At 70.9% G+C, this 57,671-nt stretch carries 44 protein-coding genes; 21 read left to right on the top strand and 23 right to left on the bottom strand.

The window, feature by feature from the left end; translation table 11 throughout:
• Positions 1-670 precede the first annotated feature (670 nt).
• Together ACFYY6_RS10800 and ACFYY6_RS10805 are read left to right on the top strand one after the other, a co-directional pair.
• Entirely contained in the window at positions 671-1,021 is a 351-nt protein-coding gene (locus tag ACFYY6_RS10800; protein ID WP_389192704.1) for a trypco2 family protein, read from the top strand.
• Positions 1,018-4,188, top strand: coding sequence for a trypsin-like peptidase domain-containing protein (locus ACFYY6_RS10805; protein WP_389192707.1), 3,171 nt, complete (start codon positions 1,018-1,020; stop codon positions 4,186-4,188). Before ACFYY6_RS10800 ends, ACFYY6_RS10805 begins: the two co-directional genes overlap by 4 nt.
• Positions 4,189-4,604: 416 nt before the next feature.
• Here ACFYY6_RS10805 and ACFYY6_RS10810 read toward each other — a convergent pair whose 3' ends face one another.
• From ACFYY6_RS10810 to ACFYY6_RS10830, 5 genes are all read right to left on the bottom strand, one after another.
• Positions 4,605-6,134 carry a helix-turn-helix domain-containing protein gene (locus ACFYY6_RS10810; protein ID WP_384411309.1) on the bottom strand — a complete coding sequence of 510 codons (1,530 nt, stop codon included), beginning with the start codon at positions 6,132-6,134 and terminating at the stop codon, positions 4,605-4,607.
• A gap of 248 nt (positions 6,135-6,382) precedes the next feature.
• Positions 6,383-7,006: an RraA family protein gene (locus tag ACFYY6_RS10815; protein WP_384411311.1), complete on the bottom strand. Its 624-nt coding sequence runs from the start codon at positions 7,004-7,006 to the stop codon at positions 6,383-6,385.
• A gap of 61 nt (positions 7,007-7,067) precedes the next feature.
• Positions 7,068-7,349, bottom strand: a complete 282-nt coding sequence (locus ACFYY6_RS10820; RefSeq protein WP_384411313.1) for a hypothetical protein — start codon at positions 7,347-7,349, stop codon at positions 7,068-7,070.
• A 65-nt stretch (positions 7,350-7,414) separates the two neighbouring features.
• Entirely contained in the window at positions 7,415-8,038 is a 624-nt protein-coding gene (locus tag ACFYY6_RS10825) for a histidine phosphatase family protein (protein WP_384411315.1), read from the bottom strand.
• A gap of 149 nt (positions 8,039-8,187) precedes the next feature.
• Positions 8,188-9,093 (bottom strand): LysR family transcriptional regulator ArgP, encoded by a 906-nt coding sequence (locus ACFYY6_RS10830; protein WP_351517343.1) that lies wholly within the window; start codon positions 9,091-9,093, stop codon positions 8,188-8,190.
• A gap of 70 nt (positions 9,094-9,163) precedes the next feature.
• On the opposite strand from ACFYY6_RS10830, the gene ACFYY6_RS10835 reads away from it, so the two are divergent.
• The 13 genes from ACFYY6_RS10835 to ACFYY6_RS10895 all read left to right on the top strand — a co-directional run bounded on the left by ACFYY6_RS10835 (position 9,164) and on the right by ACFYY6_RS10895 (position 27,453).
• The gene (locus ACFYY6_RS10835; RefSeq protein ID WP_389192712.1) at positions 9,164-9,790 is read left to right on the top strand and encodes a LysE/ArgO family amino acid transporter; all 627 of its coding nucleotides are present in this window, start codon (positions 9,164-9,166) and stop codon (positions 9,788-9,790) included.
• A 272-nt stretch (positions 9,791-10,062) separates the two neighbouring features.
• Entirely contained in the window at positions 10,063-12,777 is a 2,715-nt protein-coding gene (gene acnA / locus ACFYY6_RS10840) for an aconitate hydratase AcnA (protein WP_389192715.1), read from the top strand.
• A gap of 220 nt (positions 12,778-12,997) precedes the next feature.
• On the top strand, positions 12,998-13,636 hold the full coding sequence (locus tag ACFYY6_RS10845; protein ID WP_351517339.1) for a histidine phosphatase family protein: 639 nt from the start codon (positions 12,998-13,000) through the stop codon (positions 13,634-13,636).
• A gap of 445 nt (positions 13,637-14,081) precedes the next feature.
• Positions 14,082-14,408 (top strand): hypothetical protein, encoded by a 327-nt coding sequence (locus ACFYY6_RS10850; RefSeq protein WP_386608257.1) that lies wholly within the window; start codon positions 14,082-14,084, stop codon positions 14,406-14,408.
• A 428-nt stretch (positions 14,409-14,836) separates the two neighbouring features.
• Positions 14,837-16,282: an N-acetylglucosamine/diacetylchitobiose ABC transporter substrate-binding protein gene (gene ngcE / locus ACFYY6_RS10855; RefSeq protein ID WP_351517338.1), complete on the top strand. Its 1,446-nt coding sequence runs from the start codon at positions 14,837-14,839 to the stop codon at positions 16,280-16,282.
• A 53-nt stretch (positions 16,283-16,335) separates the two neighbouring features.
• On the top strand, positions 16,336-17,259 hold the full coding sequence (locus tag ACFYY6_RS10860; protein ID WP_351517337.1) for a sugar ABC transporter permease: 924 nt from the start codon (positions 16,336-16,338) through the stop codon (positions 17,257-17,259).
• A gap of 79 nt (positions 17,260-17,338) precedes the next feature.
• Positions 17,339-18,256 (top strand): carbohydrate ABC transporter permease, encoded by a 918-nt coding sequence (locus ACFYY6_RS10865; RefSeq protein WP_351517336.1) that lies wholly within the window; start codon positions 17,339-17,341, stop codon positions 18,254-18,256.
• 257 nt (positions 18,257-18,513) lie between these two features.
• Positions 18,514-19,713 carry an ROK family transcriptional regulator gene (locus ACFYY6_RS10870; protein WP_351517335.1) on the top strand — a complete coding sequence of 400 codons (1,200 nt, stop codon included), beginning with the start codon at positions 18,514-18,516 and terminating at the stop codon, positions 19,711-19,713.
• Between the two features lie 121 nt (positions 19,714-19,834).
• Positions 19,835-20,932 (top strand): substrate-binding domain-containing protein, encoded by a 1,098-nt coding sequence (locus ACFYY6_RS10875; protein WP_389192718.1) that lies wholly within the window; start codon positions 19,835-19,837, stop codon positions 20,930-20,932.
• A gap of 333 nt (positions 20,933-21,265) precedes the next feature.
• Entirely contained in the window at positions 21,266-22,060 is a 795-nt protein-coding gene (locus tag ACFYY6_RS10880; protein ID WP_389192721.1) for an ATP-binding cassette domain-containing protein, read from the top strand.
• A gap of 134 nt (positions 22,061-22,194) precedes the next feature.
• Positions 22,195-23,436, top strand: coding sequence for a sugar ABC transporter permease (locus ACFYY6_RS10885; protein ID WP_389192879.1), 1,242 nt, complete (start codon positions 22,195-22,197; stop codon positions 23,434-23,436).
• 316 nt (positions 23,437-23,752) lie between these two features.
• Positions 23,753-25,690: a 1-deoxy-D-xylulose-5-phosphate synthase gene (gene dxs / locus ACFYY6_RS10890; protein ID WP_351517402.1), complete on the top strand. Its 1,938-nt coding sequence runs from the start codon at positions 23,753-23,755 to the stop codon at positions 25,688-25,690.
• Between the two features lie 251 nt (positions 25,691-25,941).
• The gene (locus ACFYY6_RS10895; RefSeq protein ID WP_351517331.1) at positions 25,942-27,453 is read left to right on the top strand and encodes an amino acid permease; all 1,512 of its coding nucleotides are present in this window, start codon (positions 25,942-25,944) and stop codon (positions 27,451-27,453) included.
• A 19-nt stretch (positions 27,454-27,472) separates the two neighbouring features.
• Here the strand turns inward: ACFYY6_RS10895 and ACFYY6_RS10900 are convergent, their stop codons facing one another.
• Complete coding sequence (locus ACFYY6_RS10900; RefSeq protein WP_389192724.1) at positions 27,473-27,862, bottom strand: NTP pyrophosphohydrolase; 390 nt, start codon at positions 27,860-27,862, stop codon at positions 27,473-27,475.
• A gap of 86 nt (positions 27,863-27,948) precedes the next feature.
• On the bottom strand, positions 27,949-29,037 hold the full coding sequence (locus tag ACFYY6_RS10905) for an LCP family protein (RefSeq protein ID WP_351517328.1): 1,089 nt from the start codon (positions 29,035-29,037) through the stop codon (positions 27,949-27,951).
• Between the two features lie 380 nt (positions 29,038-29,417).
• Here ACFYY6_RS10905 and ACFYY6_RS10910 point away from each other — a divergent pair, with 380 nt between their 5' ends.
• Positions 29,418-30,509: a hypothetical protein gene (locus ACFYY6_RS10910; protein ID WP_389192727.1), complete on the top strand. Its 1,092-nt coding sequence runs from the start codon at positions 29,418-29,420 to the stop codon at positions 30,507-30,509.
• Positions 30,510-30,752: 243 nt separating this feature from the next.
• On the opposite strand, the gene ACFYY6_RS10915 is transcribed toward ACFYY6_RS10910, so the two are convergent.
• From ACFYY6_RS10915 to ACFYY6_RS10965, 11 genes are all read right to left on the bottom strand, one after another.
• Positions 30,753-32,735, bottom strand: a complete 1,983-nt coding sequence (locus ACFYY6_RS10915; RefSeq protein WP_351517326.1) for a glycosyltransferase — start codon at positions 32,733-32,735, stop codon at positions 30,753-30,755.
• Complete coding sequence (locus tag ACFYY6_RS10920) at positions 32,732-34,369, bottom strand: stealth family protein (protein WP_351623712.1); 1,638 nt, start codon at positions 34,367-34,369, stop codon at positions 32,732-32,734. The genes ACFYY6_RS10915 and ACFYY6_RS10920 overlap by 4 nt, the downstream gene beginning before the upstream one ends.
• Positions 34,370-34,485: 116 nt before the next feature.
• Positions 34,486-34,803 carry a hypothetical protein gene (locus tag ACFYY6_RS10925; protein WP_389192730.1) on the bottom strand — a complete coding sequence of 106 codons (318 nt, stop codon included), beginning with the start codon at positions 34,801-34,803 and terminating at the stop codon, positions 34,486-34,488.
• Entirely contained in the window at positions 34,800-35,657 is an 858-nt protein-coding gene (locus tag ACFYY6_RS10930; RefSeq protein ID WP_389192733.1) for a Gfo/Idh/MocA family oxidoreductase, read from the bottom strand. The genes ACFYY6_RS10925 and ACFYY6_RS10930 overlap by 4 nt, the downstream gene beginning before the upstream one ends.
• Positions 35,654-36,781: a DegT/DnrJ/EryC1/StrS family aminotransferase gene (locus ACFYY6_RS10935; protein WP_351517323.1), complete on the bottom strand. Its 1,128-nt coding sequence runs from the start codon at positions 36,779-36,781 to the stop codon at positions 35,654-35,656. Before ACFYY6_RS10935 ends, ACFYY6_RS10930 begins: the two co-directional genes overlap by 4 nt.
• Positions 36,778-38,601 carry a stealth family protein gene (locus ACFYY6_RS10940; RefSeq protein ID WP_389192736.1) on the bottom strand — a complete coding sequence of 608 codons (1,824 nt, stop codon included), beginning with the start codon at positions 38,599-38,601 and terminating at the stop codon, positions 36,778-36,780. Before ACFYY6_RS10940 ends, ACFYY6_RS10935 begins: the two co-directional genes overlap by 4 nt.
• 315 nt (positions 38,602-38,916) lie before the next feature.
• The gene (locus tag ACFYY6_RS10945; RefSeq protein WP_389192739.1) at positions 38,917-41,046 is read right to left on the bottom strand and encodes a 3-hydroxyacyl-CoA dehydrogenase NAD-binding domain-containing protein; all 2,130 of its coding nucleotides are present in this window, start codon (positions 41,044-41,046) and stop codon (positions 38,917-38,919) included.
• Positions 41,043-42,269 carry an acetyl-CoA C-acyltransferase gene (locus tag ACFYY6_RS10950; protein WP_351517319.1) on the bottom strand — a complete coding sequence of 409 codons (1,227 nt, stop codon included), beginning with the start codon at positions 42,267-42,269 and terminating at the stop codon, positions 41,043-41,045. Before ACFYY6_RS10950 ends, ACFYY6_RS10945 begins: the two co-directional genes overlap by 4 nt.
• Positions 42,270-42,581: 312 nt before the next feature.
• Positions 42,582-43,856 carry a ribonuclease D gene (locus ACFYY6_RS10955; protein ID WP_351517318.1) on the bottom strand — a complete coding sequence of 425 codons (1,275 nt, stop codon included), beginning with the start codon at positions 43,854-43,856 and terminating at the stop codon, positions 42,582-42,584.
• A 117-nt stretch (positions 43,857-43,973) separates the two neighbouring features.
• Entirely contained in the window at positions 43,974-44,636 is a 663-nt protein-coding gene (locus tag ACFYY6_RS10960; RefSeq protein ID WP_073785139.1) for a response regulator transcription factor, read from the bottom strand.
• Between the two features lie 267 nt (positions 44,637-44,903).
• On the bottom strand, positions 44,904-45,563 hold the full coding sequence (locus tag ACFYY6_RS10965) for a DUF3000 domain-containing protein (protein ID WP_351519227.1): 660 nt from the start codon (positions 45,561-45,563) through the stop codon (positions 44,904-44,906).
• A gap of 90 nt (positions 45,564-45,653) precedes the next feature.
• Here ACFYY6_RS10965 and hemE point away from each other — a divergent pair, with 90 nt between their 5' ends.
• Positions 45,654-46,727 carry a uroporphyrinogen decarboxylase gene (gene hemE, locus ACFYY6_RS10970; RefSeq protein ID WP_388651027.1) on the top strand — a complete coding sequence of 358 codons (1,074 nt, stop codon included), beginning with the start codon at positions 45,654-45,656 and terminating at the stop codon, positions 46,725-46,727.
• Between the two features lie 64 nt (positions 46,728-46,791).
• Here hemE and ACFYY6_RS10975 read toward each other — a convergent pair whose 3' ends face one another.
• Together ACFYY6_RS10975 and ACFYY6_RS10980 are read right to left on the bottom strand one after the other, a co-directional pair.
• Positions 46,792-48,180, bottom strand: a complete 1,389-nt coding sequence (locus ACFYY6_RS10975; RefSeq protein ID WP_351519225.1) for an FAD-dependent oxidoreductase — start codon at positions 48,178-48,180, stop codon at positions 46,792-46,794.
• Between the two features lie 37 nt (positions 48,181-48,217).
• Complete coding sequence (locus tag ACFYY6_RS10980; protein ID WP_351519224.1) at positions 48,218-49,186, bottom strand: DUF4349 domain-containing protein; 969 nt, start codon at positions 49,184-49,186, stop codon at positions 48,218-48,220.
• A 193-nt stretch (positions 49,187-49,379) separates the two neighbouring features.
• Here ACFYY6_RS10980 and hemG point away from each other — a divergent pair, with 193 nt between their 5' ends.
• Positions 49,380-50,867 (top strand): protoporphyrinogen oxidase, encoded by a 1,488-nt coding sequence (gene hemG, locus ACFYY6_RS10985; protein WP_351519222.1) that lies wholly within the window; start codon positions 49,380-49,382, stop codon positions 50,865-50,867.
• Between the two features lie 4 nt (positions 50,868-50,871).
• On the top strand, positions 50,872-51,585 hold the full coding sequence (gene hemQ, locus ACFYY6_RS10990) for a hydrogen peroxide-dependent heme synthase (RefSeq protein ID WP_351519221.1): 714 nt from the start codon (positions 50,872-50,874) through the stop codon (positions 51,583-51,585).
• Between the two features lie 482 nt (positions 51,586-52,067).
• Here the strand turns inward: hemQ and ACFYY6_RS10995 are convergent, their stop codons facing one another.
• Entirely contained in the window at positions 52,068-53,504 is a 1,437-nt protein-coding gene (locus tag ACFYY6_RS10995; protein ID WP_351632987.1) for a DUF692 domain-containing protein, read from the bottom strand.
• 496 nt (positions 53,505-54,000) lie between these two features.
• Positions 54,001-54,798, bottom strand: a complete 798-nt coding sequence (locus ACFYY6_RS11000; RefSeq protein ID WP_351632984.1) for a peptidyl-tRNA hydrolase — start codon at positions 54,796-54,798, stop codon at positions 54,001-54,003.
• 73 nt (positions 54,799-54,871) lie between these two features.
• On the opposite strand from ACFYY6_RS11000, the gene ACFYY6_RS11005 reads away from it, so the two are divergent.
• Positions 54,872-55,549, top strand: a complete 678-nt coding sequence (locus ACFYY6_RS11005; protein ID WP_351519217.1) for an AIM24 family protein — start codon at positions 54,872-54,874, stop codon at positions 55,547-55,549.
• Positions 55,550-55,856: 307 nt separating this feature from the next.
• Positions 55,857-55,985, top strand: coding sequence for a hypothetical protein (locus tag ACFYY6_RS11010; RefSeq protein WP_351519232.1), 129 nt, complete (start codon positions 55,857-55,859; stop codon positions 55,983-55,985).
• Positions 55,986-56,231: 246 nt separating this feature from the next.
• On the opposite strand, the gene ACFYY6_RS11015 is transcribed toward ACFYY6_RS11010, so the two are convergent.
• Positions 56,232-57,647 carry an alkaline phosphatase PhoX gene (locus ACFYY6_RS11015; RefSeq protein WP_386608245.1) on the bottom strand — a complete coding sequence of 472 codons (1,416 nt, stop codon included), beginning with the start codon at positions 57,645-57,647 and terminating at the stop codon, positions 56,232-56,234.
• Positions 57,648-57,671 lie beyond the last annotated feature (24 nt).

The following is a 57,671-nucleotide window of genomic DNA, read 5'->3' on the forward strand; positions in this document are numbered from 1 at the left end:
CCCTTCACGCGGGCGGGCGTACCGCCGCCGAGCCGGGCGGCCATCGCGTAGAGCTGGACGCGAGAGCGGTGCAGCGGCAGGCTGTTCAGATGTCCCTGAAATGTGCTGCATGTTCTCTGAGCTGGGGAAATGAGTCTCCCCCAAGATCATCTTGCACGTTCGCTGCACGAGCGGTCCGTCTGCACATCAGGTGGCCTTCTCGTACATGCTGCACACCGCCCGGCGGACCTTGGCGCCAGCGCCTGAGAGCCTGTGGACGTAAGTACGTAGAGTAATCGCCGAATCGGCGTGACCGAGGCGGTCTGTGAGGGTGTAAATGTTCACGCCTTTCGGCAGGGTCATCTTGGCGTCAGTCTCTCTACTGAACAGATCCGTCTGTGGACGCCGTCAGGGTCGCTCCAGTGGGTCCGCCATCGCTTGCCCTGGCCGTGCGCCTTGGACTGCGACATTCCCCTTGTGATGGCGGCACATGGGGGCCTGAGGGTGCGGCTCCTGGCGCTCTTCTGGTGTGTAGGAGGGCAGTCGAGGGCGGGTGGGCGTCGGCTGGGGTGCTGCGTGGCCACGCAGCGTCCCGCCGTGTCTGGAGGCACTGTCCGGATCGCCGTTTCGTGCCAGGGACAATGTGATAGTGGTAGCGGTTGACGGTGGACCGAACGGGGGAGTCGGAGACGTGCGCGATCCGTTGGAGAACGTGGAACTCATTGAGGCCGTACAGGGCTTGCGGGATCAGCTGATGGCCTCTGTGCACGCCGCGGACGGCCAGCGCATCAGGTTCGAGGTCGACGAGATCACTCTGGACTTCTCGGTCGAGCTGCGGCGCGACGCGACGGCCAAGGCGGGGTTCAAGGCATGGGTGGTCTCCGGCGACGCCCAGGTGGGGATGGCGCAGAACGCCGTCCACAAGGTGTCCGTGAAGCTGAAGCCGAAGGACTCGGCCAACGGCGGGCCGATCGAGATCGGAAATCAGGCCGAGGTCGACATGGGTGACTTCGAGCATCCGTCCGGACTGCGCGCCGGATGAACGCCCGGTCCGTCGAGCGTATCGCCATCGTCCAGGGATCGCGGCAGGGCAGCGGCTTCCTACTGGACTCCCGCCTGGTGCTCACTTCGGCGCACTTGTTCGAAGGGGAGGGTGGGGCTGCTCGCGTCGCCGTCCCCGGAGGGACGGGGACGCGCAGCTGCCGCCTCGTGTGGCGCCGCTACGACGAGTCGTGCGACGCGGCCCTGCTCGAAGCGGATGAAGGCCTGGCCAGGGAGGCCACGACGTGCCGGATGTCCGATGTTCGGTGGGGTCGGATTTCCGGCCTGGCCGCCTGGGAGAACTGCGAAGCGGTGGGCTACCCGCGGATCTCGCTCCGGGACGGGATGCGGCCGGACACCGAGCAGATCGTGGGCACGCTGAAGCCGGGATCATCCGTCCTGCGCGGCCGCTATGTCCTGGACAGTTCCCACGCCCCGCCGCCCGCGGCCGGCACCTCCGGCGCATCGCCGTGGCAGGGGATGTCGGGCGCCGCGCTCTTCGTCGGCGAATACCTGATCGGCGTGGTCTCCGGGGATCCCGCGCAGTGGGGTCACGCGCGGGTGGAAGCCGTTCCCATCTCCGTCGTGGTGGCCGATGCCGGCTTCCGGCGGGCGGTGGAGGCAGCTGCAGGGCTCTGTCCCGAGGTGGTGGAGATCGGCAGGTCGGCGCCGCAGGTGGTGCACGAGGCCTCCGCCTCCTGCGAGGGCGACTGGCTCCCTGTCGCCGACGCTGACCCGGTCTCCTTCGGTGTTCATCGCGCGCCGGATGCCTCCGGCCATCCGGACGTCGTGCAATACGTGCCACGCTGCGTCGATGCGCAAGTGGACGCCCGGCTCGAAGCGCTGGCGGAAACGGGCGGCATGCTGCTGCTGACAGGGGATTCGGCCGCGGGCAAGTCGAGGGTCCTGTTCGAAAGTATGATCCGCAATCTCGGGGACCGGTCGGTCTGCAAGCCGGACCCCGACGCCGACCTGTCCTCCCTGTATTCCTCCTCTGGAAGTGATCACGAGAAGGTCGTATGGCTCGACGACCTGCACAACTACCTGCGGTCCGACGGGCTGACGCCGTCCCTGCTCGACCGGCTCGTCCGCCGCGGCACGGTCGTGCTTGCCACGCTGCGCACCGAGTTCCACGAGCATTACACGGACGAGGAGGACGGCCCGTCGCTCTCGCGGAGCACCGGGCCGCGCCTGCCGTCCTCGCCGGGCAGAGTGATCCGCGCAGCGCATCACATCATCCTGGACCGGATCTGGACCGACGACGAGCGGTGGGCTGCGTCGTTGAGCGAGGATCCGCGCGTCGTTGCGGCACTGAACGCCGACAGGGCGCACGGGGTGGCGGAGTACCTTGCGGCGGGACCGCAGGTCCTCAAGCGGTGGAAGGCCGCTTCCCGGGTGAAGGGCAACCCCCGGGGTGCCGCGCTCGTCGCGGCCGCCGTCGCCCTCGCCCGCACAGGTGTGGACACTGCGCTGGCGCCGGAGTCCCTGGAACGCCTCCACGCGTACTTCCTCGACCGGGAGGGCGGCCCGGCGCTGCGGCCGGAAGGCATGGAGGAAGCCTGGGACTGGGCGTCCAGGATCGTGCTGGGCGTGACCAGCCCCCTGGTACCGGGCCGGGGAGGAACGTGGAAGCCGTTCGACTACCTCGTGTCCGACGCCGCGCGCCGGTCCCGACCGAGTGAGCTCCCGGGACAGGTGTGGGACGAGGCCCTGCGCATCGTGGATGACTCGCGCCGTGTGCTGGTGTCGACCGTCGCCAAGGTGGCGGGCCGGCCGGACGTGGCCAAGGAGGTGCTCCGCCCCCTGGCGGAGGCGGACGATCCCGACGGCCTGATCAACCTGGGGGCGCTGCTGGCCGCGGAGAAGGACTATGACGGTGCTGGCCGCTGCTTCGAGCGCGCTTCCTGCCTGGGCGACTCCAGCGGGGCTCACAACATGGGTGCCCTGTCCTTCGCGAGGGGGGATCTGGAAGCGGCACGGGAGTGGTACGAGCGTGCGATCGCGGGCGGGGAACGGGAGTCGATCGGCGCCCTCGGTCTGGTCCACGAAAAGCTGGGGAACCAGGACGAGGCGATAGCGCTCTGGAAGCGCGGTACCGAGGCTGGCGATCCCGGGAGTGCACTGCACTACTCGGACTGGCTGAGGTCGGAGTGGCAGTCGGATGAAGCCGTCGAGGCCCTGAGAGTTGCCGCGGACGGTGAGATCCCGTTCGCCGCGCTCTCGTACGCCGGCGTCCTCCTGCGCAGGGAAGACCACGAAACGGCGAACGCCTATGTCGCGCGTGCCTACGATGCGGCGGTCAAGCAGGGGAATCTGGGCGACCCGATCGGCTGCCTGATGGCCGGCGTGACCGCGTACTCCTTCGGCAACGTCCGGCTGGGGGAGGAGTGGTGGAGCCGGGCACGGGAGCACGGCCACCCATCGGACTGGGTGGTCCTGGAAGCCGCGGACGGCTCGGCCGGACTCCCGCACCTGGCCTTCAGCCAGGATTGCCTGAACAGACTCGGGCACGAGGAAGCCCGTTCCCTCATGCAGTTGCTCTGGGCCGGCGACTGCCAGGACTGCGGATACCCGCTGGGCGACGGCGTTCCGGCACTCCATGTGGACGACCAGTACAGCTGGGCCGACGCACGGCTCTTCCACTTCGGACTGTGCCGGTATCCGCACTGGAACGATTCGGCCCTGATCAATGTGGCCAAAGAGGCGGGTATCAGCTGGACGGCCTTCACCGCCGGAGTGCCTGTGGGGGAGCGGAACGACCTGCTCGTTCCCGCTCTCGTGGTCAACCCCTTTCTCGAGGTGGCGCAGTTGGTCCAGAGCGGGGACCGCTGGACGGCCACGTCTGCTTTCGGGCCCCGGTCGGCCCACGCTGAAGCGCTCGACCTCCAACCGCTGTGGTCCGGATTGCCGCCCAGGTCGTCCGACGGGCGTGCTCGGGCATTCACCGGTCCTGGTGAGGTCGCGGTGGCAACGTTCGGCCAGCTCTGGACCGCTCCTGGAACCGAGGAGTTCATCGCACTGGTGCAGCAGTACGGAGGAATGCTGCTCATCGTGGCGAGCACCGTCGGACCTAATTCCCCAGCCACCGTGGAAGTCCTGACCGACGCTCTGGAGGCCTGGGACTCGATGACGAGGTGGGTCCCTCTGAAATCCGATGCCTCGGGTTAGGAGTGCCGAACCACCCTACGACGCTAGGTGGTTCGGGAGGCAGCGAAGGGTGGAGAGCTCTGCGTCCAGGCCCAGGACGGCCATGGTCGTTGCGTCTGCCTATTCCAGGATGCCCTACGGGGCGCCGGGCCGTCTCCTGTCGGGCCACGCAGACCACGCCCGAGTCGGGGCGGCGGAAGTACACGCGGATGCCCCGCGTCCTCCGGAACCGAGGATGAAAGCGCTGGAAAACCACTGAGACCCCATGCCCCTCCGTGAAGAGTGGCGGGGCTCAGTTGTGTGATCGCATCTGTCGAACCGTCAGCCGGACGCCAGCGCCTTGCACCGTACTTGTGTACCGCCTTCCACCGTACTTGTATAAGGCGATGGGAGCGATGAAAGACGCCGGTAGGGGCGGTGCCCGATTATCCGAATCCCTAGATGTCCCTGAAGATCTCGATCTGTGCCCCCACGGAGTTCAGGCGCTCCGCCAGCTCCTCGTAACCGCGGTTGATGACGTACACGTTGCGCAGCACGGACGTGCCCTCGGCCGCCATCATGGCGAGCAGCACGACCACGGCGGGGCGCAGCGCGGGCGGGCACATCATCTCGGCGGCGCGCCACCGGGTCGGGCCCTCGACCAAGACCCGGTGGGGGTCGAGGAGTTGGAGCCTGCCGCCGAGGCGGTTGAGGTCGGTGAGGTAGATGGCGCGGTTGTCGTAGACCCAGTCGTGGATGAGGGTCTGACCGTGTGCCGAGGCGGCGATCGCCGCGAAGAAGGGCACGTTGTCGATGTTGAGCCCGGGGAACGGCATGGGGTGGATCTTGTCGATCGGCGCCTCCAGCTTGGAGGGGCGGACCGTGAGATCGACCAGTCTGGTACGGCCGTTGTCGGCGACGTACTCCGTTGTACGGTCGCAGTCGACGCCCATCTCCTCCAGCACCGCGAGCTCGATCTCCAGGAACTCGATCGGTACCCGGCGGATCGTCAGCTCGGACTCCGTCACCACGGCGGCGGCCAGCAGGCTCATCGCCTCGACCGGGTCCTCGGAGGGGGAGTAGTCGACGTCCACGTCTATGTGCGGGACGCCGTGCACGGTCAGGGTCGTCGTGCCGATGCCGTCGACGCGTATGCCCAGCGCCTCCAGGAAGAAGCAGAGGTCCTGGACCATGTAGTTGGAGGAGGCGTTGCGTATGACGGTCGTGCCGTTGTGCCGGGCGGCGGCCAGCAGTGCGTTCTCGGTCACGGTGTCGCCGCGCTCGGTCAGCACGATGGGGCGCCCGGGGGTGACCGCGTGGTCGACCTGTGCGTGGTACAGGCCCTCCGTCGCGGCGATCTCCAGTCCGAACCGGCGCAGCGCGATCATGTGCGGCTCGATGGTCCGCGTACCGAGGTCGCAACCGCCCGCGTACGGGAGCTTGAACGAGTCCATGCGGTGCAGCAATGGGCCGAGGAACATGATGATGGACCTGGTCCGGCGGGCGGCGTCGGCATCGATGGCGTCCATGTCGAGCCGGGCGGGCGGGACGATCTCCAGGTCGGTCCCGTCGTTGATCCAGCGGGTCCGTACGCCGATGGAGTTCAGGACCTCCAGGAGGCGGTAGACCTCCTCGATGCGGGCGACGCCGCGCAGCACCGTACGGCCCTTGTTGAGGAGTGAGGCGCAGAGCAGTGCCACGCACGCGTTCTTGCTCGTCCTGACATCGATGGAGCCCGAGAGCCGACGTCCTCCGACCACGCGCAGATGCATGGGTCCGGCGTAGCCGAGCGACACGATCTCGCTGTCGAGCGCTTCACCAATGCGCGCGATCATCTCAAGGCTGATGTTCTGGTTGCCGCGCTCGATGCGATTGACGGCGCTCTGGCTGGTGGCGAGCGCCTCGGCGAGCTGACTCTGCGTCCAGCCCCGGTGCTGACGGGCGTCACGTATGAGCTTGCCGATGCGTACGAGGTAATCGTCTGACATGACGAAAGGTTATCTCAGATATGAGATGCGCCTTCCGGTGGGGTGCGCCGTTCGGGTGACGACGGTGCGCAGGCGCGACCATTGGCCGCTCACGTGCACGTCAGAGGCGCGGCACGGCACGGGTGGCACGTGCGTTCCATGGTCCTCCCGGTCCGCCGCCCCGGCGCGCGGAGTACGCCCGTTCGGGGACGGGGACGGGGACGGGGACGGGGACGGGGACGGGGACGGGGAGGAGGGGGCGGGCGGGATCAGTCCGTGAAGCCGCCCTCGGCCAGGATGCCGTCGACCCGGGCGCGGTGCGCCTCCTGCCAGGTGTCGAGGGTCTCCCGGGCCTCCTCGGCGAGCTTCTCGCGGGCTTCGAGGAGCACCTGTTCGCGGCGGGCGCCCGGGGTGACCACGACGCCCTCTTCGTCGGCCACCACGATGTCGCCGGGGTGGACCTCCACCCCGCCGCACCGCACCGGGACGTTGAGCGGTCCGACGGCCTTCTTCACCCCCGGGACGGGCATGACGCCCCTGGCGAAGACGGGAAAGCCCATCTCGCGCACCTCGGCCAGATCGCGGATCACCCCGTCGGTCACGAATGCCGCGACCCCGCGACGCCGGGCGATGGCGCAGACGTTTCCTCCCGCGAGTGCGTAGTCCACGTCCCCCGCCTCGACGACGATGACCGAACCGGGTTCCGCGCGGTAGATGGCCGCGTGCAGCATCAGGTTGTCGCCCGGAGGGCACCGTACGGTGAACGCCGGTCCGGCCACGCGCGGGGGCGACGGCCACAGCGGGCGGATGCCGATGTCCATGACGTGTTCGCGGCCCAGGAGTTCGGCGAGGATGGTCGGGGATATGCCGTCGAACGCGGCGATGTCGTTCACGCTTCTCCTTCGCTCGGGTGCTCGCGCCACCGGGCGGCGGCGCGGCCCGTGTCGCAGTGGGTCAGGTGTCGTACAGGCCGTCCCACGGGCCGCCGAACCCGAGTCCGTCGGGGAGGAGTTCGGCCCGGTCGTCCTCGTCGTCGCCGGCCTCGTGGTGTTCCGCGACGAGGCCGAAGAGCACACCGTCGATCGTCAGCCGGAAGGGGCGGGCCGCGATCTCCCCGCGCGCGTCCGGGAGGGCATGGGTGGTCGTGGCCAGGAACTGTCCGTCCGCGTAGTGACCGATGGTGTCGGTCCGGTGGTCCGGTTCGTGGGCGATGGGGACGACCGCGGGAACAGCCATGCCGGGATCATAGTCACGGCCTCGGACGGCCCGGAAGACGGGCCCGGAGGGCCGTGGGCGTGGGCTCAGACGTGGAGTTCGGGCGGCAGACCCGTCCAGCGCAGGTCGGCGGGGAGGTGTCCCGTGTCGTTGTAGAGCAGTACGGAGGCGGGGCGGCCGGGGGCGTAGCGGATGACCGTCAGCGCGGCGTTGGCGTGGTTCAGTCCGATCCAGCGCCACTTCGGGGCGTCGAGGGCCTCCCGGACCAGCCAGGCGATGAGGAAGTTGTGGGTGACGACCAGTTCGTGGCGGGGCTCGTCGCCGTCGACCGGGCCGGTGAACCGCGCGAGCGCCGCACGGGCGAGCCCGGGGCCGGCCTCACGCTGTTCGCGCGGGAATCGGGCCAGCCGTTCCAGCGTGGCGTCGGCGATGTCCGGCGGCAGCTCGTGCCGGTGGGGAAGGTGGGGCAGGTAGTCCCCGGCGAGTTCGGACGGCCGCAGCGCAGCGCCGTCGAGCCGGTCGCCGATCAGCTCGGCGGTCCGTGCGGCCCGGGGGAGCGGGCTGTGGTGGATCACCGAGAGGGGAACGTGACGCAGCCGCTCGCCGAGCGACTCGGCTTGCCGACGGCCGTTCGCGGAGAGCTCGCTCTCGTCGTCCGTGGCCTCCCCGTGCCGGGCGAGGTAGAGGTGGCGTGCGGCTGTTGCGGCCATGGCGTGCGGCGCCCTTCGACGAGTCCTGGTCCCTGTGTGTCCCGAACCCGTGGACGTCCTTCCGGGGGACGGGGTTCCCGCAGCCGTCGCCCCGCCCCGCCCTGCCGGGTCCGGTGCCGGCCGGTGGGCGGCGGAACGCGGGGACGCCGTCAGTCCTGGGGGTGCAGGGACTCGGCCGCCACGGCGGAGACCGTCCGTGCCACGAGGGCGAGCGCGGGCACGTCCAGCTTCCACTGCTGCCAGTACAGCGGTACGTCCACACGCCGCCCCGGTGCCAGTTCGACGAGGGCGCCCGACCGCAGCAGGGGTTCCGCCTGCGGCTCCGGGACCAGCCCCCAGCCCAGACCGGTGGCCACCGCGTCGCAGAAGCCCTCCGACGTGGGGACGTGGTGGCGCAGGCGACCGGCGCCCGAACCGTCGGGCGTGAGGGACCGGACGAACCGGTCCTGGAGGTCGTCACGCCGGTCGAAGACGATCACCGGCGCGTCGGGCAGGCGGCGCTCCAGCGGTCCCGACGACAGATGGCGCGCCACGAACCCCGCACTCGCCACCGGCAGATAGCGCGCGAGGCCCAGCGGGCGCACCGTGCAGCCCGCCACCGGCTGCGCCGCCGACGTCACCGCCGCCATCACCTGGCCCTCGCGCAGCAGCGCCGCGGTGTGCGCCTCGTCCTCGCGATGCAGGTCGAAGCAGATGGGCGGGTCCTGCGGCACCCGGGTCAGGACGGGCAGGAACCAGGTGGCCAGGGAGTCCGCGTTCACCGCGATGGGCACCCGGGCCGGACCCGCCCCGGTCGCGATCCCCAGCTCCGTGCGCGCATCCCGTTCCAGAGCGGCCAACTGGCGCGCGAACCGCACCACCACCTGCCCGGACTCCGTCGGCCGCACCGGCTTCGTACGCATCAGCAGCACCCGCCCGGTGCGCTGCTCCAGCGCCTTGACCCGCTGGCTGACCGCCGAGGGCGTCACGTGCAGGGCCGCCGCGGCGGCGTCGAAGGTGCCCTCGTCGACGACGGCGAGCAGCGTGCGCACCTGGTCGAAGGGGAGATCGTTCATCACAGAAGCTAATGCTACGTAAGAAACTTTAGCTGTACTGATGCCGCGGCGGGTCATAGCGTCGGACGACATGAACAGCGGTGTCCTCTCGGCGGCCCTCGCCGGATTCGGTACAGGCATGTCCCTCATCGTCGCCATCGGTGCCCAGAACGCGTTCGTTCTGCGCCAGGGCGCGCGCGGGCAGGCCGTGCTCGCGGTGGTCGGCATCTGTGCCGCGTCCGACGCGGTCCTCATCGCCCTCGGCGTGGCCGGGCTCGGTGCCGTCGTCACCGCGTGGCCCGCCGCCCTGGCCGCGGTCGGCCTGGCCGGTGGCGCCTTCCTGATCTGCTACGGCGTGCTGGCCGCCCGCCGGGCGCTGCGACCCGCCGCCGGACAGTCGCTGACGGCGGGGGGCGCCGCCGCGGGCTCCGTCCGTGCCACGGTGCTCACCTGCCTGGCCCTGACCTGGCTCAACCCGCACGTCTACCTGGACACCGTGCTGCTGCTCGGCTCGGTCGCCGCCGACCGCGGCCCGCTGCGCTGGGTCTTCGGCCTCGGCGCGATGCTGGCGAGCCTGGCGTGGTTCGCGGGTCTCGGCTACGGCGCCCGGCTCCTCGGCGGCGTCCTGGCCCGCCCCGGCGCCTGGCGGGTGCTGGACGCCCTGGTCGCGGCCACCATGCTCGCGATGGGCGTCCTGCTGCTGGCTCGTACCTTCTGACCCCGCCCCTGTCGAAGGCCCGGACTCCGCGGCGGTCTCCCTCGGCCGCGGCGGACACGGGTGCCCGCACATGACCGTGCAGCGGTGATGTACTAGAGTTATCTCGACATCGAGATATTTGCCGAAGGCGCACCGCAGTCCGCCATCGGGTAAGGGTTACCTAACTAAGTCTTACCTTAACGGATGGGCGAGGGGCCGCAGGCGGCACCACGCGGCGCCCGCCGTAATGAGGCGCGGCGCGGAGTACGCGCACATTGATGAAGGAGACTGTCGTGTCGGCGAACAGCTTCGACGCCCGCAGCACGCTGCGCGTGGGCGACGAGTCGTACGAGATCTTCAGGCTGGACAAGGTCGAGGGCTCCGCGCGCCTCCCGTACAGCCTGAAGGTGCTCCTGGAGAACCTGCTCCGCACCGAGGACGGCGCGAACATCACCGCCGACCACATCCGGGCGCTCGGTGGCTGGGACTCCCAGGCGCAGCCCAGCCAGGAGATCCAGTTCACCCCGGCCCGCGTGATCATGCAGGACTTCACCGGCGTGCCGTGTGTCGTGGACCTCGCCACCATGCGTGAGGCCGTGAAGGAGCTGGGCGGCGACCCGGCCAAGATCAACCCCCTCGCCCCGGCCGAGCTGGTCATCGACCACTCCGTCATCGCCGACAAGTTCGGCACGAAGGACGCCTTCGGCCAGAACGTCGAGCTGGAGTACGGCCGCAACAAGGAGCGTTATCAGTTCCTGCGCTGGGGCCAGACCGCCTTCGACGAGTTCAAGGTCGTCCCGCCGGGCACCGGCATCGTCCACCAGGTCAACATCGAGCACCTGGCCCGCACGGTCATGGTCCGGGGTGGCCAGGCGTACCCCGACACCCTCGTCGGCACCGACTCGCACACCACGATGGTCAACGGCCTGGGCGTGCTGGGCTGGGGCGTCGGCGGCATCGAGGCCGAGGCCGCGATGCTCGGCCAGCCGGTCTCCATGCTCATCCCGCGCGTCGTCGGCTTCAAGCTGACCGGCGAGCTGAAGCCGGGCACCACCGCCACCGACCTCGTGCTGACCATCACCGAGATGCTCCGCAAGCACGGCGTCGTCGGCAAGTTCGTCGAGTTCTACGGTGAGGGCGTCGCCGCCACCTCCCTGGCGAACCGCGCCACCATCGGCAACATGTCGCCCGAGTTCGGCTCCACCGCCGCGATCTTCCCGATCGACGGCGAGACCCTGAACTACCTGCGCCTGACCGGCCGCAGCGAGCAGCAGGTCGCGCTCGTCGAGGCGTACGCCAAGGAGCAGGGCCTCTGGCTGGACCCGGCCGCCGAGCCGGACTTCTCCGAGAAGCTGGAGCTGGACCTCTCCACGGTCGTCCCGTCGATCGCCGGCCCGAAGCGCCCGCAGGACCGCATCGTCCTCGCCAACGCCGCCGCGCAGTTCGCCCAGGACGTCCGCAACTACGTCACCACCGCCGACGAGGCGGGCCAGGAGTCCTTCCCGGCCTCCGACGCCCCGGCCGTCAGCAACGGCATCCCGTCGAACCCGGTCCAGGTGACCGCCCCCGACGGCACCACCTACACGATCGACCACGGCGCCGTCACCGTCGCCGCGATCACCTCCTGCACCAACACCTCGAACCCGTACGTCATGGTCGCCGCGGCGCTCGTGGCGAAGAAGGCGGTCGAGAAGGGGCTGACCCGCAAGCCCTGGGTCAAGACGACCCTCGCCCCGGGCTCGAAGGTCGTCACCGACTACTTCGACAAGGCGGGCCTGACCCCGTACCTCGACAAGGTCGGCTTCAACCTCGTCGGCTACGGCTGCACCACCTGCATCGGCAACTCCGGCCCGCTGCCGGAGGAGGTCTCCAAGGCGGTCAACGAGCACGACCTGGCCGTGACCTCGGTGCTTTCCGGCAACCGCAACTTCGAGGGCCGGATCAACCCCGACGTCAAGATGAACTATCTGGCCTCCCCGCCGCTGGTCGTCGCGTACGCCCTCGCCGGTTCGATGAAGGTGGACATCACCAAGGACGCCCTCGGCATCGACCAGGACGGCAAGCCGGTCCACCTCGCGGACATCTGGCCGACCGAGGCCGAGGTGAACGATGTCGTCGCCAACGCCATCGGCGAGGACATGTTCAACAAGTCCTACCAGGACGTCTTCGCGGGCGACGCCCAGTGGCAGGCCCTGCCGATCCCGACCGGCAACACCTTCGAGTGGGACGCCGAGTCGACCTACGTCCGCAAGCCCCCGTACTTCGAGGGCATGACGATGGACCCGGCCCCGGTCGAGGACATCGCCGGTGCCCGGGTGCTCGCCAAGCTCGGCGACTCGGTCACCACCGACCACATCTCCCCGGCCGGTGCCATCAAGGCCGACACCCCGGCCGGCAAGTACCTCACCGAGCACGGTGTGGAGCGTCGTGACTTCAACTCCTACGGCTCGCGCCGGGGCAACCACGAGGTCATGATCCGCGGCACGTTCGCCAACATCCGCCTGCGCAACCAGATCGCGCCGGGCACGGAGGGCGGCTACACCCGCGACTTCACGCAGGACGACGCGCCGGTCTCCTTCATCTACGACGCCTCGCAGAACTACCAGGCCGCCGGCATCCCGCTGGTCGTCCTGGCCGGCAAGGAGTACGGCTCCGGCTCGTCGCGCGACTGGGCCGCCAAGGGCACCGCGCTCCTCGGCGTCAAGGCCGTCATCGCCGAGTCGTACGAGCGCATCCACCGCTCGAACCTCATCGGCATGGGCGTTCTCCCGCTCCAGTTCCCGGAGGGCACGAACGCCGGGTCCCTCGGCCTGACCGGCCAGGAGACCTTCTCCTTCACCGGCGTGACCGAGCTGAACGACGGCACCACGCCGCGCACGGTCAAGGTCACCACCGACACCGGTGTGGAGTTCGACGCGGTCGTCCGCATCGACACCCCCGGTGAGGCGGACTACTACCGCAACGGCGGCATCATGCAGTACGTGCTGCGCAGCCTGATCCGCAAGTAGGCGACGCCGGACGGCCGGTCGGCCGCCCGAACGGCAAGGGGCCGCATCCCGGAGCACCGGGGTGCGGCCCCGCGCGCTTTCGTGCGACACCCTGGGACGGGCACACCGCCCACCGGCCGGGGGAATGCGATCGTGGGCCCGCGGGTTCCCTGCACAGCGCCACTGGCACGGGGAAGGCACGGCCACTGGCACGGAGACGGCACAGGAGGCGGAACGCACCATGGGCGAGTTGATCCTGATCCGGCACGGCGAGACCGAGTGGTCGCGGTCCGGTCAGCACACCAGCTACACCGATCTGCCTCTCACGTCCTTTGGCGAGCGCCAGGCCCTCGCGCTGACGCCCCTGCTCGCCGAGCGGCGGATCGCGCTCACACTGGTCAGCCCCTCGGCGCGCGCCCGGCGCACCGCCGAACTCGCCGGGCTCGCCGCTCCGCGCATCACGTCCGATCTGCACGAATGGGACTACGGAGGCTACGAGGGCGTCACCACCGACGAGATCCACCGCACCCGTCCCGACTGGAACCTGTGGACCGACGGCGTCGCCCCCGGCCCCGACACGCACCCCGGGGAGACTCCCGCCGAGGTCGGCGCCCGGGCCGACCGGGTGCTGGCCGAGGTGGCGCGCGAGGCGGGCCGGGACGGGGACATCGCCCTTGTCGCCCACTCCCACTTCCTGCGGGTGCTCACCGCCCGCTATCTCGGGTTGACCCCCGCCGAGGGCACGCTGTTCCAGCTCGCCACGGGGGCCGTGTCCCGGCTCGGCACGGAGCACGGCAATCCGGTGATCACGGCGTGGAACGTGTGCCTGCCGGAGAGCCTCTTCCCGCCGAGGGCGCCGGAAGGGACGGAACGCTTCTGAGCGATGGGTGGGGAGCCGCTCCCGCCCGTACGGCCGTGGCGGCACGGCCCGCGGGCCCGCCGACGCTCCGAGGAGTGGCGCCGCCCGTGCGCGCCGGGCGAGGGGGGCGGACCTCCGGTGAGCGGGCACCGTCCTCCCGGAGCCCTGCCAGGGGAGGAGCAGGGAGCGCGCGAGCGAGGTGGCGCCTCGCCTGCTGGACGCCGGCCGGCGAGGTCGTAACCGCCGCCGCACACGTGGGAGAAGGCGGTGAGGAGCGGGGGAGGGACCGAGGGGGACGGCCTCGACCGGTTCCGGGAGGTCGAACTCCGGCCGGGCGTTGGGCCCGAACGCCGGCCGCCCGCTGCCGGGCTCCCCGTCGACCAGACGCTTCTTCATCTCGTCGCCGGTGTGCTCCGCACCGGCCCGGACGTCTGTCACCTTGTCGGTGACCTTGCCCGGAATTCCAGTGGAGAATCCGCCGTCGACACCCGATGACCGCTTCTTTCCGTCGGGACCCTCTTCGACGGTGTTGCGCCGGTCCGGTCGTCCTTCATTCGATTCGAAAGACGAACAGAATGTCCGTGCCGCGGATGGCCTTTGGTCCCGCTCTCCGCTTTCGGGCGACCGCCCCGCGGCGGGGACGATCATGATCAATTCCGGTGAAGCCGCGATCGACGCGGTTGCCACGGCTGTGTCACCCATGAGATCGATGTCGGGGCCGCATGCCGAGCGGTACTTCCCGCAGGCGCATCCGGGCAACGTTGTCACGTCGATGCGCATGGTGCGGGAGTGAGTCAAGTTGCGGATGTGTCAAGGGCGTTGGCGGCGCGTCGTCGAAGGAATCGGCCTTCGTGCGGAATCGCTCGTGCCGGGGCCGGAACGTGCGAGGGGCACGTATCCGCGAGGTCTCAACTCGGGAAAGACTGCTGCTCAACCTTGCATTCGATCTTGCTCAGTTGGGCGCGAGTGGACTATACCTGTCGGCGTCCGCGCAGCCGTTTCACGGCGACGCGGACAAGGGGGCGATGGGGTGGGTCCGCGGGGCACGACGGTGTCCGCGTCGGCCGTTCTTTCCCGAACTCCCATTGCACGTGGCTAGCCTGAAACATCAGCACTACCCAAGCGCAACTGACCGCGGTGGCGGGGCCCTTCGCCTGAGGCGAATATCGACGGGCGACCGGTACACACCGCCTGAGTCCTGGAGAAGGCGAGGACTTGAGCATGGGATCCACCTCCGCCCACAAGAATGAGGGCCTCGGCCGTCGCGATGTGATCAAGCGATCCGCCGCACTCGGTCTGCTCACCGTGCCGACGATGAGCTTCCTGGCGTCGTGCGCGAGCGGCGGCGACGGCGGCGACGAGAAGGTCGAGAAGGGCAAGGTCACCAAGGAGAACCCGCTCGGCGTCAACGAGACGGCCCCGCTCGAAGTCGTCATCTTCAACGGCGGATTCGGTGAGCAGTACGCCATCGACGCGGAGAAGAGGTACAACCAGGCCTTCCCGAAGGCCCCGAAGGTCAAGCACGTCGCGACGCAGAAGATCCAGTCGCAGCTGCAGCCCCGGTTCAACGGCGGCACCCCGCCGGACCTGATCGACAACTCGGGTGCCGAGCAGATGGACATGGGCATCCTGGCCGGCAAGAAGCAGCTCACGGACCTGACGACGCTCATGGACGCCCCGTCCTACGACGACCCGAACAAGAAGGTGCGCGACACCCTGCGCCCGGGCGTCCTGGAGATGGGCCAGCTGGAGGGCGACCCGGTCTGGATCATGTACTACGCGTACACCGTGTACGGCGTCTGGTACTCGCAGACCGCGCTCGACAAGCTCGACGCGAAGTACCCGCAGACCTGGGACGAGATGCTCGCCCTGTGCGCGAAGGCGAAGAAGCAGGACATCGCCGGCTGGACGTACCCGGGCAAGTACCCCTACTACCTGGCGTACTCGCTCTACCCGTTCATCGCCAAGATCGGCGGCCGCGAGGTCCTCGACCGGATGGACAACCTGGAGCCGAACGCCTGGAAGGACCCCGCGGTCAAGGCGGCGTTCGAGGCGTACTACGAGCTGTACCGGAAGGGGTACATCCTCCAGGGCACCCCCGGGCTGACCCACATCCAGTCGCAGACCGAATGGACCAAGGGCAAGGCCCTGTTCATCCCGAACGGCTCGTGGGTGGAGAACGAGGCGGCGCCGACGACGCCCGCCGACTTCAAGATGATGGTGTCGGCACCGTCCGGCCTGGACGCCTCCGACAAGATGCCGTTCGGCACCATCTGGGCCTCCGGCGGCGAGCCCTTCATCGTCCCGGCCAAGGGGAAGAACCCCGAGGGCGCCATGGAGCAGCTGCGCATCATGCTCTCCGAGGAGTCCTCGAAGAACTTCACCAAGCAGGTCAAGTCGCTCACGTCCTTCAACGGCGGCACCGACGGCCTGAGCCTGTCGACCGCCCTGCAGTCGGGTGTCGACGCGCTCAAGCTGGCCGGCGACAACGTGCTGAACCCGCGTCTCGAGGGCTGGTACTCGAAGTTCCAGAAGGAACAGGTCGGCATCGCCGGTCTCGGCGAGATGCTGGCGGGCCGCGCGACCCCGGCCGAGACCATCAAGAAGATCCAGGCCTTCGCCGACGCGACGGCCAAGGACCAGTCCATCAAGCACTACAAGCACTAGTGAGCAACCGTCACCAGCGGCGGCACCCGCGGAAAGATCGGGGTCGGTAAACGATGCAGCATGGCAAGTACCGTTTCATCGTGGGATTCCTGCTGGTCCCACTGGCGCTCTACGCGGTCTTCGTGATCTGGCCGTTCGTCCAGTCCATCTACTACTCGTTCACGGACTGGACCGGCCTGAGCCCCGACTTCAAGATGGTCGGGTTCGCCAACTACACGAAGATGCTCAAGGACGACATCTTCTGGAAGTCCTTGCAGCACAGCGTGCTGCTCGTGCTCCTGCTGCCGCTGGTGACGCTGGGCCTGGCGCTGTTCTTCGCCTTCATGCTCAACGTGGGGGGCCGACGGCGCAAGAACGCCACGATCTCCGGCGTGCGCGGATCGGGCTTCTACAAGATCGCCTACTTCTTCCCGCAGGTGCTCTCGGTCGTCATCGTCGCCCTGCTGTTCCAGTTCGCGTTCAACCCCCGCAGCGGCATGATCAACGGGACGCTGAAGACGCTCGGCCTGGACTCGGTCCAGCCGGAGTGGCTCGGCGACCCGAATCTGGCGCTCATCTGCGTCATGACGGTCCTGATCTGGTCGACGGTCGGGTTCTTCGTCGTCCTCTTCTCCGCAGGCATGGCGTCCATCCCCAAGGACTTCTACGAGGCGGCGCTCCTCGACGGGGCCGGCCGCATCACCACGTTCTTCCGGATCACGCTCCCGCTGCTCTGGGACACGGTGCAGTCGGGCTGGGTGTACATGGGGATCCTGGCCCTCGGCGTGGAGGCGTTCACCGTCGTGCAGGTCATGACCGTGGGCCCCGGCGGCCCCGACTACTCGACCACGGTCCTGCCGCTGTACGTGTACCAGACGGCCTTCCGCGACGGGCAGGCCGGATACGCGACGACGATCGGTGTCGGGCTGCTCGTCGTCACCATGGCCTTCGCCGCCATCGTGATGCGTCTGGGCCGGCGCGAGCGGCTGGAGTTCTGATGCGGCGATCGACGGGAATCCCCGGCAGGCACCACAGGTCGGCCTCCGTGTCCGGCTCGACAGTACGAGGTGAGTACGCGTGAAGACCACTGACACCCCGCCCGCGGCCCCGGCGCGGCGACCGGCCCCCGTGACCCGGGCGACGGCGCCCGCGGCCAAGGAGAAGAGCAGCGAGGGCCAGGTCCTCAACGTCTTCTCGCACGGCGTGCTGATCATCTGGGCGATCCTGGTCGTCATGCCGCTGCTCTGGGCGGTGATGGCGTCCTTCAAGACGGACGACTCGATCCTGTCGACCCCGTGGGAACTGCCCGACAAGCTCCACTTCGAGAACTGGTCGCGCGCCTGGAGCCAGGCGCACATGAGCGACTACTTCCTCAACACCATCGTGGTGGTGGGCTGTTCGCTCGTCGGGACCCTGCTCCTCGGCTCCATGGCGGCCTACGTCCTGGCCCGGTTCGACTTCCCCGGCAACCGCTTCGTCTACTTCCTGTTCATCGGCGGCATGAGCTTCCCGATCATCCTGGCGCTGGTGCCGTTGTTCTTCGTCATGAACAACATGGCCCTGCTGGACACGCGGCACGGACTGATCCTGGTCTACATCGCGTACTCGCTGCCGTTCACGGTCTTCTTCCTCACCTCGTTCTTCCGGACGCTGCCGACCTCGGTGGCGGAGGCGGCGATGCTCGACGGAGCCTCGCACACCCGGACCTTCTTCCAGGTGATGCTGCCGATGGCGAAGCCCGGCCTGATCAGCGTCGGGATCTTCAACTTCCTCGGACAGTGGAACCAGTACATGCTGCCCACGGTGCTGAACACCGACCCGAACCAGCGGGTGCTCTCCCAGGGGCTGGTCGAACTGGCCAACAGTCAGGGGTACAAGGGCGACTGGTCCGGTCTGTTCGCCGGTCTGGTGATGGCGATGCTGCCCGTCCTCGGGGCGTACATCGTCTTCCAGCGCCAGGTCGTGGCGGGGCTCACGGCAGGGGCGGTGAAGTAGCGCCGCGCCCCACCCCGCCGTCCCTCTCCAAAACCGCCCGTCGGCCCCGTGCCGACGGGCGGTTCCGCGTGCGGAGCCCCCTTCTCCGGGGCCGGACAGGGGCTCGGTGGCACATGCCCGCACGGGTCCCGGGCGGGCACGCCGCTCGGGCGGCGGGTGCTTTCGGGTGGGCTCGGAGGCTCAAGGTCTTGACGGGGAGTGCCGCAAAACGCTCAGCTTGGGGTTCACATCTTGGAGAGAACACTAGGAGTGAGTCGATGGAGACTCCGGGGTCGCAGACATCCCTGCATCGCGCCAACCTGGAGCGGGTCGTGCGTGCGGTACGCATGGCCGGCTCGCTCACCCAGGCGGAGATCGCACGGAGCACCGGCCTTTCGGCGGCCACCGTCTCCAACATCGTTCGTGAACTGAAGGAAGGCGGCACGGTCGAGGTGACCCCCACCTCGGCGGGCGGCCGCCGGGCCCGCAGCGTCTCGCTCAGCGGCGACGCGGGCATCGTGGTGGGTGTCGACTTCGGCCATACGCATCTGCGGGTGGCGGTCGGCAACCTCGCCCATCAGGTGATCGCGGAGGAGGCCGAGCCGCTGGACGTCGACGCCTCGTCCGAGGAGGGGTTCGGACGTGCCCAGCGGCTGGTCGAGCGGCTGATCGGGGCGACCGGGATCGGCCAGGACAAGGTGATCGGGGTGGGGCTCGGCGTGCCCGGCCCGATCGACGTCGAGTCCGGAACGCTCGGCTCCACGTCGATCCTGCCGGGCTGGAAGGGCATCAATCCCCGTGAGGAACTGGCGGGGCGCCTCGGCGTGCCGGTGCACGTCGACAACGACGCCAACCTCGGGGCGCTCGGAGAGCTGGTCTGGGGGAGCGGCCGGGGGGTGAAGGACCTCGCATACATCAAGGTCGCCGACGGCGTCGGGGCGGGCCTGGTGATCGACGGCCGCATCTACCGCGGGCCGGGCGGCACGGCCGGCGAGATCGGGCACATCACGCTCGACGAGTCGGGGCCGGTGTGCCGCTGCGGCAACCGGGGCTGTCTGGAGACGTTCACGGCGGCGCGCTACGTCCTGCCGCTGCTCCGGCCCGGCCACGGCCCCGACCTCACCATGGAGGGGATGGTCGGGCTGGCCCAGGAGGGGGACCCGGGCTGCCGCCGGGTGGTCGCCGACGTCGGACGCCACATCGGCAGCGGGGTGGCCAACCTCTGCAACCTGCTCAACCCCAGCCGGGTCGTGCTCGGCGGGCCCCTCGCCGAGGCGGGCGAACTGGTGCTCGCACCGATCCGCGACTCGGTCTCCCGTTACGCCATCCCCAGCGCCGCCAGACAGCTCTCGGTGCTGCCCGGGGCGCTCGGGGGACGGGCCGAGGTGCTGGGCGCGCTCGCCCTGGTGCTCAGCGAGATGGGGGATTCCACCCTTTTGGAAAGCGCCTTGCCGACCAAGGGCCCTGCCTTCACTTAGAGAATGAATGGCACCGTTGTCATCTTGTTAATGATTTACTCCTTGACGCTGACTGCAAGGCCGAGTTGACTGCCTGCCACCTCGGCCGCGGTGCCGCGGCCTCGTCAGGGAGGCAATCCGTATGAACGCAACGACACGTCGCATCGTCATAGGAACGGCCGCACTCTCCATGGCCGTCTCCCTCGCCGCCTGCGGCAAGGCCGGCGGTGACGACACGGCCGACGGCGGAGGTGACGGCAGGACCATCGGCCTGCTGCTGCCGGAGAACAAGACCACCCGGTACGAGACCTTCGACCGCCCTCTCATCGAGGCGAAGGTCAGGCAGTTGTGCGGCGACTGCAAGGTCAAGTACAGCAACGCGGCGCAGCAGAGCGACACCCAGAAGAAGCAGTTCGACGCCCTCGTCACACAGGGGGTGAAGGTCATCATCCTGGACTCCGTCGACTACAAGGCCACCAAGTCCTGGGTGCAGCAGGCGGAGAAGAAGGGCGTAGAGGTCGTCGCGTACGACCGCCTCGCCGAGGGGCCGATCTCCGCGTACGTGTCGTACGACAACGAGAAGATCGGCCGCCTCCAGGGCGAGGCGCTGGTCAAGGCGCTCGGTGCCAAGGCCGCGGAGAGCGATGTCGTCATGATCAACGGCTCGCCGACCGACCCGAACGCCCCGTTCTTCAAGAAGGGCGCGCACAGCGTCCTGGACACCCGGGTCAAGAAGATCGTCTACGAGCAGGACATCCCGGACTGGTCCCCGGACGAGGCCAACAAGAAGATGGGCGCGGCCATCGACTCCCTGGGCAGGAGCGGTTTCCAGGGCGTCTACTCCGCCAACGACGGCATGGCCGGCGGCATCATCACAGCGCTGAACAAGCGCGGCATCAAGGTTCCGGTCGGCGGCCAGGACTCCGAACTCGCCGGTCTCCAGCGCATCCTCAAGGGCGACCAGGCATTCACGATCTACAAGCAGATCAAGCCGGAGGCGGAGACCACCGCCGAGATCGCCGTGAGGCTCCTCAAGGGCAAGAAGTTCGACGAGCTGACCCCCACTCAGGTCGACAGTCTTTCCGGGGAGTTCAAGGGCATCCCGGCCCGGTTGTACGACGCGCAGGTCGTGACCGAGGAGAACGTCGCAAGCACGATCATCGCCGACCAGGTGTACAAGGCGGCGGAGATCTGCACGCCCGAGTACAAGGCGGCCTGCGAGGCGGCGGGGATCAAGTAGGGCGACGCGCTCCTGTCGGCCCGTGCCATGAGCCGGCTCGGCATCCGTGCCGGTCCGTACCCCCGCACCCGTCCGTCCCCGCACTCGTCCGTCCCCGGTCCCGTCCTCATCGGTTCCGGCCCGCCCGTGGTGACGCTTCCGTACCCGGCCCGTGTCGCGTCCCGAGTCGGTCCGGCGGTCCGGGCGGTTCCCCGGCCCGGGGCACCGCCACGGGCCTCCCAGCCGTCCGGCGCCCGCCCCGTCAACGCCCCGCAAGCAGGGGCGGGCGCCGGACCTCCCCCCACGCACACCCGTGCTCGGCACACCATTCCCGCCGGTCAGGCGGTGAAGGAGATGATTCACGTGTCCGCTCCGCCCGTGCTGGAGTTGCGCGGAATCTCCAAGCGGTTCGGCGCCGTCCAGGCGCTCACCGACGTGGACCTGGAGATCCGCTCCGGCGAGGTCGTCGCCCTGGTCGGCGACAACGGCGCCGGCAAGTCGACCCTCGTCAAGACCGTCTCGGGCGTCCACCCGATCGACGAAGGCGTCATCGAATGGGAGGGCGCACCGGTCCGCGTGAACCGGCCGAACGACGCCCAGGCCCTCGGAGTCGCCACCGTCTACCAGGACCTGGCGCTCTGCGACAACCTCGATGTCGTCGCCAACCTCTTCCTCGGCAGGGAACTGCGCAAGGCGTCCGTCCTCGACGAGATCGCGATGGAGAAGCGCGCCCGGGAACTGCTGGACACCCTCTCCATCCGCATCCCGAGCGTCCGGACGCCCGTCGCCGCGCTCTCCGGCGGTCAGCGCCAAGTCGTCGCCATCGCACGCGCGTTGATCGGCGACCCCAAGATCGTCATTCTGGACGAGCCGACCGCGGCCCTCGGCGTCGAGCAGACCGCCCAGGTGCTCGACCTGGTCGAGCGGCTGCGCGAGCGCGGCCACGGTGTCCTCCTCATCAGCCACAACATGGCCGACGTACGGGCCGTGGCGGATCGGGTCGCGGTGCTACGGCTCGGCCGCAACAACGGCTTCTTCGACGTGGCGGACACCACCCACGAAGAGATCATCGCCGCCATCACCGGCGCCACCGACAACGCCGTCACACGCCGCCGGGCCCGCAGGGCCACGAATGAGGAGGCGAAGTGAGCGACCTCGCCAAGTCCCCCGATCTCCCCGACGGTTCCGGGAACCCCGAGAACTCGCGGTCCCCGGAGGCCGCGGAGCATCCCCGGAACTCCGGGAATCCCGCGACCCCGGCGCGGACCGCGTCCGAGCGGCCGGTGGAAGCGTCCGTTCCCGCAGTCGACCCCCGGCTGCTCGTCCGCGAGGCCGGTTTCAAGGGCTACTGGGCCGAATTCGGCCGCAAGGTGCGCGGAGGTGATCTCGGCTCGCTGCCGGTCCTCGTCGGCCTGGTCGTCATCGCGATCGTCTTCCAGCTCCGGAACGACAACTTCCTCTCCGCCGGTTCCGTCGCCAACATCGCCGTCTACAGCTCCGGCCTCGGCATCATGGCGGTCGGCATCGTGTTCGTCCTGCTGCTCGGCGAGATCGACCTCTCGGTCGGTTCCGTCGCCGGGGTCGGCGCGGCCGTGTGGGCCGTGCTCGACGTCAACCGCGGCTGGAACGAGTGGCTCGCGATCGTCGCCGCCCTGCTCTCCGGGGCGGCCCTCGGCGCACTGCACGGCTTCTTCTTCGCCCGGATCGGCGTACCGGCCTTCGTGGTCACCCTGGCCGGATTCCTCGGCTGGAGCGGGCTCCAGGACTGGATGATGGGCGGCGAGGGGTCGATCAACACGCCGTCCGGCAGCGTCGTCGAGGACCTGACCAACTACTTCTTCGAGGACAAGGCCGCCGGCTACGGGCTCGCCCTGGTCGCCGTCCTCGCGTACGCCGCCTCGCTCCTGGTGGACGGCCGGCGCCGCCGGACCGCGGGCCTGCCCGCCCGTACCGACGGCGAGGTCGTGCTGCGCACCGCGGCCGTCGCGGTGCTGTGCTTCGCCGTCGCGTACGTACTGAACGAGCCCCCGGGGGCCCGGGGGCTGCCGCTGGCCCTGGTGCTGTTCCTCGCCGTCCTGGTCGTCGCGGACCTCGTCGCCCGGCGCACCGGCTTCGGCCGCCGGGTCTTCGCGGTCGGCGGCAGCCCGGAGGCCGCGCGCCGGGCCGGTATCGACGTCGCCCGGGTCCGGATCGCCGTCTTCGCGCTGTCCGGCACGCTCGGAGCGTTCGGCGGCCTGTTCATCGCCAGCCTGTCCGGAGGCGCCACCAAGAGCGTCGGCGGCGGCAACACGCTCATGCTGGTCATCGCGGCGGCCGTCATCGGCGGCACCAGTCTCTTCGGGGGCCGCGGCAAGGTCTGGTCGGCGCTGCTCGGCATGATCGTGATCCAGTCGATCCAGCAGGGGCTGAACATGATCGGGATGGCCAACGCCATCCAGTACATGATCACCGGCGCGGTGCTGCTGGCCGCCGTGGTCATCGACTCGGTCTCCCGGCGCACCCAGAAGACCGCCGGACGCGCGTGAGCCCGTACCGCCCGGCCTCGGGGTCCGGTGCCCGTCCTGGCGCCGGGCCCCGTCGCGGGCCGGGCGCGCGGTCCCGGACCCGTCACGACCGTGCGTGCGCGGGCCCGGCGCACGCCCTCGCGTACCGGGTGCGCACGCGGGCGTGTCCCGGTCGTGTACCGAGTCCGTCCCGAACGCCCCGCCCGATGACCTCCCGCACGGACGGAACACTAGACTCATCGGATCGGCATGCTCGACCCAGCTCAACACGCAAGGAGGCACGGTGACACAGCCGCGCGAAGCGCGACGTGCAAGGGCGGCGGCGGGCGGGTGGGATCTGCTGACCCGCATCGCTGGACCGCGTGACCTGGACCGGCTCACTCCCGAGCAGCTGGACCAGCTCGCCGAAGAGATCCGGACCTTCCTCGTCGACGCGGTCTCGAAGACCGGTGGCCACCTCGGCCCCAACCTGGGTGTGGTGGAGCTCACCATCGCCCTGCACCGGGTCTTCGACTCGCCGAAGGACAAGGTGCTGTTCGACACCGGTCACCAGAGCTATGTGCACAAGCTCCTCACCGGCCGCCAGGACTTCTCGAAGCTCAAGAGCAAGGGCGGCCTCTCCGGCTACCCCTCCCGCGCGGAGTCCGAGCACGACGTCATCGAGAACTCGCACGCCTCCACCGTGCTCGGCTGGGCCGACGGCTTGGCCAAGGCCAACGAACTGCTCGGCAAGGACGACCACGTCGTCGCGGTCATCGGTGACGGCGCGCTCACCGGCGGCATGGCCTGGGAGGCGCTGAACAACATCGCCGCCGCCAAGGACCGCCCGCTCGTCATCGTCGTCAACGACAACGAGCGCTCCTACGCGCCGACCATCGGCGGCCTCGCCAACCACCTCGCGACGCTGCGCACCACCGACGGCTACGAGCGTTTCCTGGCCCGGGGCAAGGACATCCTGGAGCGCACCCCCGTCGTCGGGAGGCCGCTCTACGAGACGCTGCACGGCGCGAAGAAGGGGCTGAAGGACTTCATCGCCCCGCAGGGCATGTTCGAGGACCTCGGCCTGAAGTACGTGGGCCCGATCGACGGCCACGACATCGAGGCCCTGGAGTCCGCCCTCCAGCGCGCCAAGCGCTTCGGCGGACCGGTCATCGTGCACTGCCTCACCGAGAAGGGCCGCGGCTACACCCCCGCCCTCGAGGACGAGGCCGACCGCTTCCACGCCGTCGGCAAGATCCACCCCGACACCGGTCTCCCGGTCGCCACTGCGGGCCTCGACTGGACCTCCGTCTTCGGCGAGGAGATGGTCAAGCTCGGCAAGGAGCGCAAGGACATCGTCGCGATCACCGCGGCCATGCTCCAGCCGGTCGGCCTCACCGGGTTCGAGAAGGAATTCCCGGACCGGATCTACGACGTCGGCATCGCCGAGCAGCACGGCGCGGTCTCCGCGGCCGGTCTCGCGACCGGCGGGCTGCACCCGGTCTTCGCGGTGTACGCCACCTTCCTCAACCGCGCCTTCGACCAGGTCCTGATGGACGTCGCGCTGCACAACTGCGGAGTGACCTTCGTCCTCGACCGGGCCGGGGTCACCGGCACCGACGGCGCCTCGCACAACGGCATGTGGGACATGTCGATCCTCCAGTGCGTGCCCGGACTCCGGATCGCCGCCCCGCGCGACGCCGACCAGGTGCGCGCCCAGCTCCGCGAGGCCGTCGACGTCGACGACGCTCCGACCGTGGTCCGCTTCTCCAAGGGCGCGGTCGGACCGGCGGTCAAGGCCGTGCGCCGGGTCGGCGGCATGGACGTCCTGCGCGAGCCCGGCACCCACCGGCCGGACGTCCTGCTGGTCTCCGTCGGCGCGCTCGCTCCCATGTGCCTGGAGATCGCCGACCTGCTCGACGCCCAGGGCATCTCGACGACCGTGGTCGACCCGCGCTGGGTCAAGCCGGTCGACGACGCCATGGCCCCGCTCGCCGAGCGGCACCGGGTCGTCGTCACCGTCGAGGACAACAGCCGGGCCGGGGGTGTCGGCTCCGCCGTCTCCCAGGCGCTGCGGGACGCCGGGGTGGACGTACCGCTGCGCGACTTCGGCATCCCGCCGCGCTTCCTGGACCATGCCTCCCGCAAGGAGGTCATGGCCGAGATCGGGCTGACCGCGCCGGACATCGCCCGACAGGTCACCGGTCTGGTCGCCAGGCTCGACGGACGTTTCGGGACGGGCGCGGACGACGACTCCGTGGACGGCGGCTCCATGATCGAACCGGTCCGCGACTGACGTCCTCGCCCGGGCGGTCCCCGGCGGGCCACCTCTCCCGCGTGCGGCACGGTCCGCTACGCGCGACGCGGTCCGTGAACCGGGCGGACCCGGTCCGTACGAGCGACCTCGGCACGGCCGAACGGGCCGGTCGAACCACCCTGTACGAGTGGTTCGACCGGCCCCTTCGCGTGAAATCCTCCGATGCGCGGTCCTTCGCCGCCGAAGCTCCCAAATCATGGCGTACACGACGAGCGCGTGGAGGTACGCCGGTGACCGCCCAGCAGGACACACCACCCAGCAGTGACGGACTGTTCCGGACCAAGACGGTCGAGCAGTCCATCCGCGACACCGAGGAACCGGAGCACGCGCTCAGGAAGTCCCTCTCCGCGCTGGACCTCACCGTCTTCGGAGTGGGCGTCATCATCGGCACCGGCATCTTCGTGCTCACCGGCAAGGTGGCCAAGGAGACCGCGGGTCCGGCCACCGCCCTCGCGTTCGTGGTCGCCGGAGTCGTCTGCGCCCTGGCCGCGCTCTGCTACGCCGAGTTCGCCTCCACGGTCCCGGTCGCCGGTTCCGCGTACACCTTCGCCTACGCCTCGCTCGGCGAACTCGTCGCCTGGATCATCGGCTGGGACCTGGTGCTGGAGTTCGCGCTGGGCACGGCGGTGGTGGCGGTCGGCTGGTCCGGCTACGTCCGTTCGCTGCTGGACAACTTCGGGTGGACCTTGCCGGACGTGCTCTCGGGAACGGATGTGGCGAAAGGATTCGGCTTCGACATCCTGGCCTTCGCCCTGATCCTCGTCCTGACCGTGGTGCTGGTGCTGGGCATGAAGCTCTCGGCCCGGGTCACCTCCGTCGTGGTCGCCATCAAGGTCGCCGTGGTGCTCGTCGTGATCATCGCGGGACTGTTCTTCGTCAGGGCCGACAACTACCGGCCGTTCATCCCCGAGGCGCAGCCGCAGCCCCCCGGTTCCGGGCTGACCGCGCCGCTGTTCCAGCTGATGTCCGGGTACGCGCCCACGAACTTCGGCGTCATGGGCATCTTCACCGCCGCCTCCATCGTCTTCTTCGCCTTCATCGGCTTCGACGTGGTGGCGACGGCGGCCGAGGAGACGAAACTCCCGCAGCGCGACATGCCACGCGGCATCCTCGCCTCGCTGTTCATCTGTACCGCGCTCTACGTGGCCGTGTCCCTGGTGGTCACGGGCATGGAGCACTACACCCGGCTGTCCGTCGAGGCCCCGCTGGCCGACGCGTTCAAGGCCGTCGGCCATCCCGTCTACGCCGGGCTCATCAGCTTCGGCGCCGCGATCGGCCTCACCACGGTCTGTCTCATCCTGCTGCTCGGCCAGACCCGGGTGTTCTTCGCGATGAGCCGGGACGGGCTGCTCCCGCGGTTCTTCTCCAGGACGCACCCGCGTTTTCGCACCCCGTACCGCCCGACCGTCCTGCTGGGCGTGGTCATCGCGGTCGTCGCCGGATTCACCAGCCTTCACGAACTCGCGACGCTGGTGAACATCGGCACGCTCTTCGCGTTCGTCGTCGTCGCCCTGGGGGTGCTGGTGCTGCGCCGCACCCGCCCCGAGCTGCACCGGACCTTCCGCACCCCGTGGGTCCCGCTCGTCCCCGCCCTGTCGGTGATCGCCTCGGTCTGGCTGATGCTCAATCTGCCGGCGGAGACCTGGCTGCGGTTCGCCGTCTGGATGATCCTCGGAGCGATCATCTACTTCGTGTACGGGCGCGGGCACAGTCGGCTCAACAAGCCCGTCGGCCGACCGTAGGGCCGGGCGGGGAGCGCCCTCAAGGACGCGAGGGCCGCACCGCGCGCGGACCCACGCACCGCGCGCCGTACGCCTCGACGCGGCGCCGCAGTTCCCGGTCCGCGGTGACGACGACGCAGGCGCGGTCGCCCGCCGCCGCGGCCAGTTCCACGATCCGGTCGTCCCCGCTCCCGGGGGCCGGATCCACCCCCACCCCGGGGGCCGGGTCGACACCCCGGGCCGCGCCCTCGACGACCAGCACCAGATCGACGGGGCCGGGGACGTCCGGCAGCCCGTGCCCGGCCAGCGGGACCAGCGCGTCGCGCAGCCGAACGGCCGCGCCGTGCCGGTCCCGCCACCAGCCGTCGGGCACCGACCCGACCACGTTGGCCGCGTCGACGATCACCAGGGTGGTCCGTTCGTTCACCATGCCGGAAGCGTGCCACGCGCCGACGGCCCCGCGCGGCGGCGACCGCACGCGCGGGGCGTCTCGCGCGTGCGGTCGCCGCAGGTCCGTCAGCCGCCGGTGGCGGGGGACTTCTTCGCCGACTCCGGGATCGGGGCGTCCTCGCGGATCGCCTTCCACAACGTCTTGGCCTGCGGCTGCGCCGCCACCACCCGGTTCGGGTCGGCCGTGTCGTACGCCACCGGGAGCATGATCGTCTCCATGGAGCCCGGGTCGACCCCCTGCATGGAGCGGGCGAACTCCGAGAGCGAGGTCAGCGAGGCGAGGCCCTCGTCGGTCGTCAGCGACTTGGTCGCCGAGTCGGCGATCCGGTACATGTTCGCCGGGCTGCTCAGCAGGTTCTGCGACTTGACCTCGCTCAGCAGCGCGAGCAGGAACTGCTGCTGGAGCCCGATCCGGCCGAGGTCGCTGCCGTCCCCGATGCCGTGCCGGGTGCGGACGTAGGCGAGCGACTGGGTGCCGTCGAGCCGGTGCTGTCCCTTGGTGAGGTCGAGGCCGGACGACTTGTCGTGGATGTCCTGCGGAACGTCGACGGTGACGCCGCCGATCGCGTCGACCAGGTCCTTGAACCCGGCGAAGTTGATCTCCAGGTAGTGGTCGATCCGGACCCCGGACATCTTCTCGACCGTCTTGACCACACAGGCCGGACCGACCTGGGAATAGACGGAGTTGAACATCACCCGGTCCGCGGAACGCACGGCGGATCCGTCGGACCCGGTGCACTGCGGCCGGGTCACCAGGGTGTCGCGGGGTATGGACACGGCGACGGCCCTGGTACGGCCCTCCGGTATGTGCACCACCATCGCGGTGTCCGAGCGGGCACCGGCCACGTCGCCCCCGCCGCCCAGCTTCTTGTTCTCGGCCCCGGACCGCGAGTCGGAGCCGAGCACCAGCAGGTTCTGCCCGCTGGTCGGCAGCTTCTCGGGACGGTCGTCGCCGAGCGCCTTGTCGATGTCGACGGCCGTGATGTTCCCGTCGAGCCTGCTGTACAGCCAGTAGAAGGTGCCGCCCGCGGCGAGCAGCAGCACGAGCAGCACGGCCAGGGTGATCTTGAGGCCGCGCCGCCGTTTGCGGGGCGCTCGCCCCGACCGTGTGCCGTGGGACGTGCGCGATCCGCTGCCGGAGTTGTGATCTGTCATGGGCTCGTCTGGTTCTTCCGTCGGGACACGCGTGAAAGCGTGCGAGAGGAGAGGAATGAGTGGCGGGCGGGCCATGCGTGCCGAAGTCGCTCCGTGGGGTACCGCGCTTCTGCCCAGGGCATGATTCTTGCCTCAAAGCCACATGGTGCGACAGGAATCGGCCTGAAATCGACCCTGTCGAGTATTATTCTGACATCAGTTGTTGCTGTTGTGTTCAAACTGGTCACTCAACAGAGACACATGGGGCTCCGCCCAACGCCGTTCGGCACCGGAAAGAGCATTCAGTGAAGAACGGTCGGGAATCGATGGGTTTGCGTACTGGGCGTAGGCGTGCCGCGGCTTCCTCCCGGAGGACCCCTGCCGGACCGGCCCAGGAGGCGGTGACCGTCCCCGAGTTCCTGGCGGCGGCCCCGCCGAGGGCGGACTGGCTGACCGTCGCGCCCGACGGCCGCCTCACCGCGTACGCCCCGGCCAGAACCGGTGGCATCGTCCGCTGGACCGAATCGCCGGCCGTACGCGACGGCTGGACCGCGCCCGAACTCCTGCTCCCCGACGCCCGGATGCTGCCGTACCTGAGCGTGGCGCAGGGCGCGACGGGCTTCGCCGACGTGTTCGGCCTGCGGCGCACGACGAACGATCCGCACGCGCCCGCCGACATCGTCTACGCCTCCCAGTACCAGGTCGGCCGGCCCATGACCGGCTGGCACTCGATCGGCAACCCGCACGGCAAGGACGCCGAGAAGGCGTCGGCCGTCGGCGCCCCGGTCGCCGTCGTCGACGGCGGCGACGCGCTCCACGTGTTCGTCCGCAACGCCGTGGGGGGAGTGTCCACCCGCAGGCGCGACCCGCGCGGCGTCTGGGGCAAGTGGACGTCCCTGCCGTGCAAGCGGGTCCGCGAGGGCCTGTCCGCCGTCGTCACCCGGTCCGGTCGCATCGAGCTGTTCATGCCCGCCGACAAGGGCGTGTACGTCTGGCGGCAGGACACCCCGGGGGGCACGCTGGACCGGGCCCCCAACCTCGTCTTCATCGCCCGGGCGCGGACGGCTTCCGGCACCGAGACCCACGAGGGCCGGATCACCCACTACTGGCGCGACGAGCAGTCCGGCGAGGTCCTCGCCCACCGCCTGCCGGTGGTGGGCGCCCCGGACGTCGCGCCCGCCCCGCTGGGCGGCCACTCGGGCAGCGGCCCCCTCGCTCTCGGCCGTTGCCTCGTCGACGGCTACGACTGCACCGTGCTGGCCCAGCGGGAACGGACGGGGACCCTCGCACTGACCGCCTACCCGACCGAGCTGGAGTCCGCCGGGGCCTGGTGGGCGGACACCCTCCAGTCCTGCGAGGGCACACCGGCACTCGCCCTGGACCGCGACGGCCGGTTGGTCGTCGCGGCCGTCGACCGGGACGGGCGGATGAACGTCACCCGGCAGCGCACCGACCAGCAGGGCATGGTGCTGGAGCACTGGGTCCGGCTGTGAGCCGCCACCGGCGGTCCGCGCCCAGGGCCTCCGCGCGCCCGGAGCCCCGGGCGGTGTCGTCGAGATGCCGCCTGCCGTGCGACGCCCGGCGCACACGCTCGCGGCGTTGTCGGACCCGTCCGCGTACGCCCGGTACGAGGACGATCCTCCGCCCCGTTCCCGCATGCACCGGGCGCCGCACGGCCCGGTCTCCGGCCGAACGGCGGCACTTCGACGACACGGCCCGGTCGTGACCACGCGCGCTCACTCCGCCCTCTCGGAGACCCGGACCGACAGTTCGGTACCGGCCGTGAAGTACGGCTTCACCATGACCGGCTGCCCGTCGTCGGTGGGCACCACCGCCGTGGGATAGCCGAACACCGCCTTCACGTCCACCACGTCCGTCAGGAAGCGGCCCAGCCGCGCCACGACCGGGTCATGACGCCGGCCCACCCACAGGTCCCACAGTTCGTGCCGGGACACCAGATGGTCGGCCAGGTCGGAGGCGGGCAGCGAGAAGGAGAAGTCGGCCCCGCCCGAGGAGGCGCCGGGCAGCCAGAATCCCGCCTCCCCGACACCCCGTCTGCGCATCAGCAGCAGCGGCTCCGCACTGCCGAAGTCGCAGCCGTAGAGCAGCCCCCGCACATGCAGGACCCCCTCGTGGACCCAGACCTCGGTCGCCTCCGCATGACGCTCACGGGTCCAGGTGCGCAGCACGAGATGACCGCTCTCGGACGCGTAGGGAAGATGCACGACGGTGTACGCGGGACCGGTGGCGACCGGTCCGAGACCGCGCAGGTCCAGGGAGCCCGGCCGGACCTTCGCCGGCCTGCCCTCACCGGTGTCCAGATGGACGTCCCAGCGTCCCTCGTGGAGGATTCCGGGGTCCGGCGGGACCAGCGCCTCGTACCGATGGGGGTAGGGACCCCCGGCCGGCCGCAGCGGCAGCCTGACGGGCTGTTCGCCGCGCGCCGCCTTCCGCTTGCGCAGCACCAGTTCGAGGTCGTCCCGGCCGCCCCGGACGCCTTCCAGACGCAGACCGACCAGGCCGTTCCCCGTCACCTCGCAGGAGACGGCGACCTCGGCCGCGGGGCGGCTCTCCCGGCGCACCCGGCGGGCCGATCCGACGACCCTCTCGAACCGCTGCGCCGAGTCCTCGGGGCCGTAGGCACGCGCGTCCTCCAGGGCCCGGCGGCCCAGTGCCAGGCGTTCGGGCTCGTCGTCGATGAGACGCAGCAGCGCGGCGGCGAACGCGTCGGCGTCGTCCGTCGGCACGAGCAGGCCGTTCTCCTCGTGACGGACGATCTCCCGCGGCCCGCCCGGGCAGGCGGTGGCGACGACGGGCAGCCCGCAGCGCATCGCCTCGGCCAGGGCCAGGCCGAAGGACTCCCGGTCCGAGGTCCCGGCCGCGATGGCCGCCCCGGCCCACCGGGCCTCCAGCCGCGGCTCCTCCATCATCAGGAACACATGGTTGTACAGCTCCAGTTCGGCGACGAGGGCACGCAGCCGGCCGTACTCCGGACCGGTCCCGTAGATCCGCAGCTGCCAGTCCGGACGCACCGCCACCACCTGGGCGAATGCCTGGACGAGCAGATCGAACCGCTTCTCCGGGACCAGCCGCCCGGCCGCCATCACGATCCGGGACCGCCCGTCGGCGGGACGCACCCGGGGATCGGGCACGCAGTCGGGATGGGCGTGGATCGCGATGCCGCCCGGCAGCCCCGCCCGGGTGATCGCCTCGGCCTCCTCGGCGCTCGGCACCACGACCGCGTCGAGCCGCCCGATCCCCGCCCAGGCGCGGCTCTGCTCCGGCGCCGGGAGCACCGTGCTCAGCTGGTGCAACTGCCCCAGCCGCAGCGCCCGCGGTCTGCCCCAGCGCGAGACGTAGGCGGCCAGTTCGAGACTGGTGGCGACCACCACCTGCGCCTGGCTCGCCCGCAGGTACTCCTCGACCTTGTCGTCCGTCAGCAGGCTGTAGCGCCAGGACATCTCCTGGGTACGCGGAACGACCCGGGACGGGGTGAGCCTGCGCTCGTCCTGCTTGTCCGGGCGGCGGCCCTCGCGCAGATCGAGCAGCGGCACCACCCGTACCCCGCGGGCGGGCGCGATGGCGGGCCGGTCGAGCCAGCGGAACACCGAGACGATCCGGACATCGTGCGTGTCGGCGAGGGCATCGGCGAGGTTGATCACCGCGCGGGTGGTGCCGTCCGCGGCATAGGCGTTCTGGACCAGGAATTCGATCTTCATCGTGTCGCCGCGGACTTCTCGTACGGACTGGGAAGCGGGAAGTACGCCTCGAAGAACGGGTGGATCAGCGCCTCCTGGTCGGCCACGTCGTCCTCGGTGGTGAAGGAGTCGTTCACGCAGAAGACGGCCGTGTCACGCCGTTTGAGCAGCCGGTCCAGTTTCCTGGAGAGCTGGACCATGGAGAGGTGGAGATAGGCGTACGGAATGGAGTCCGGCACACCGCGACCGGTGAAGTAGGAGTAGTACGGGTACATGCAGGTGCCGACGTCGATGTCGGTACGGCTGCGGAAGCGCGCGGCCGCGGTCGCCCGGAACACGTCCGCGAACTCCCGTTCCATCTCCTCCAGCACGCTGCGCCGCAGCGGCACGGGGGTGTGCTTCATCGCGTCGATGATGGTGCGGCCGAACCGGTCCTCCAGCAGGGCGCGGACGTTCTTGCGGGCCACCTCGTGCGGCAGGTCGTCCGGTTGGACGGGGCCCATCGGGATGCGGACGTTGTCCGGGTAGTACTTGGACGCCCCGTTGGGCAGGAAGAACTCGTGAGGGGTGATCGGCCGCCCGACGAACACGTCGTCGTTGAAGTGGATGAAGTGCTCCGAGAGCCCCGGAACACGGTGCAACTGGGCGCTGATGGCATGGGAGTTGAAGACCGGAAGCTTGCTGGTGTCGCGGAAGATCTCCCGGTGGGAGACCACGGTGATCCCCTCGGCGGACTCGTCGAGCCAGTGCGGGACCTGGTCGTCGGTGACGAGGAAGACGTGCCGCACCCAGGGGGCGTACATGTGCAGCGAGCGCATCGAGTAGAGCAGCTCGTCGCGGTTGATGTAGCGTCCGGCGCTCGCCGACTCCTCGTGGAAGACGTCGCCGGACGCCTCGGCCCGGCGGCGCTGCCAGGCCGGGTCGTCGCTGTCCACCCAGGTGTAGACGACGTCGATGGGGAAGGTGATCTCGTCGGGACCGGTGCAGACGAACTCCTGCCGGGTCGGCAGCCCGGTCCGCTTCGGCTTGCGTCCCCAGCGGCGCTGCCGGGGCGCGGTGTCCGTCTCCGGCGGTGCGAGGCGGGAGAAGCGGTGCGCCGGGACGAACGTCGTCTCGCCCTGCGCGGGCAGGAAGCTCGCGCCCCGGTTGATCCGCGGCGGCAGCAGCCGCCCCTCCTCCTCCCGCCAGAACTCGATGTCGCAGCCGTACTCGGTGCCGTAGACCAGGTCGCCCGACGGGTCGGCCTGGAACCAGACGACGCGCAGCACGTCGACGGCCTCCAGATGCTGCCAGGACGCCTCGCGGGAGCCGAGGTGCAGCAGCTCGCCGGTGCGCTGGACGGGGACCTTGCGCTGGACGTACCCGGGGCTCCGGTCGAACAGCCCCCGCAGTGCCTGCGCGACCCGGGCCCGCTCGGTGTCCCGGACGCCGACCGCGGACGAGGTGTCCTCGGTCCCGGGGACGACGAAGTGCTCGACGCCGGCCCGGGTGAGCGCCGTGGAGACCAGCTCCAGGTGCTGGGCGCGGACCTCGAGCGGTGTGAGGCCGGGCTGTACGTGCGCCAGGCGGCGGTGCATGCCCACGGGGACCTCGTGCAGTCCCGGGGGCAACGGGCGCTGCGGTCGGTCCACCTCGGCAGGGATCGGGTGGATCAACGAATACTCCAGTACGTAGGTGCGTCCTCGGGACGCAGGAACGACTCCGTCGGGTGTGCGGACCCGGTGGGCAGGACCCGGTGGGCAGGACCCGCACCCGACGGGTCAGACGGGGGTCAGTGGCCGACGGGGGTCCAGACCGACCGAGGTCCCGTCCGCGGCCGCCGCGAGCACGCCTCGGCCACCGCGACGGTGTCGGTCGCCTGCTTCAGGGTCACGATGTCGGCCTCCTCGCCGAGCACCGCGTCACGGAAGGTTTCGTGCTCGACCAGCAGGGGTTCCCGCTTCACGACCGCGTAGCGCGTCACGTCGCCCTCGGAGACGCCACGGAACTGCCGCAGCCCCTCCCACTCGGTGGGCTGCGAGCCGTTCGCGTGGAACCACAGGTCGGCGGTGAGGGTGTCGGCCACGAAACAGCCGTGCTCGCCCGTCACGATGGTGACCCGCTCCTTGAGCGGGGACAGCCAGTTGACCAGGTGACTGGTGATGGCCCCGGACGACAGACGCCTTGAAACCCACCATGTCCTCGTGGGGACGGCCGCTGCGCGCGACGGTCTGCGAACTTACGACCTCGTCCACGATTGTCAGCGGCATCGCGGTGTCCGGGACCTCCGCCTCCGGCGTTGTCGTCAGTCCCCGACGCTCCGCGTCGACTCCCTCCTCCGCCTCGGATTCGAAGGCCCCAGACGCCGCTCCTTCCTCCACTGCCAATCGTGGCCGAGGTCGTTACCGACTCGTAACGGCTGTTGGTGAGCCAGGCCGTCAGATCGATGTCGTGGGTGGCCAGGTCGTACACCACGCCCACATCCGCGATCCGGGCCGGGAAGGGGCCCTGACGGCGCGTCACCACCTGGAGGAACTCGCCGAGTTCGCCGAGCTCCAGGCGGGCGCGCAGCTCGCGGAGGGCGGGGTTGAAGCGTTCGATGTGGCCGACGGCGGCCACCAGACCATGCTTCTCGAACGCCCGGCCGATCGTCTCGGCCGACCGCACCGAGGGGGCGAGCGGCTTCTCGATGAGCGCGTGGATCCCGCGCTCGGCCAGGTCGAGGGCGACCTCTTCGTGCAGGGCCGTGGGGCAGGCGACGACGGCGTAGTCGATGCCCGCGGCCGCGAGCTCGGCCACCGAGCGCACCAGGGGCACGCCCGCGGGGGCGCTGCCCGGGGCGGCCACCGGGTCCGCGCCGGCGACGAGCTCGACGCCCTCCAGGCCGTGCAGCACCCGGGCGTGGTTGCGGCCCATCGAGCCGAGGCCGATCAGCCCGGCCCTGAGCGGCTTGTGCGTGCTCATGCCCGGTCTCCCACGACCTCGTTGACGGTGGCCGTCAGACGGTCGAGCTCCTGCGGGGTGAGCATCGGGTGGACGGGGATGGAGAGCGCCTCCGCCGCGGCCCGCTCGGTCTCGCGCAGCTCGCCCGCGGTGTGGCCGAGCACCTTCTCGCCGGTCCGGAACGCGGCCAGGCGGTGCACCGGCGTGGGGTAGTAGACCGCGTTGCCGATGCCGCGCTCCAGCAGTTCGCGGGAGACCGTCTCGCGGTCCTTGCCGCTCTCCGCGCCGATCCGGATCGTGTACTGGTGGTAGACGTGCTCGGCCCCCTCGGCGACCGGCGGCGTGACGACCCCGCGCAGACCGGCGTCCAGCACGGCGGCGTTGGCACGGCGCTGCCGTGTCCAGGCGGGCAGGCTGCGCAGCTGCACCCGTCCGATCGCGGCGGCGACGTCCGTCATGCGGACGTTGAAGCCGACGATCTCGTTGGCGTACCGCTGCTCCATCCCCTGGTTGCGCAGCAGGCGCAGCGTCCGGGCGACCGCTGCGTCGCCCGTGGTGACCATGCCGCCCTCCAGGCTGTGCATGTTCTTGGTCGGGTAGAAGCTGAAGCACGCCGCCGCGCCGAACGCGCCCACGGGCGTGCCGTCCAGGGCGGCGGCGTGGGCCTGCGCCGCGTCCTCGACGATCGCGAGACCGTGCCGCTCGGCCAACGCGGTGAACGCGCCCATCGCGGCCGGGTGCCCGTACAGGTGCACCGGCATGATCGCGGCGGTGCGCGGGGTGATCGCGGCCTCGGCCGCCTGCGGTGACAGACAGAAGCTGTCGCGCTCGATGTCCACGAAGACCGGGGTGGCGCCGGCCAGACGGACGGCGTTGGCGGTCGCGGCGAAGGTGAAGGAGGGGACGATCACCTCGTCGCCCGGGCCGATGCCGAGCGCCACCAGCGACAGATGCAGCGCGCTGGTACCGGAGTTGACGGCGACGCAGTGCCGTCCGTCGACGATCTTCGAGAACTCCTCCTCGAAGGCGGCGACCTCGGGTCCCTGGGCGACCATGCCGCCGCGCAGTACGCGCACGGCGGCCTCGATCTCGTCCTCTCCGATCACCGGGGCTGCCGCGCGGATCATGTGCTGGTCGTGAGTCATCGTTCCATTTCGAGAAGGTCGGGATGGTGGTGCTGCCCGGTCCGGCTGGTGTCCCGTCGGTCGAGGGACCGGGGGAGGCCGGGGCCGGGCTGCTCGTAGGGGCTGGGGACGGGGAAGTAGCTCTCCAGGAAGGTCCTCAGCATCGCCGTGCGGGCCTCGGCCGTGTCGGGGTCGTCGACGGTGTCGTTGATGCAGAAGGTGTGGTAGTCGCGCTGGGCGAGCAGGCGGTTGAGATGCCGTCCGGTGGTGGGCGCCGCCAGGTCCAGGTAGGCGTAGCGGATCCTGCCCGCCACCGAGCGGCTGGTCTGCTGCCCGTAGTAGTGGTGCAGCGACGAGGTGATCGACAGGTCGCCGGGGCTGCGGAACCGCGAGTGCTGGGTCAGCCGGTGCTCGGTCGCGTAGCGCTCCTCGATCTCCTGGAGGACGTCGCGGCGCAGCGAGTGCGGCACATGCTTCATCTTCCTGGTCAGAACGCGGTCGAAGGTCCCCGCGATGACGACGCGGTTGTTCTTCGCGGCGATCTCCGACGGCGGGTCGTCCGGCGAGGGCGGGGTCATGGGGACGAGCGCGTTGGAGGGGAAGTACTTGGAGAGCCCGTTGGCGTGGAAGAACTCGCCGGGGGTCACGCTGCGGCCCAGGAAGACGTCGTCGTTGAAGTACAGGAAGTGGTCCGAGAGGCCGGGGATGTGGTGCAACTGGCTCTCGATGGCGTGCGAGTTGAAGGTCGGCAGCGCCGATGCGTCGGTGAAGATGTCGCGGTGGTGGACGACCACGATGCCGGGGTGCGCGGTGTTCAGCCAGGCGGGCACCTGCCCGTCAGTGACCAGGTAGACGGTGCGCAGCCAGGGGGCGAACTGGTGCAGTGAGCGCAGGGAGTAGCGCAGTTCGTCGCGGCTGGTGAACCGGGCGGCGCTGATGGCCTGTTCGTGGTAGTCGGTCCGGCCCAGGGCCGTGGCGCGGCGGCGGATCCATTCGGGATCGGCCCCGTCGACCCAGGTGTAGACGGCGTCCACCGGGAAGGTGACCTCGTCCGGGAGGGAGAGCGTGAACTCGGACCGTGTGCTCACCCGTGGCAGGTCGCCCCGCACGCCGCTGACCGGTCCCGTGAAGTGGCTGACCGGCATGCGCACCGGGTTCTCGGCGGCGACGACGGCCGTCGCGGTCAGGTTGGGGACGGGGGCGATCAGCAGCGCGTCCTCCTCGGCCCAGAACTCGACGGCGCAGGCGTGGTTCGGTCCCAGCGTCCAGCGTCCCGTCCGGTCGGTGAGCGGCCACCATATGCGCAGAATCGTTTCGCCTGAGAGCTGTGACCAGGAGCCCCGCTGATCCGCGTGGAGCGGACGGCCACCCTTCGTGTCGCCCGCGAGCAGCGCGCCCGCGGCGAGCGAGCTCACCCGCAGGGCCCGTTCGGCCCGCGGGCGCTCGCTCGCGGGAACGGCGACGGCGGTCATGGTGACGGAATTGCCGCGCACGCAGAAGTGCGGGACGCCGTGCCGTTCCAGGACCTCGCAGACGCGCAGCAGGTTGGTGGCCCGGGCGACGGAGGGGGTGAGGCCCTCGGTGACCTCGGCGGCCCGGATCCTGCCCCCGGACCAGACGGGCAGGAAGCCGGTCCGGCGCAGATCCCGGCGCAGCCGCTTGTCGAGCCGCAGGCTCAGCCATGTGCGCAGACCGCGCCAGGTGCCGCCCAGTCCCGCGAGACACCGCTGCAGAAGCAGCCGGCTGTTCGCCGGGAAGACCTTCACGAGCCGCTGTCTGAGTGCGTGCGGCAGCAGGCGTCGGTAGAGGCGCACGAGTGTGGAGGCCTCGGGATTGCCCATCGCTCGACTACCTCGTGTTCCCCCGCTCGGCCGGACGGCGAGCAATCAGTGCTGTGACGACGACGCGCCGGCTGCTCGGTCGGGCGGAGTGTGGGGGTGGACGGTCCACCGTACGGTGCGGCCGAGTGAAGCAGGCGTGTCGCAGGGGTGAAGATTAACAAGTAAATAAGGTTGATCACGAAAGTAAAAATCCCGAATCGGTTACGATTCGGACCTTTGGGTACACGAAAACGGGCCGTACACACGAGGTGTACGGCCCGCCGTGGTTCCGCTTGTGTGCTTCCCGTGAAGCAGGATCAGGCGTGTTCCAGCGGGTTACGCGGGAACGCTCGCCACGCCCGGTGCCAGGAAACGCTTGCCGGTGACCCGCTCCGAGACTCCCTCACGGTCCAGGTACGGCGTGATGCCGCCCAGGTGGAAGGGCCAGCCGGCGCCGGTGATCAGGCAGAGGTCGATGTCCTGGGCCTCGGCGACGACGCCCTCGTCCAGCATCAGACCGATCTCCTGCGCCACCGCGTCCAGGACCCGGTCGCGGACCTGCTGCTGGGTCAGGACGACATCGCCCTGCTCGAGGAGTGCGACGACCTCAGGGTCCAGCTCCGGCTTTCCGGAGTCGTACACGTAGAAGCCGCGCTTGCCCGCCTTCACGACCGCCGCGAGGTTCTCGGAGACGGTGAACCGCTCCGGGAAGGCACGGTTCAGGGTCTCGGAGACGTGCAGGCCGATCGCCGGGCCGACCAGCTCCAGCAGCACCAGCGGGGACATCGGCAGGCCGAGCGGCTCCACCGCCTTCTCCGCGGTCTCGACCGGGGTGCCCTCGTCGATGACGTTCTGGATCTCGCCCATGAAGCGGGTGAGGATGCGGTTGACGACGAACGCCGGGGCGTCCTTCACCAGCACCGCGGTCTTCCTCAGCTTCTTCGCCACGGCGAACGCCGTGGCGAGCGAGGCGTCGTCGGTCTTCTCGCCCCGGACGATCTCCAGCAGCGGGAGGATCGCGACCGGGTTGAAGAAGTGGAAGCCGACGACCCGCTCCGGGTGCTTCAGCTTCGACGCCATCTCGGTGACCGAGAGGGACGAGGTGTTCGTGGCGAGGATCGCGTGCGCCGGGGCGACCGCCTCGACCTCCGCGAAGACCTGCTGCTTGACGCCGATCTCCTCGAAGACGGCCTCGATGACGAAGTCGGCGTCGGAGAAGCCCTCCGCCTTGTCCAGCACGCCGGAGACCAGGGCCTTGAGGCGGTTGGCCTTGTCCTGGTTGATACGGCCCTTGCCGAGCAGCTTGTCGATCTCGGCGTGGACGTAGCCCACGCCCTTGTCCACCCGTTCCTGGTCGATGTCGGTCAGTACGACCGGCACCTCCAGGCGGCGCAGGAACAGCAGCGCCAGCTGCGAGGCCATCAGACCGGCGCCCACGACACCGACCTTGGTGACCGGGCGGGCCAGGTTCTTGTCCGGGGCACCGGCCGGGCGCTTGGCGCGCTTCTGCACCAGATTGAAGGAGTACAGCCCGGCACGCAGCTCGCCACCCATGATCAGGTCCGCGAGGGCCTGGTCCTCGGCGTCGAAGCCGGCGCCCAGGTCGCCGTCCTTCGCCGCCGCGATGATGTCCAGCGCGCGGTACGCGGCCGGGGCGGCGCCGTGCACCTTGGAGTCGGCGACGGCCCGGCCCCGGGCGACGGCCTGGTCCCAGGCGTCCCCGCGGTCGATCTCCGGGCGCTCCACGGTGAGCGTGCCGTTCAGCACGTCCGCGGTCCACGCCAGCGAACGTTCCAGGAAGTCCGCGCCCTCGAAGAGCGCGTCGGCGATCCCGAGCTCGAAGACCTGCTCGCCCTTGAGCTGACGGTTCTGGTTCAGCGAGTTCTCGATGATCACCGAGACCGCGCGGTCGGCACCGATCAGGTTCGGCAGCAAGGCGCAGCCGCCCCAGCCCGGAACCAGGCCGAGGAAGACCTCGGGCAGCGAGAAGGCGGGAACCGCCTTGGAGACGGTGCGGTACGTGCAGTGCAGGCCGACCTCGACCCCGCCGCCCATCGCCGCGCCGTTGTAGTACGCGAACGTGGGGACCGCGAGGCCGGCCAGACGACGGAAGACATCGTGGCCGCCCTTGCCGATGGCCAGCGCGTCCGCGTGGTTCTTCAGCAGCTCGACGCCCTTGAGGTCGGCGCCGACCGCGAAAATGAACGGCTTGCCGGTGATGCCGACACCGACGATCGCGCCCTCGGCGGCCTCCTTCTCGACCTGGTCGACGGCGGCGTTCAGATTGCCCAGCGACTGCGGTCCGAAGGTGGTCGGCTTGGTGTGGTCCAGGCCGTTGTCCAGAGTGATCAGGGCGAAGCGGCCCGCTCCGGCCGGAAGGTCGAGGTGACGTACATGCGCCGACGTCACGACCTCGTCGGGGAACAGTTCGGCCGCACCCTTCAAAAGCTCGGCGGTGGTGCTCACTTGCTGCCTCCGGCGTCCTTGTGGTGAGGGTTCTCCCAGATGACCGTGGCGCCCATGCCGAAGCCGACGCACATGGTGGTGAGGCCGTAGCGGACCTCCGGCTGCTCCTCGAACTGGCGGGCCAGCTGCGTCATCAGACGGACGCCGGAGGAGGCCAGCGGGTGGCCGTAGGCGATGGCGCCGCCGTACTGGTTGACGCGCGCGTCGTCGTCGGCGATGCCGTAGTGCTCCAGGAAGGCGAGCACCTGCACGGCGAACGCCTCGTTGATCTCGAACAGGCCGAGGTCCCCGATCGACAGACCCGCCTTGGCCAGGGCCTTCTCGGTGGCCGGGATCGGGCCGTAGCCCATCACCTCGGGCTCGACGCCCGCGAAGGCGTAGGAGACCAGGCGCATCCGGACCGGCAGGCCGTTCTCGCGGGCGAAGTCCTCGGAGGCGATGATCGAGGCGGTCGCGCCGTCGTTCAGACCGGCCGCGTTGCCGGCCGTGACCCGGCCGTGGACGCGGAACGGGGTCTTGAGGCCCGCCAGGTTCTCCAGGGTGGTCCCCGGGCGCATCGGCTCGTCGGCGGTGACCAGGCCCCAGCCCGTCTCCCCGGCCTCCGGGTTGGTGCGGCGCACCGAGATCGGCACCAGGTCCTGCTGGATCTTGCCGTCGGCGTACGCCTTGGCGGCCTTCTCCTGCGAGCGGACCGCGTACTCGTCGGCCCGCAGCTTGGTGATCGACGGGTAGCGGTCGTGCAGGTTCTCCGCGGTCATGCCCATGAACAGGGCGGACTCGTCGACCAGCTTCTCCGACACGAAGCGCGGGTTCGGGTCCACGCCCTCGCCCATCGGGTGGCGGCCCATGTGCTCGACACCACCGGCCACGACGACGTCGTACGCGCCGAAGGCGATGGAACCGGCCGTCGTGGTGACGGCGGTCATGGCACCCGCGCACATGCGGTCGATGGAGTAGCCGGGGACGGACTGCGGCAGACCGGCCAGGATCCCGGCGGTACGGCCCAGCGTCAGCCCCTGGTCGCCGATCTGGGTGGTCGCGGCGATGGCGACCTCGTCGACCTTCGCGGGGTCCAGGGCCGGGTTGCGGCGCAGCAGCTCCCGGATCGCCTTCACGACGAGATCGTCGGCGCGGGTCTCGTGGTAGATGCCCTTCGGGCCCGCTTTGCCGAACGGGGTGCGGACGCCGTCGACGAAGACGACGTCCCGGATGGTACGAGGCACGGTGGCTCTCCTCCAGGGTGCGGGATGGCACTGCTGCGGAGCGCGCCCGAGGGCACGCCGTCCCCTCATGCTACTTGCGGGTAACCAGACTGCCCACCCCTTGCGACCGGAGCGGCGAAGGTCACACGGAGGTGCGGCGGCGCACCCGACCGCCACGGCCCCGGCACGCCCCGCCCCGTTCCGCGGCGGGAACGGCGACGCCGGACGGGCCGAGGAAACGGCCTGTCCGGCGTCCGGTGGCGCGAGGCACCGCGGTGCGGCGAGAGGTGCTCGTTCAACCTGGCGTGATTACGCCCCTCGGTCGGCGGAATCTCACGCCTTCGAGGAGAATGCGCGCGCCAGGAGCGGGGCCACCAGTTCGATCTGCCAGTGCCGGGCCCCGTAGCCGACGAGCGCGGCCTCGATCGCGTCCGGCGTCGCGCTCCCGGGCGGCTCCCAGCAGACCCGGCGCACCGTGTCCGGCGTGATCACGTTCTCCTGCGGCATGTGCAGTCGTTCGGCGAGCTCCGACACCGCCGCGCGGGCGGCGGCGAGCCGTGCCGCCGCGGCCGGGTCCTTGTCCGCCCAGGCGCGGGGCGGCGGCGGACCGGCGACGGCCTGGCCGGGCTGGGGCAGCTCGGAGTCCGGCAGGGCCTTGGCCCGGTCGACGGCCGCCTGCCACTGCTCCAGCTGCCGGCGGCCCATGCGGTGGCCGAAGCCGGGCAGGGCGGTCAGCGCGTGCGTGTTCGCCGGGAGCGCGAGCGCGGCCTCGACGATCGCGGCGTCGCTCAGCACCTTGCCGGGCGAGAGGTCCCGGCGCCGGGCCACCTGGTCGCGGGCGGTCCACAACTCCCGTACCACCGCCAGCTGGCGGCGGCGGCGGAGCTTGTGCATGCCGGAGGTGCGGCGCCACGGGTCCTTGCGCGGGGGAGCGGGCGGGGCGGCGGCGATCGCGTCGAACTCCTCCCGGGCCCACTCCAGTTTGCCCTGCCGGTCGAGCTCCTTCTCCAGGGAGTCGCGGAGGTCGATCAGCAGCTCCACGTCCAGCGCCGCGTAGCGCAGCCAGGGCTCGGGCAGTGGCCGGGTGGACCAGTCGACGGCCGAGTGGCCCTTCTCCAGGGAGTACCCGAGCACGCTCTCGACCATGGCGCCGAGGCCGACCCGGGGGAAGCCGGCCAGCCGCCCGGCCAGCTCGGTGTCGAACAGCCCCGTGGGGGTCATTCCTATCTCCCGCAGACAGGGCAGGTCCTGGGTGGCGGCGTGCAGGATCCACTCGCTGCCGTGCAGTACCTCCCCGAGCCTCGACAGATCGGGGCAGCCCACCGGGTCGATCAGCGCGCTGCCCGCGCCCTCGCGGCGGAGCTGGACGAGGTAGGCGCGCTGGCCGTAGCGGTAGCCGGAGGCGCGCTCGGCATCGACGGCCACCGGGCCGGTGCCCGCGGCGAACGCCGCGATCACCTGGGAGAGGGCGTCGTCGGAGGCCACCACCGGGGGAATGCCCTCGCGAGGTTCGAGCAAGGGGATCGGCGCCGGGGCGACGTCGTCCGGGGGAGCGCCCCCGGTGGTTCGCAGTGAGGTGTCTGCTGCGGTCTCTTGGGCGTCGGTCACGTGTCAAGGGTATCCGTGGATGTACGGCGCCCGTCGACGGAACGTTCCGTCGACGGGCGCCGATGCATGCAAACCAGCCGGTCCCGGCGGCCGGGGGAGTCGCCGGGGCGCGGAGGCTCAGTGGATGATGCCCGTCCGCAGGGCGACGGCGACCATTCCGGCACGGTCGCCGGTGCCGAGCTTGCGGGCGATCCGGGCGAGGTGGCTCTTGACCGTCAGGGCGGACAGCCCCATGGAGACGCCGATGGCCTTGTTGGACTGGCCCTCGGCGACCAGCCGGAGGACCTCGACCTCGCGGCCGGAAAGCTCGCGGTAGCCGCCCGGGTGGCTCGGGGTGCCCGGGGGGCGGCGGTGCATACGGGCGGCGTTGGCGCCGATGGGGGCGGCGCCCGGACGGGTGGGATGGCCGATGTTGGTCCGGGTGCCGGTGACGACGTAGCCCTTCACACCGCCCGCGAGGGCGTTGCGGACCGCGCCGATGTCGTCGGCGGCGGAGAGGGCGAGGCCGTTCGGCCAGCCGGCGGCCCGGGTCTCGGACAGCAGGGTCAGCCCGGAACCGTCGGGCAGGTGGACGTCGGCTACGCAGATGTCGCGCGGGTTGCCGACGCGGGGACGGGCCTCCGCGATGGACGACGCCTCGATGACGTCACGTACTCCGAGGGCCCACAGATGGCGGGTGACGGTGGAACGGACGCGCGGGTCGGCCACGACGACCATGGCCGTCGGCTTGTTCGGGCGGTAGGCGACCAGGCTTGCGGGCTGCTCTAGGAGAACGGACACCAGGCCTCCTGGGAAGTGGCGGGACGGGCCGGCTCGGGGATGAAGCCGGGGCGCACCGTGCTTGAAGGGTCATTGACCTCTTCGGCAGCGGACCCGTCCTCCTTTAGAGGAAGATCGCGATTTGCTGAGTAACAATTCGGGCAAATCAGACGTGCGATCGATTGTACGAAAAAAATGTCGGTAATTCCGCGCAAAGCGTGACACGTTGTTGACCTGCGGTGACGCGGCGTCAAGAGGGCGGAAGGGGGCGGCTCGGCCGCGGGGGTGTCAGGGGGCCTGGGGGCCGCGCCGCTGCGGGAGCGTGACCACCGCCGCGTCGGCCGGACCCGACGGAGGCAGGCCCGCGATCTGGCACAGCAGATCGCCCCACGCCGTCAGATGCGCCGCAGTGTCCGGCGCCCCGCCCCGGCTCTCGCGCGGTGTCCACGACGCCCGGATCTCGATCTGTGTCGCCGGCCGCCGCGCCCCCAGCGCGCCGAAGTAGTGCGACCCCGCCAGGGTCACCGTGCCGCCCGCGGCTCCGTACGACAGCCCGCGCGCCTCCAGCGCGCCGGTCAGCCAGGACCAGCACACCTCCGGCAACAGCGGATCGGATGCCATCTCCGGTTCCAGCTCCGCCCGCACCAGGGTCACCAGACGGAAGGTGCCGTGCCAGCCCTCGTGCCCGTCCGGGTCGTGGAGCAGCACGAGACGGCCGTCGGCCAGATCCTCCTCGCCCTGCACGACCGCCGCCTCCAGCGCGTACGCGTACGGGGCGAGCCGCTTGGGCGGGTGGGTCGGTTCGACCTCCAGTTCGGGTCGCAGGCGCGCCGAGCGCAAGCCGTCCAGCGCCGACCGGAAAGCGGGCGGCACGGAGCCGCCCTCCGCGCTGTCCTTGTCGTCAGCGCCGTCGGGTCGATCGGAGAACTGTTCCTGAGCCGGAGCCATGCGGGGAAGAGTAGGCGGAACGGGAGCCGCGTGCAGGGAGGGACACCCGGCCGGGCCCGGCCGCTTACGCCTCGTGCGAAGATTCTGGGTGTGAGTGCCAACGATCGCCCCATGGGCCAGCAGACGAAGACCTCCGCCACCCATGAGTCGGCGTTTCTCAAGGCGTGCCGCCGCGAGCCGGTGCCGCACACCCCGGTCTGGTTCATGCGTCAGGCGGGGCGGTCGCTGCCCGAGTACCTCAAGGTGCGCGAGGGCATCCCGATGCTCGACTCCTGCATGATGCCGGAGCTCGTCGCGGAGATCACCATGCAGCCCGTGCGCCGTCACAAGGTGGACGCGGCGATCTACTTCAGCGACATCGTCGTACCGCTCAAGGCCATCGGGATCGACCTCGACATCAAGCCGGGCGTGGGCCCGGTCGTCGCCGAGCCCTTCCGCACCCGTGCCGACCTGGCCCGGCTGCGCGACCTCACGCCCGAGGACGTGTCCTACGTCACCGAGGCGGTCGGCCTGCTCGTCGCCGAGCTCGGCGCCACCCCGCTCATCGGCTTCGCGGGCGCCCCGTTCACGCTCGCCAGCTACCTCGTGGAGGGCGGCCCGTCCCGCAACCACGAGCACACCAAGGCCATGATGTACGGCGAGCCGGAGCTGTGGGCGGACCTCCTCGACCGGCTGGCCGACATCACCGGCGCCTTCCTCGAGGTGCAGATCGAGGCCGGCGCCTCGGCCGTGCAGCTCTTCGACTCCTGGGTGGGCGCACTGTCCCCCGCCGACTACCGGCGCTCGGTGCTCCCCGCCTCCGCGAAGGTCTTCGAGACCGTCGCCCCGTACGAGGTCCCGCGCATCCACTTCGGCGTGGGCACCGGCGAACTCCTCGGCCTGATGGGCGAGGCGGGCGCGGACGTCGTCGGCGTCGACTGGCGCGTCCCGCTCGACGAGGCCGCGCGCCGGGTCGGCCCCGGCAAGGCGCTCCAGGGCAACCTCGACCCGGCGGTGCTGTTCGCGCCGACCGCGACGGTGGAGGAGAAGGCCCAGGAGGTGCTGGACGCCGCCGCCGGGCTGGAGGGCCACGTCTTCAACCTGGGGCACGGAGTGATGCCGTCGATGGACCCGGACGCCCTGACCCGGCTCGTGGCGTACGTGCACGAGCGGACCGCACGCTGAGGGAAACGTCCGGGCGGGCGCCCGCGACCGGGACGAGCCGTCCGGGCGGGCGCCCGCCGGGCTCTCAGGCGGTGCCCGCCCGCCGCAGCGCCGTCACCGTCTTGCGGGCGGCCACCAGGACCGGGTCCCAGACCGGTGAGAACGGCGGGGCGTAGCCGAGGTCCAGGGCGGTCATCTGGTCCACCGTCATTCCGGCCGTGAGCGCCACGGCCGCGACGTCAACCCGCTTCGCCGCCCCCTCCCGGCCCACGATCTGCACCCCGAGCAGCCGCCCGGTGCGGTACTCCGCGAGCATCTTGACGGTCATCGGCCGCGCCCCCGGGTAGTAGCCCGCCCGGCCCGTCGACTCGATCGTCGCCGTGACGTAGCGCAGCCCCACCGAGCGGGCGTCCTTCTCGCGCAGCCCGGTGCGGGCGATCTCCAGATCGCACACCTTGCTCACCGCCGTGCCCACCACCCCGGGGAACGTCCCGTAGCCGCCCGCCACGTTGGACCCGATGACCTGGCCGTGCTTGTTGGCGTGGGTGCCCAGCGCGATGTGCCGGGTGCGGCCCGCCACCAGGTCGAGCACCTCGACGCAGTCGCCGCCCGCCCAGATGTTGTCGTGCCCGACGACCCGCATCGACAGATCGGTGAGCAGGCCGCCGTGCGGGCCCACCGGGAGGCCGACGGCGTGGGCCAGCGTCGTCTCGGGCGCCACCCCGATGCCGAGCACCACCACGTCCGCCGGATAGGTCGTGCCGCCCGCGACGACCGCGTCGGCCCGGCCGTCCGGCCCGGTGCGGATCCCCGTCACCTCGGCCCCGTTGACCGTGGTGATGCCCAGGCCGTCCATCGCCTCGTGCACCAGCCGCCCCATGTCGGGGTCCAGCGTCGCCATCGGCTGCTCGCCCCGGTTCAGGACGGTCACCTCGAAGCCGTGCTTCAGCATCGCCTCGGCCATCTCGACCCCGATGTAGCCCGCCCCGACGACGACCGCCCGGCGACGCCCCTGCGGCACCCGGTCCAGCGACTCCAGCAGCGCCTGCCCGTCGTCCAGCGTCTGCACCCCGTGCACCCCGGGCGCGTCGATGCCGGGCAGCGCCGGACGCACCGGACGGGCCCCCGTCGCGATCACCAGCTTGTCGAAGTCCGTCCAGTACGTCTCGTCGGTCTCCAGGTCCAGCGCCCGCACCCGCTGTCCGGCCACGTCGATCTCCGTGATCTCGGTGCGCATCCGCAGGTCGATGTCGCGGGCCCGGTGCTCCTGCGGGGTACGGGCGACGAGGTCGTCGCGTGCGGTCACGTCGCCGCCGACCCAGTACGGGATGCCGCAGGCGGAGTACGAGGAGAAGTGGCCCCGCTCGAAGGCGACGATCCCCAGCTCGTCGGGGCCCTTGAGCCTGCGGGCCTGGGACGCGGCGGACATGCCCGCCGCGTCACCACCGATGACCACCAGTCGCTCCGTCGCCATTCCCGGTCCCTTCGACACCGATCCGAAGGGACCCACGCTACGACGCCGGGGGCTTCGGCGAGGAATGCGGCGGTACGGGCGTCCGCGCAGCCCGGCGCCCGCGCAGCCGGCGCAGCAGCAGCCGCCCCGCCACCGCCAGCACCACGATCGTGACCAGGAACGGAGCCGTGGCACCCAGCACCACGGAACCCCACCGCAGCACCGTGAGGAACGCGTCCCAGCCGTTGTCGAGCGCCTCCAGGAAGCCGGGCGGATCGTCGTCGTTCGTCTCCGGCGACGTCACCGGCTCGGAGAGGTCGAGGGTGATCGTCGCCAGCGAGGTGCGGTCCTTCAACGACGCCTGCTGGGCGAGCAGCGACTCCAACGCCGCCTGGCGGCTGCTCAGTTCGCTTTCCAGCGTGACCACGTCGGAGAGCGCGTCGGCCCGGTCCATCAGCTTGCGCACCCGCGCCACGCTCGCCCGCTGGGACGCGATCCGGCTCTCCACGTCGACCACCTGGTCGGTGACGTCCTTCGCGGACGAGGTGCGCGACCGCAATGTCCCGGTGCCCGCGAGGTCCTTCAGGACCGTTTCGTACGCGTCCTGCGGAACGCGCAGCACGATGTGCGACGTCTCGCGCGTCGCGTCGACCCGTTCGGTCCTCTCGTCGGCCACCAGGCCGCCGGCCTCGGACGCCGCCGCGCGGGCGGCCGCGGCGGCCTTCGGCACGTCCCGCACCTCGACGGAGAGCGTGGCGGTGCGGATGACGTGGACACGAGCGGGCAGGCCGCCGGTCTTCCGCCCGTCCGCCGGCGAACCGCCCGCGCCCTCCGCCACCTGCCCGGACGAAGCGTCCGAGGCGGCCCGCTCGCGCGGCGCGGCGGCCTTCCCGCTGTCGGCGGAACGCGTCCCGCCCGCGTCGCCGGCGCCGCAGCCGCTCAGTGCGAGGAGGCCGGCCAGGAGCCCGGCGGCCAGGGCGGTGCGCGAACGGCGCCGGGTGCGGCGCGGATGTCTGGCTGTCTGCATGAGTGTCCCCCCGGGACAGGTCGTCGACGTTGCCGGTTCGACGTGCGGGGCCCGTCCCCGGGTTGCCCGATCCCGGTTTCGAAGCGGTCACGTTCGGGCCTCGAACCGGGCCCGAGGATCTGTCGGGCGACCTCGTGCCAGTGCGTGGCCGCCCGGTCAGGGGCCACCCGACAGGCTCTGAGAGAGTGGGGGCATGGAGCGTTCACTCAATCGCGCGCACACAGGCACGGGTCATGTCGTCGTCATAGGTGGCGGTATCGCCGGTCTCGCCGCGGCCCACCGGCTGCTCGGGGCCGGGCTGCGGGTCACCCTCCTGGAGGCCACCGACCGGCTCGGCGGCAAGCTGATGACCGGCGAGATCGCCGGCACACAGGTCGATCTGGGCGCCGAGTCGATGCTCGCCACGCGCCCGGAGGCGGTGGAGCTGGCACGTGCCGTCGGGCTCGGCGACCGGCTCCGGCCGCCCGCCACGACCGCCGCGTCGGTGTGGACGCGCGACGCCCTGCGGCCCATGCCCAAGGGCCATGTGATGGGTGTGCCGGGCGATCCGGCGGCGCTCGGCGACGTGATCTCCCCGGAGGGCCTCGCCCGTGTCGCCGAGGAACGCGATCTCACCCCGACCGCCGTCGGCGACGACGTCGCGGTCGGCGCGTACGTGGCGGACCGGCTGGGCCGCGAGGTCGTCGACCGGCTCGTGGAACCGCTGCTCGGCGGCGTGTACGCGGGCGACGCGTACCGGATCTCGATGCGGGCCGCCGTACCGCAACTGTTCGAGGTGGTGCGGGAGGGCGGTTCGCTTCTCGACGGCGTCCGGCGCATCCAGGAACGGGCCGCGGCACGGCCGAGGACCGGCCCGGTCTTCCAGGGCATCGAGGGCGGCATCGGCACGCTCCCGGGAGCGGTCGCCGAGGCGGTGCGCGCGGCCGGGGGGGAGATCCTCACAGGAATCCCCGTCCTCGGTCTGACCCGCAACGGAAACGGCTGGGAGGTGCGTACCGACGGCCGGGTGATCGCCGCCGACGGCGTCGTGCTGGCCACCCCCGCCTGGTCCGCCTCCACCCTGCTCGCCGCCGAGTCCCCGGCCGCCTCCACCGAGCTCGCCGGGGTCGAGTACGCGTCGATGGCGCTCGTCACCATGGCGTTCCGTCGTTCCGACGTGGCCGGTACAGCGGCCCTCGACGGACGTTCCGGTTTCCTCGTGCCGCCGGTGGACGGGCGCACCATCAAGGCGTCCACCTTCTCCACCCGCAAGTGGTCGTGGGTCGCCGAGGCCGCTCCCGACCTCTTCGTCCTGCGCACCTCCGTCGGCCGGTACGGCGAGGAGGACCATCTGCACCGCGAGGACTCCGAGCTGGTGGATGTGTCGCTGCGCGATCTCGCGGCGGCCACCGGACTGGCGGCGGAGCCCGTGGACACCGAGGTCACCCGGTGGATCGGGGGACTGCCCCAGTACCCGGTGGGACATCTGACCCGGGTCGCCCGGATTCGGGAGGAGATCGCCAAGCTGCCCGGTCTGCGGGTCTGCGGAGCGGTCTACGACGGGGTCGGCATCCCGGCGTGCGTGGCGAGCGCCCACCGCGCCGCCGACGAGATCGCCGCCGGTCTCGCGGGCGGTTCCGGAGAAGAGATCATCGCCACGCCGACCCCGGTTCAGGGCACAGGGAGCGAGGCGGGACAATAGCCGTATGAGTGCGCCTGAGAAGATTCCCAACGCCGGTAAGAAGGCCAAGGACCTCAACGAGGTCATCCGCTACACGCTGTGGTCCGTCTTCAAGCTTCGTGATGTGCTCCCCGTCAACCGCACCGGTTACGCCGACGAGGTCCAGGAGCTGTTCGACCAGCTCGCGGCCAAGGACGTCACCGTCCGCGGTACCTACGACCTGTCCGGTCTGCGGGCCGACGCCGACATCATGATCTGGTGGCACGCCGAGACCTCGGACGAGCTCCAGGAGGCGTACAACCTCTTCCGGCGCACCAAGCTGGGCCGGGCGCTGGAGCCGGTCTGGTCGAACATGGCGCTGCACCGCCCCGCCGAGTTCAACAAGTCGCACATCCCGGCGTTCCTGGCCGACGAGACGCCGCGCAACTACGTCAGCGTCTACCCCTTCGTTCGCTCCTACGACTGGTACCTGCTGCCGGACGAGGACCGCCGCCGGATGCTCGCGGACCACGGCAAGATGGCCCGCGGCTACCCCGACGTCCGGGCCAACACCGTCGCCTCCTTCTCGCTCGGCGACTACGAGTGGGTCCTCGCCTTCGAGGCGGACGAACTGCACCGCATCGTCGACCTCATGCGTCACCTGCGGGGCTCCGAGGCGCGGATGCACGTCCGCGAGGAGATCCCGTTCTTCACCGGGCGCAGGAAGTCGGTCGCAGACCTGGTGGCCGGGCTCGCGTAGCGAACGGGCTCCGACCACCCCAGCCCGGAAGATCAGACGGCGGGCACCGGCGCGTCACGCGTCGCCCGTCGTTCCAGCGACACCGGGTTCGGTTCCGGGTCCGCCGCGGGTCCGGCCCGCGGCGCCCCCGGGGCCCGAGGGACGAGTGGATCGTCCCGCCCGTCGGTCCGTCCCGCCCCGCCCTGCCGGGCGCGGGTGTGCGGCACGTACGGGGGCACGCTGGGCCCGACCTCGAAGGAGGCCGGGCCCAGCGCCGTATCCGGCGGGAGGAACCCTTTACTGCTCCGCGCCCGTCGCGCTCGGAGCCTGTCGGGTGACCTCGGATCGGGAAGCGGACGCGGTCCGGTGCGTGTGATTCCAAGGCGCCGGGACATCCTCGTAGTGGAGCTGCTCGGGCATTTCGGCAACGCCGGAAGCGTGCGTGCCAGGGCGTGCCCGCCCGGTCGGAGGTCATCCGACAGGCTCCTCGGGATAGTTGCGGCTCACCCGCCGACGAGGGCCGCGCGGGCGGCGCGCAGCAGCAGCGTGGTGCGGCCGGGCGGACGCCCGCCCGCCCGGTCCTTCCACCATCGGGTGAGGCGGCGCCGGGCAGCCCGGTCGGCCGGCCGGCCGGTGCTCAGCAGTTCCTCGGCGAAGTCGAGCGCGTCCCGTCGGTACCCCCCGGACATGGGACGGCGTCCGGCGTATGCGAGGAACGCCTCCCGGTAGCCCGAGCCCAGGATCTCCGGCAGTTCCGGCGCCACCTTGGCAACCACCCCCGCCCGTTTGGCGGACAGGGCGCGGCTCTGGACGCCGAGTCGGCGCTCGTCGAAGCCGGGCGGGGCGGGAGCGCCCGCGACGAGGGCACGGAGCAGCGCCGTCTGCGCCGCCGCGACCCGGTCGCGCACGGAGTCCGGGGGCGCGGGAGCGGAGGGGCGCGCGGGAGCCGACGAGGCAGCAGGAGCCGATGGGGACGCCGGAGCCGACGGGCGCGCGTCCGTCGGCGCGGACGGGTGCGCGGACGTGGGGGACGTGCCCTTTCCGGCGTGTGCGCCGGGGCCCGCGACGGGGCGCGACGCGAGGTCTCCGGCGTACGCGGGTGCGTCGGCGCCCCGGACGGCCGCCCGGTCCAGCGTGGCGCGGATCGCGGCCAGTTCGCCCGCCAGTTCCTCGGCCGGCGGGAAGTCGTCGTCGCGCTCCAGGAGAACGCCCGGCGGGTCGACCCGGGAGCGGAGTTCGGCCAGCACGTCGAGCACGGGCCGGGTGACCGGATGGGCATGGGTGTCGTGCCAGACGCCGTCCTTCTCGACGCCGCCCGCCACATGCACGTACGCGATGGCCTCCACCGGCAGTTCGTCGAGTGCGGCGGCGGGATCCTCCCCGCGGTTGACATGGTTGGTGTGCAGGTTGGCGACATCGATCAGCAGCCGGACCCCAGTGCGCTCCACCAGCTCCGCCAGGAACTGCCCCTCCGTCAGCTCCTCGTCCGGCCAGGAGAACAGGGCCGCGATGTTCTCCAGTGCCAGGGGCACCGGCAACGAGTCCTGCGCGATCCGCACGTTCTCGCACAGCACGTCCAGCGCGTCCCAGGTGCGGGGCACGGGCAGCAGGTGGCCCGCCTCCAGCGTCGGCGAAGCGGTGCGCGGCCCCCCGGCCCGTACGAACGCGATGTGCTCGGTGACCAGCGGCGCGGCGAGCAGTTCGGCGCGGGCCGCGAGGTCCGCCAGTCGGCCGGGATCGGGGCGCTCGGCCCCGCCGAGGCCCAGCGAGACGCCGTGCGGGACGACGGTGACCCCGCGTTCCCTCAGCCGCAGCAGCGAATCGGGCAGATGGCCGGCGCAGATGTTCTCCGCGACCGTCTCCACCCAGTCGATGCCCGGCAGCGCCTCGACGACGTCCGCGATCTCCGGCCGCCAGCCGACACCGGTCCCCAGTCTCATGCCACCCCTCCTTCTTCTCCTCCGTGCAGGGGTGATGGCCCCGGCGGGCGGTGGCGAATCCGAAGAGGGGGACGTTCAGAGCTTGATCTGAGGTTCCCGGCGCTCCGAGGCGCCCGTCGAGTCCGCCGACGCTCCGTTCCGGCCCGTTCCTGGCGACCGGCACCAGGAACGGGCCGGAACGACTCACGGCCCCTGACGGGCGCGGTTCAGTGGTCCAGCGGTTCAGCGGCACAGGGCCGTGTCCGCCACACCCTCGACACGCTTCATGACCGCCTTGTCGGCCGGCCTGCGGAGTGCCGGGAAACCAGAGCGGTATCCGTCGGCCCGGCATTTCCGTACGCGATTACAGGACGCGATCCTGCTGCCCGACCGACTCCGGGCAGGGCCCCGGTGTGCGCCGGGCCGAGGAGCAGCGGGGACGGGGCCCGTGGCGTCGGTCCCGGCCCGCCACGGAGCAGCCGGACACGTCCTGGACGTCGTGACCGTGCGGTTGAGGTCAGAGCCCACGGCCGCCGCAGGGCGGCAGGGATCCGACGCGGTGGTGTCCCTCGACCGCGACGGTCTTCCCGGGGTCGATCTCGGTGAATCCGGCGTCATGCACCAACGGAAGGTCGCTCGCCGCGAGTTCCCGCCAGCGTTCGGCGTCCGCGGTGGCGACGGAGAGCGGGAAGCCCGCCTCGCGCCACGCCTTGCGCTCCGTCTCCGACAGCTCCCACCAGGCGAGCTGCGCGCCGTGTCCGACCTGTGCCATCGCCTTGCCCGCCGTCATGCCCAGCTCCGGGTTCAGCCACAGCACCGGCCCCTTTGGTCCGGGTGCGGCCGGGGGCTCCGGGTCGTCCAGGTCCGTTCCCGACACCTGGAGCCTCGCCAGTTCCCTGGGCCAGCCGTCCAGAGGCACCGGAGGGAAGACCCGCACTTCGGCGCTCTCGCCCGTGACCGTGATGCCGGGCAGTTCGCAGGCCCTGCGCCACTCGGCGCCGCGGGCCCGCCGCACCACCTTGCGGATCCGGGCGTCCTCCCAGTCCCGGATCGCCCGGGCCCATTCGCCCTCGCCCACCGAGCGCTCGTCGGAGAGCATCACGAGCACCGCGCGGGCGGCGGTCCGCAGGGCGTCGGTACGGGCCGGGGGCGTCGCCCTCTCGATGCGCACGACCAGCGGCAGGACGTACTGCGGCGCCTCGTCGCGGTTCGTCCGTCCGGACTCGAACGGGCCGTCCGCCGCCGCGGAACCGGACGCCGGTACGGCCGGGTCCGGGTCCATGGCCGGGGGCGCGGGGGTGTTGTCGTCGCTCACTCGTACCAGTGTGCCAGCAGCCCCGGACGCTCTTGTTTGTGGGAACGGGCGGCTGCGGGTGAGGATGCACCGCATGAAGAGCGATCTCTTTTCCAGCGAATACCTGGCTCAGCAGGCCACGGCCCCCGGGATGACCCTGCAGAACGCCAAGTCCATCAAGTACGCAGTCAACGGTGAGATGCACGCCCGTCAGGGTTCGATGATCGCCTTCCGCGGCAACCTGCAGTTCGAGCGCAAGGGCCAGGGCATCGGCGGCATGCTCAAGCGCGCCGTCACCGGCGAGGGGCTGCCGCTGATGGCCGTCAGGGGCCAGGGCGAGGCGTGGTTCGCGCACGAGGCCGCCAACTGCTTCATCGTGGACATCGAGCAGGGCGACTCCCTCACCGTCAACGGCCGCAACGTCCTGTGCTTCGACCCCACGCTCGCCTACGAGATCAAGACCGTGAAGGGCGCGGGGATGGTCGGCGGCGGCCTCTTCAACAGCGTCTTCACCGGCTACGGCAAGCTCGGCCTCATGTGCGAGGGTCACCCCATCGTGATACCGGTCTCGGCCCAGCAGCCGGTGTTCGTCGACACGGACGCGGTGGTCGGCTGGAGCGCCCACCTCACCACCTCGCTGCACCGCTCGCAGAGCTTCGGTTCGATGGTCCGCGGCGGATCCGGCGAGGCCGTCCAACTGCGGCTGGACGGCGAGGGCTTCGTGATCGTACGGCCCAGCGAGCTCAAGCAGGAGAAGGCGTCGGCCAACTGAGACTGGACGGAGTGGGGCGCCGCTACGGACCGAGGGGGCCGTGGGTGCTGCGCGGGGTCGACCTCGCTCTGCCCGTGGGCCGTCTGGTCCGGATCGAGGGGGCCAACGGAACCGGTCGGCAGCCGGACTGCTCGTCGTCGGCTGCTGCGTGCTGCTGGGGGCGGCGGTCGGTGCGCTGTGCGCCCGGCCGGTGCCGAGCGGGCGCGGCTGGTCCGTCGCCGCTTCCGCGCGGCGCTCCCGTTCACCGCGACCGGATATCTCGTGCACCTGGGCCGGATCCACGGGGTGCGGAAATGCGAACAGGGCGGTGACCGGTCTGGTCACCGGCTCGCGGACGGGCACGGTGCACCTGCCGCTCGTGCCGCTCCTGGCCTCCGCCGTCCTTGCGGCTGCGGTCGCCGTGTTCACCGGTCGGCTCACCGCGCTGCGCGGCTGAGTGCGGGAGGCGGGAGGCGGCAGGCCGGGCGCACAGCATGCCCGGACCGACGGCCGACAGTCGACGAAGCCCACGACCGCCGCGCCCCGGCCGGCCCGCGCCTCGGTCCGCCTGCGCCTCGGCCGGCCCGCGCCTCGGCCGGCCCGTGCCTCGGTCCGTCCGGGCCTCCCGCACGCCCACGACGCCGGCCCACCCGCGCCCGGCACGGGCACGCCCGCCGTACCGGGGCACGGATGTGTCACGGCCTCAGTGCCACGGCCCCGTCACCGCGAACGTCGTCCCCGGGGTGTAGCAGTTGACGTACATCGTCCTGCCGTCCGGGGCGAACGTGACCCCGGCGAACTCGCCCCACTCCGGCCTCTGCGGCGTCCCGATGTTCTGCCGTCCCCGCGCCATCGCGTACACCTCGCCGCCCCGTGTCAGGCCGAACACGTGCTGCGCGCCGTCACCGTCCTCGCACACCATCAGCCCGCCGTCCGGGGCCAGGCAGATGTTATCGGGCGACTCGCCGGGCAGCTGGACGTCCGTGCCGGGCCCGAACACGACGACCAGAGTGAGTCGGCGCCGCCCCGGGTCGTACCGCCACACCTGACCGTGGTGGTCCGCCGCCGAGCCCTCCGCGCCGCGTGCGTAACTGGAGACGAAGTAGACCGAGGAACCGCCCCAGTAGCAGCCCTCCAGCTTCTGCGCGTGCGTGATGCCCCGCGGCCCGAAGTCCTGGAAACGGATGGGGGTCTCGGCCGCCAGCGGGTCCGGTACGGGCACCCATTCCACGCCGTCGAAGCTCGCGCCGGTCTGCTGGACGGCGGACAGGTCGGGGACGCCCGGCACCCGCATGGCCTCCAGTCGGCCGCCGGCCCGCAGCGATCCCGTCCCGCCGAGCGGTTTGCGCGGCAGGAAGCGGTAGAAGAGCCCGAACGGTCGCTCGAACGCGTCCTCGGTCTCGTACACGATCCCGTTCGCCGGGTCGATGGCGATCGCCTCGTGCTGGAAGCGGCCCATCGCGGTGAGCGGCACCGCCCCGGTGCGCCGCGGATCGGCGCCGTCCACCTCGAAGATGAAGCCGTGGTCCTTGGTGTAGCCGTTGGTGCCGGCCTTGTCCTCGGTCTCCTCGCAGGTCAGCCAGGTGTTCCAAGGAGTACGCCCGCCCGCGCAGTTCACCGCCGTACCGGCGATGGCGACGCGTTCGCCCAGGACGTTGTTGCGGCCGTCCAGCTCCAGGGCGGTGCAGCCGCCCCTGCCCATCGGGTCGTAGGTGAGCCCTTCGACGGCCGGGACCCGGAACGCCGCGTCGGCGCGGTTCTCGTGGTTGCGTACGAGACGGACGTGACCGTGCCGGCCCGCGAAGGCGGCCATGCCGTCGTGGTGGCCGGGGACCGGGCCCTCGCCGGAGCGGAGCGGGTCGCCCTCCCGGGACAGCACCCGGTGGCGGAAGCCCTTCGGGAGGTCGAGCAGGCCATCGGGGTCAGGAACCAACGGACCGTAGCCGTTGCGGCCGGAGTGTCCGGCGTGGCCGCTGTGGCGATCGAGGTCCCGGGCGGTGGCGGTCCCGGCGAAGAGTTCGGAGAAGGCACCGGCGAAGGCGATCGAGGCGGCGACCGCGCCGCTGCCGGCCAGGACCTGCCGTCGGGTGGTGAGGGTCCGTGACGCCGTGGACGACAAGTCCCGTGACGCTCCGGACGTTGC

It is taken from the genome of Streptomyces sp. NPDC001750 (assembly GCF_042892615.1).
GTDB lineage: Bacteria > Actinomycetota > Actinomycetes > Streptomycetales > Streptomycetaceae > Streptomyces.

Bases quoted from the DNA above. Each gene is read 5' to 3' on its own strand.
- ACFYY6_RS10980 (WP_351519224.1), bottom strand. From the start codon at position 49,186: ATGCAGACAGCCAGACATCCGCGCCGCACCCGGCGCCGTTCGCGCACC.
- ACFYY6_RS10835 (WP_389192712.1), top strand. From the start codon at position 9,164: ATGAACAGCGGTGTCCTCTCGGCGGCCCTCGCCGGATTCGGTACAGGC.
- ACFYY6_RS10900 (WP_389192724.1), bottom strand. From the start codon at position 27,862: ATGGTGAACGAACGGACCACCCTGGTGATCGTCGACGCGGCCAACGTG.
- ACFYY6_RS10975 (WP_351519225.1), bottom strand. From the start codon at position 48,180: ATGGCGACGGAGCGACTGGTGGTCATCGGTGGTGACGCGGCGGGCATG.
- ACFYY6_RS10830 (WP_351517343.1), bottom strand. From the start codon at position 9,093: ATGAACGATCTCCCCTTCGACCAGGTGCGCACGCTGCTCGCCGTCGTC.
- ACFYY6_RS10845 (WP_351517339.1), top strand. From the start codon at position 12,998: ATGGGCGAGTTGATCCTGATCCGGCACGGCGAGACCGAGTGGTCGCGG.
- ACFYY6_RS11005 (WP_351519217.1), top strand. From the start codon at position 54,872: ATGAAGAGCGATCTCTTTTCCAGCGAATACCTGGCTCAGCAGGCCACG.
- hemQ (WP_351519221.1), top strand. From the start codon at position 50,872: ATGAGTGCGCCTGAGAAGATTCCCAACGCCGGTAAGAAGGCCAAGGAC.
- ACFYY6_RS10880 (WP_389192721.1), top strand. From the start codon at position 21,266: ATGATTCACGTGTCCGCTCCGCCCGTGCTGGAGTTGCGCGGAATCTCC.
- ACFYY6_RS10870 (WP_351517335.1), top strand. From the start codon at position 18,514: ATGGAGACTCCGGGGTCGCAGACATCCCTGCATCGCGCCAACCTGGAG.
- ACFYY6_RS10860 (WP_351517337.1), top strand. From the start codon at position 16,336: ATGCAGCATGGCAAGTACCGTTTCATCGTGGGATTCCTGCTGGTCCCA.
- ACFYY6_RS10940 (WP_389192736.1), bottom strand. From the start codon at position 38,601: ATGGGCAATCCCGAGGCCTCCACACTCGTGCGCCTCTACCGACGCCTG.
- ngcE (WP_351517338.1), top strand. From the start codon at position 14,837: ATGGGATCCACCTCCGCCCACAAGAATGAGGGCCTCGGCCGTCGCGAT.
- ACFYY6_RS10810 (WP_384411309.1), bottom strand. From the start codon at position 6,134: ATGTCAGACGATTACCTCGTACGCATCGGCAAGCTCATACGTGACGCC.
- ACFYY6_RS10825 (WP_384411315.1), bottom strand. From the start codon at position 8,038: ATGGCCGCAACAGCCGCACGCCACCTCTACCTCGCCCGGCACGGGGAG.
- ACFYY6_RS10965 (WP_351519227.1), bottom strand. From the start codon at position 45,563: ATGGCTCCGGCTCAGGAACAGTTCTCCGATCGACCCGACGGCGCTGAC.
- ACFYY6_RS10805 (WP_389192707.1), top strand. From the start codon at position 1,018: ATGAACGCCCGGTCCGTCGAGCGTATCGCCATCGTCCAGGGATCGCGG.
- ACFYY6_RS10905 (WP_351517328.1), bottom strand. From the start codon at position 29,037: ATGACAGATCACAACTCCGGCAGCGGATCGCGCACGTCCCACGGCACA.
- ACFYY6_RS10820 (WP_384411313.1), bottom strand. From the start codon at position 7,349: ATGGCTGTTCCCGCGGTCGTCCCCATCGCCCACGAACCGGACCACCGG.
- ACFYY6_RS10995 (WP_351632987.1), bottom strand. From the start codon at position 53,504: ATGAGACTGGGGACCGGTGTCGGCTGGCGGCCGGAGATCGCGGACGTC.
- ACFYY6_RS10930 (WP_389192733.1), bottom strand. From the start codon at position 35,657: ATGAGCACGCACAAGCCGCTCAGGGCCGGGCTGATCGGCCTCGGCTCG.
- ACFYY6_RS10935 (WP_351517323.1), bottom strand. From the start codon at position 36,781: ATGACTCACGACCAGCACATGATCCGCGCGGCAGCCCCGGTGATCGGA.
- hemG (WP_351519222.1), top strand. From the start codon at position 49,380: ATGGAGCGTTCACTCAATCGCGCGCACACAGGCACGGGTCATGTCGTC.
- ACFYY6_RS10915 (WP_351517326.1), bottom strand. From the start codon at position 32,735: ATGAAGATCGAATTCCTGGTCCAGAACGCCTATGCCGCGGACGGCACC.
- ACFYY6_RS10875 (WP_389192718.1), top strand. From the start codon at position 19,835: ATGAACGCAACGACACGTCGCATCGTCATAGGAACGGCCGCACTCTCC.